Here is a 57443-nt window from a genome sequence, read left to right on the forward strand (position 1 = left end):
CAAGAGTCGAAGCCTCCATTGTGAATCCCAGTACAGGATACTTCGTTGTTGATCCGAAAATTCCCTGTTGGGAAACTTCAAGAATTACTCGGACACGCTCCTAGGTGACGAAAATAGAGTCAGACAAATTCTCTTTAACTTAATTGGTAACGCAATTAAGTATACCGACGCAGGTTCCGTTACACTTTCTGCACTTGAAAAAGAGGGGTTTGTACAACTTTCGATTATTGACACAGGAATAGGTATTCCGAGTGATAAATTCGATATGATTTTCCAATCGTTTGAACAAGTCGACTCTTCCATTACACGAGAATATGGTGGTACAGGGCTTGGACTCACTATCACTAAATCACTGGTGGAGTTACATGGTGGTACGATTAGCGTTGAATCAACAGTAGGCATAGGGTCTTGTTTTATATTCACCCTACCTTTAGCGGATAACGCGTTGATTGCCAATAACTCTAATGTAGTACCAGTAAGAGAAGATGTGGCATTAATTGATTATCATTCAGAGATTGCTGCAACGAAAACAAATGATATCGTTGCACATTCTGCGGATGTTCGTATCCTGATTGTTGATGATGACCCAGTAAATGTGCAAGTCGTTACAAACCATCTAACAAACAAAGGGTGGAAGACTTTAACAGCATATAGTGGTCCAGAAGCATTAGAGATACTAGAAAGCGAAAAAGTTGATTTGGTGCTCCTCGATGTCATGATGCCAAAGATGTCAGGACTTGAAGTATGTTCTAGAATACGTGAAATGTATACATTAAACGATCTACCAGTCATCTTACTCACTGCAAAAAATTCTATGGACGACTTTATCCTTGGTTTTAAAGCAGGTGCAAATGACTACTTAACCAAGCCATTCATGAAAGAGGAACTCAATGCACGAATAGAAGCACACGTTCAAGTAGCTAAAGCTAGTTTGGAATTGCGACAGTTAAAAGAAGGTGTCCAAACGGGGACTAGTTTTCTAAGGCATGCAATTAAAAATGATATTGGACTAATAGATGTTTTCTCAAACAAAATCAAATCTTATGCAGTCCAAAATAACATGGAGACGTTAATTCATGATTCAGATGTGATATTAAACAAAAATGCAAATCTATTAGCGTTAATGAAACGAATCAACACTATGACGGCAGAAATAACCCTGTATCCTGAAAAAGGAGATATTCGCGAAACCGTCAAAACGGTAATCAACCGGATTCAAGATAAACTAGAAACTAACAAAACAACAGTGAAGTGTAGTTTTGGTCCAGGGTCTCAGTTTGAACTTAACTATGACCAAGCACACATAGAAGAGGTAATTCGGAATGTGCTGCAGAATGCTATGGAAGCACTCGGTTCACAAAGGACAAGAGTTATACATGTAAGCATAAGATCAATTGAAGAGTTCTGCGAGATCAGTATTAAAGATAACGGTGAGGGAATTCCAAAAGAAAACTTGGAAAGCATCTATCATCTTTATTTTTCTACTAAAAAACGTGAAGGAAACTTCGGGTTAGGATTGTATTATTGTGCAAATGTTATAAAGAAGCACAGTGGAAAAATCACGGTTGATAGTAATTTGAACGGAACTACTGTTACACTAAGACTACCTTATGTCTTCAAACTCGGAGAGGTCCAAAATGCCTAAGACGATTCGCGCTTTATTAATAGAAGACGATCCCGGTTGGCAAGAAGCAATTAAGTGGATACTTTCAGAAACCGAGGATATCGTGTTACTTGCAACTGTGCAGAATAAGACGGATGCATTAGCAGTATTGAAATACACTGAACCTGATGTGGTTCTTTTAGATATTATGCTAAATGGGCGTGATGATGGAATCAGCCTTATTCAAAGCATTCTTAAGCAACATCCCAACACAAAGATTATTATGCTGAGCAGCCTAGAAAGTGATGAAATCATTTGGGAAGCCTTTTTACAGGGCGCTACTAATTATATAGTCAAATCTCACGAGTATGAGTCCATACCACCCGCAATAAGAGAGGCGGTATCTGGTATGGCCTCGATTCACCAATCTTCTGCAACCGCTATGAGAAAGATATTTCAAAGAATGCGGCATGAGCAACTCAGTAGTATGTTAACACCACAAGAAGGAAGAATTTTATCATTGGTGTATCAAGGTAAAAAGACTCCTGAGATTCAAAGGATATTGGATATCGAAGCTCACACCATCGACAACCATATCTCACGTATTAATAAAAAGTTTAAGACTACTAGTCGTAAAGATGCGGCTAAAGCCGCAAAGACAATGGGGTTATTAGAACAATATCTTTCAGACGGGCTTTAGTGTGCCTAAAACCTCCCTATTAAGATTAGGGAGTTTCAAAAAATCCCCCTCATTTTTATAGGTAGAAAACTAAAGTAGTAAGGTTTATTCTGAAATATCTAGATAAGTCCACAAAGAAACTCCCTAGTTTAATTAGGGAGTTTCTTGCTTTTGCATATGAGAAACAAGGGAATAAAGTTGTAAATCTAATCACTCCAATAGGGAGATTCAGCGAAAACTACCACAAACCATCGGGGCTTCTGATATATATTTCCTCTTGTTATACTTTTATTGAAAGCAACACTCTAGTTTGAGGAGTACTACTCAATCCTTTGACTCTCTGGTGTCGGATTTTGGGAAATTGTGGCAGTAAATCCCCGAATCATAACAACCAGTCAGACTAAGGTTGATAGATTCCTCAAAAAGCCTAAGTAGTCTCGGTAAGGTTGCGGCAACATCCAACCGAAATAAATAACAATTCGAGGTGAACCTATCGTCTAAAGTATTTACAAAGAGAAATTCGAACAACTCAATACGTTTGTGGGTGTAGCAAACGAAAAAATGTACCGAAAACTGAAACCCTGTCTTTTTGGCAAGACTTACAATTAAGTAAGTATTGGACGAAAGGCAGATGACGAAATGGAACTACAACTTCGGCCTTATCAGCAAGAAGCGATTAATAGTTTCTTTCGGGATTTACCAAATCAAAGACGTCAATTGATTGTCCTTCCAACTGGTGGGGGTAAAACAATAGTCTTTGGCACTTTAGCCAAACGATTCAACCAATTATTCGGTTCTCAAAAGCCGATTTTGATTATGGCTCACCGTGACGAGCTGCTACAACAAGCGGAAGAGAAATTGCGACTTGTCTGGCCAGACGTGAAAGTGGGTAGAGTCCACGGAAGACGCAATGAAACTGATACAGATGTCATTATTGCATCAACTCAAACATTAGTTGCAGGGCGGTACATTCCTCAACCAAGTTTGGTTATATACGATGAATGTCATCACGGAAGAGCAGAGGGAGCCTTCGGGGTCCTCGATCAGTTGGGTATTTTCCAACCCGATGGTCCTGTATTGTTAGGTGTTACAGCAACACCAGCTCGTTCGGACAAGAACGAATTAGGAGACCTGTTTGAAAACCTGACGTACGAGAAGACGATTTTACAATTGATTATGGATGGATACTTAACAGATGTTCGTGGAATTCGCGTTAAGGTTCCCATGCTTGATCTGAAGCAAATCCGGACAACAGCCGGCGGAGACTACAACTCAAAGGACTTGGCGTTAATCCTAAATCACCAAGACGCATTAAACGCAGTTGTTGATTCCGTAAAAACATATGCACCGAATAGAAAGTCAATCATATTTGCAGTCGATGTTGCTCATGCGAAAGCCCTGGCTAAACAATTCAATAATGCTGGTATCAAAGCCGCAGAAGTGAATGGTGATATGAAAAGTGCTGAACGTAAGATCATCATCGATGATTTTCTAGCAAATAAGATTCAAGTTCTAGTGAATGTCAGTATCTTGACCGAAGGCTTCGACTCTCCCGACATATCATGTGTCGTGATTGCTAGACCAACTCGAAGTCAGGGTTTATACGCTCAAATGGTTGGTCGTGCTCTTAGATTGCATCCTGGAAAGATGGATGCACTTGTACTCGACCTTACAGGTGCAAGCGATGATAAAGCTTTGCAGACTTTCACGAAACTGATGTCAACTCAACCAAGGAAAGTTAAAGGAGAAGACAATCAACAAAGAACATTTTACTCTAACATGGCAAGGGAAATGCAAGAGGGAGAAAGTGTCTCTGAATGGATTCAAAGGTTAGAGCAAACCCAACGTGAAAACATAACCCGACAAGAGGTGATTGTTCAATCAATCAACCTCTTTGTTAACCGTGCACGTTTCAAGTGGGAACAAGTCGGTCAAGCGTTCGCCATTAATTACGGAGAGGAACACTGGGCGTTTCTTTTGCCAGTTCCCGAAGAGGGTAAGTGGTGGCCTGCAATTGAACGGAACCGAGAAGGTAGACTACTTCCGTTATTCGACACCCCAGTTTCTATGGAGTACGCACAAGGCATTGCAGAGGCATTTCTGGATTCTCTTGAAAGTAAATTGTTAGGCCAAGACGAAGACTGGCGTAATGCACGTATCACACAAAGACAAAGTTACATCTTGGATAAATACCGAATTGAGTACGGCAGTACTTGGACAAGGGGACAAGCCAATGATGTGATCAGTAAAAAGTTTGCAAAACGGAAGGTAAAGGACGCTCTGAAACGCTTTGACCCAACCGAATGGAAAAGAGTCTTTGGTGACGCGAAAGTACAACAATGGCATCGGCATCAGCTTGCCTTGTTACATCCAGTTAATCAAGCAAAAATCGTCTAAAATTAAAAGTCTGGATTATACCACTATTTCAACTCGAATGCAGAGGAAAACGAAAAATCTGTCCGCTACATGTCCGGAGGCCTTTTTTTTCATGTGGTATTGTCGATATATGAGGTTTATTGATGATCGAGGTCGATAACATGAACCAAAGTCATAAGTGGGTTAGGTCAGTTGGCATCGGAAATGAACGATATAGAGATAAATTGCCAACACCGTAGATACAGGTAAGAATACTGAAAGGCAAGGAGGATAAAGGATGTTAGGACGTACACACATGGCGATAGGGGCATTAGCCGGGGTTGCGATCACACCGTGCTTGCTCCACTCGTCGTTACCTTTATTGACTCACACGCATTTCAATATTGCAAAACCTACTCTGCCACATGCACTAGAGACAGATGCATTGCTTGTTGTCTCAAGTATTATCGGAAGCACGTTCCCTGACTTCGATGAACAAAATTCGTTGCTGTCGAGGAAGGCAGAGAAACTTGTACAGCTTCTGACTTTCCTGGCTGTCGTTTCTGTCGTTATGTTACTGCACCTACAGACTTCGATGTGGGCTTGGCTCAGTGCAGTGGTAATCGGGGTGGTCTTAATCTCAAGAGCTAATGTTATGCGTAAAATCGCTCTTGGACTCTTATGTGCAGGTCTATTGACCCTAGGTATTACGGGCAAAATCGACATAACAGGCGCTGTACTGTTGGCAGCATGGACCGTTGGAGCTATGTTAACGAAACACCGCACGTTTACACACAGTCTACTGGGGTTGTGCCTGTTCGGGGTAGGGGTATTTCAAAGCATAACAATCGGATCGCTTGCACCATTACCGTGGGGATTGACGCTTGGCTATATGTTGCACATGGTTGCAGATGTTCCTGCCGGTGGTATTCCATTGTTATGGCCTTGGAAGGTAAGGCAAGGTGTGTCGTTCGTAAAAACATCCGGTTGGATCGACCACTTGATCGGTGCTTTAGCGTTAGTGGGTGCCATAGCATTGGTCATTTAACCTGATAAATGATAGCACCGAAAGCATTGTTGCTACTTATTACAAAGGCAAGGAACAAGACGATTATTAGATAGACTATAACTCGGGGAGGGAATAGTACATGACGACATGGACAGTGAGAGAGCATTTAACAGGTGACTTAGACGAAGATTTTACGTCATTGGATGTAGCGCGGCAAGTTGCCAAAGCTCTTTCCAAACATATATATCAACTGATCGAAGTAGTAGATACAGAAACACATGAAGTTGTTTTAATGTACGTGGACGGTAAGGAATACCTAGAAAATAAACCCGTACAGCTCGGCTTCGACATCGGACTACCTGAGGATACAGCAAAACAACTAGGACGATCAATCTGGGAGGATCTTGAAAGCCGGAACAGACTCGTTCGCAAACTTCGCAAGCAACTATCGCTTTCCGTACACGAACAAAAACAACTAGATGTTACCGAACTTGCGGTAGCGGAACGTCTTGAACAATTGAGTTCAGTTCTTACTGAGACTGAATATAAATGCTGCTACTACAAGTACTTCCAATATGGGGATCCAAATGTCGAATTGAATTACTGTGACCGTCAAATTAGGCGGTATGTTGGACAAGCCCTAAAAAAGACTGGTCAAACAGCGCACATTGAGAAATGGAAGACACTCGGAATTAAATCGGTGACAGACATCCGTGCTAATGAGTTTGTAGAACTCGATGAAGAGAATCAAGTATCCATTACACCCATGTAATAAGTCAGAAAGGGGCCTAATGCGATGACCGCAGTCATCTCAGAATTAGGACAAGAAGTAGTGAAACGTTTAGGCCTTTCCGTCTGGCAAAAATACGCTGAATACCATGAGGAGCTACTTGTATTACGTTCTAAGCAGAAACGTTCTTCGCAAGAAGAATTGAAGTACATCGAACTTTCAAGGAAAGTACCAAACCTAGAGGCTCAATTAAGTACCATATTGTCCGATTCGCAGTTCGTATGCGCTCACTTCACGTTTGTTCAATCGAATAGGGGTTCTTATAAACAATCTGTACTCGATCAGGCACATGAAGAACTCGTTATAGAAGCTTTAACCACAACGGGTCGTGTTGCGAACACGAAGAATTGGGAATCTGTTTAATGGTTGTCATTTTGAAAATTGTATGCGAGTGTCCAAACTGCCGATCCTTATCTACTGTACACTAAATTCAGTACAGTTAGTCGAAAGGAGGATGGCAGTTTTGGTTTATCTATGGATAATAGGTCTATTAGCTGTCTCTGTGTTCTTTATAGATTGGGGTAAGGTACTTCAATACGCCTATGATCGTTGTGTATTTCTCCTTTGTTTATCAGCTTGGATTTGGCAAGTAGCCATTCCATTTCTAAAAAAACATCCTTTTCAACCGCCATTAATGCATCCGGGTCCATACATGAAAAAATGGTCAGGAACATTTCTTCACAACCCACATTATTTAATCATGACTTTAGGTATCGCTGGAATCTATATCGTATTCCTTATGAGCAAAGTATTCTTCCCGTTGGGTTCTCTCTTTCAACGACTATCACAAATTCAACATAAGACTGTTCTTCGATGGAAACCGGCAACCAAAACAACTTCACTCCCGAATTATCAATCTCCACGATCCACGTCTTCATCCAATCGGAATACGGGTTCACCGAAGACTCCGAAGGACTGGTGGTCAAAATGGCAAGAGGAAGATCGGCAAAAACGTACTGGTCGAATGCCGCAGGTACCTCAAACACCCACTGTAGCAGATGATGAATCACTTAGAATGAACGGAAAAGTGGGGCGTCAACAACTCGGGCAACGATACCCGATAGATAAAAGGGCGATGGAACGTATTATCGGCATGAAGGAACCGCTAGAAGCCATTCGTATGGCTATTGAAATCCCTTTAAAGGCTCCGAAAGTAGCTCAAAAATATAATTACAAAGGCTTTACGGGAATGATTCTCCACGGGCCACCGGGTAATGGAAAAACCGCTTTAGCGCGTGCAGTAGCACAATCTCTTGGAATGTATTTCATAGCAGTACAACCTAGCTCACTTTTAGGAACATTGGTTGGCGCTACGGAGCAACATATCCGGAATGCATTCTTAGAAGCACAAGAAAACGCACCGAGCATTTTGTTTTTTGACGAAATAGACGCGATTGGTAAGCTACGTGGTATGTCTACCGCAGGCCATTTAGATACGGCTTTGAATGAACTTCTCATTGCGCTAGACGGTTTCGAGTCTCGTAAAGGTGTTTTTGTAATGGCAGCCACAAACCGACTAGACATCATTGATCCCGCCCTTCTTCGTCCTGGACGCTTTGATAAGAAGATTTACGTTCCCAATCCGGATAAGGATGCTTTAGCGGAAATGTTTTGGACGTGGACTAGAGACCTTCCATTATCGGATGTAATTTATCCACGGGAGATAGCCCAGCTTGTAGAAGGTGCATCTGGAGCGGAAATGAAAGGTTGGACAGATAAATTACGTGAACTAGCAGTCAAAAAGGCTTATAACAGGGAACCGGAAATCATCATTCGGGATGAAGTCATTAACATCATAAGAAAGTATCCAACTGCTAATGCTCTTACTCCAATCGAATAAATTTACACAATGTAGCCTGCCAATTCGTTTGGTAGGTTTTTTTGTTTCTCCAAAACGACTTCTTTACCTATCAATCAAAATCTTGTCCGGATAATGTCCGACCTACCAAATTTCTGTATCGCATACTTGAAGAGAGGAAAGGGGTGAGTAATTGTGTCGTCGACAAATTCTGTAAATACATCTCCAGTCAATCAAGGAGATCAAGAAGGACTTAATGCTTTGCACCAAATGGGCGTTCATAGCGTTAATCTAAATAACTTATTCGGTAGCATGAACGGTGCCATTACAACACTCTATGAACAAATCACTCAGTTTTCTATCGAATACGGCGGCATGTTTCTAGTCATTGCAGGAATAGTTTGGTTGATTTCCTGGAAACTACACTTTGCTTCGGCGGCTATGTGGGCAAAGCGAATTGTCCTCGGCGTGTTTGCCGGCGAAGTCATCATCATCTTGTTACCACAGCTCTTCTATAGTTTTGTTCACTTCTTAGACAACTTGTAAATCCATGATTAAGAGGAGGGACCATCTTGAAACTTCGTAAATATGTCAAGGGAGTAGGGACAACTCTAAGTGCAGGAGCGATCGCACTAGCAGTAAACACCCAACTGGCTCTTGCTAGTACAACAGCTGCCAGTAATACCACTATGACCGGTGGTTACAGTTCAGTTGTTGGTGGGACCACAGCTTCATCAGACGTTGTCACTGAAATTACTAACTTCACATCAACTGGGATGAAGATATTAGCCGCGATTGCCGCAGCCTATACTCTTTTTCACTTGGTTAAAGCAGGACTCGCACTGATGAGTGGTTCTGGAATGCGTAAGGAAGAAGGTATGCAACAGCTCAAGATGACCGTCATTGGTGGTGTAGTGGCTTTAGGTGCATACTTCTTCGCCGGTGTGATTGGAGCCATTGCTTCCGCACTCTAATCGAAATACAAGTACGGCAAATTTAACGAACGGGGGGTGTAGCGGGTGGAAGAAGGTTTTATTGAAGTAAATAACCAAGGAATGCGATTGTTCGGAGGCATTACAACAAAGCACATTCTCTCCGTAACTATCGGAGTATCTGTATTTGCACCTTTAGCAATAGTCTTATACCTTGCCATTCGCCTATCTGTGACACCCGCCCACCCGTACCTGCCCTATGTGGGGGCGGGTCTCGGGTTTATACCAGGTGCAATACTTGGTGCGATTCCAGTTCCAAGAAGAAAGATCACTTTGCTGATCCTTCTGTATCGGAAAACTAAGTTTCGTATGCGTACACAAGTGTTCACATTTGACCGTGAGTACAGACAACGAGTCAATCGCGAACGCTACGCTAAGCTGAGAAGCTTAGTTGAAAGTGAGGTAGTCGCAAATCATGAATAACATGATTCTTTACGGAGCAACTGTTGTCGTTAGTGTTATAGGGTTCGCCGTTTACGATCAACGTAAAAAGAATAAAAAAAATGCGGATCCAAAAATTGAGGTTAAAAGTTCCAAAGAACAGTCAACAAAGGGTTCTCGTCCGATACAAGAGTTTCTACCAGTTGAACGCGTTGATGAAGGTGCAATTGTACTAAGAGGCGACAAGTACAGACGGATGATTCATGTGGGCAATATTAACCCATACGCGCTATCAGAAGGCGAAATGAATTCAATCCGAAATAACTTCCGTACGTTGCTTACCATGTTACGTTCTCCTGCCCAATTTATAGTTCGTGGTCGAAGAATGGACCTTACGGATTATCGCCAATACTTTTCTAAGACCTATACTGAAACCGCCCAAAAGTGGGAGAACGACCAAATTCTCCAGTATGGACAATTGATTGAACAGCATCTCGTTGACCAAGGTAACAAACAGCGAACAATTCGAGAGAATTTGTTCGTGGTTGGAGCAGAACCGGGGATGCTAATTGAGCATGACCCTAACGATATTAAACGCGCATTACAACAAGACATTGAAACCGTCGTGGGCGGTTTACAACGCTGTCAATTAACCTCGTACCCGATGCCGGAAGAAGAACAGATTGAAGCTCTGCAATTGTTTTGGAACAAAGACAGACTACATGCTCGCGCACGTGATGCAGTAGCATTTGACACACTTCGTGGTTACCACATTGGAGAGGGGGTTCGTTGATGCTAGGCATCAAGAGTAAAAAGCAGCAAAAGGCTGATGCTAAAGATAAAATGAACAGTTCTGTGGTATCAACAACCACAGACCAAGATGAGATCTGGGGAGAGTATGCCCCGACCTTACAGGACGTCATTTCTACAGCAAGTAAAGTTGAGTTCTTCTCTAATCACGTTGAGATTAAACCAAACACGTTCAAACGAACATATTACATCACACGGATGCCTAACAGAGTACATTTCGGGTTCTTGAACCAGTTCTTCCGATTCGGAGCAGACGTCGATATAAGTGTTCATGTAGAACCTGCTGACAGCTTGAAGCAAATTCGTGAAATATCAAATACCATTGCAACTTACGAGGCGCAGGTACGCGTGGATTTAAAGGCAGACAGAACGGAAAACGTTACAACCCTCCGTCGCAAAATTGATGAACTCGATGCACTTCGGGCAGCTCTGCAATCGGGTGACGAGAAAATGTATTATCTCTCAGTCCTGTTAACGGTTTCGGCAGAAACACAACCGGCATTGGAAAAAGCGTGTTCAACTATTGAACGCGAAGGCCCAGGTCGAGGGTTTCAACTTATGGACGCAGCCGACGAACAACAGGAAGGAATGCTTTCTGTTGCTCCTATCGGTCTAAATAAACTTCGTTACCCACTTCCGGTATTCGGTTCGTTCTTGGCAAACATGTTCCCATTTACGTCCTCTCAGTTCTCTCACAAAAGAGGGGTATTGGTAGGTTTTGATTTGGTTTCTGGTGCGCCGATGTTCTACGATGCTTGGCATGACAAATTAACAAATGCAAATATGTGTGTATTCGGTGTTTCGGGAAGCGGAAAGTCCTATTACCTAAAGGGATTAATTTGCCACTCTCTTCTACACAATATTCAACAAGTAGTACTTGACTGGGAAGGCGAGTATTCGGCAATTGCAAAAGGTCTTGGTGGCGCGGTCATCAGTATTGACTATGATTCAACTCAACGAATCAACCCATGTGACCTTGAAGAAGAAGAAGTATTTGATGAAGTTACTGGTAAAAAGGTAACCAAAGTCGACGTACGTGAAAAGATCGAGGAAATGGCTAATTTCACAAAGTATGCAGCAACACTCACAGGTTTCGACCCTCTTACCGGCGCAGAAATGGCTTTAATTGACCGCTTGTGGCATGAAGTATATGTGGAGGACTTCAAATTCACGGAAGACCCAAACAGCCTGTATAACACGAGGCCACAAATGCAATCAGGTCGTTTGAAAATGCGTGAACGAAAACCGCAACCTCAATTTAGTGACTTCTATGTAAAGCTTCGTTCTGCGGCAGATCAGGATCAGCGGTTCCTAAATCTAGCAGATAGACTCGAACGTGTTTGTTCAGGACGTACGCTTGGACTATTTGACACGCAATCTACTTTAAGCCTGTCAAAGAAGCCTCTCATCGTGTTCGACCTTAGCAAGCTATCCGAGAACTCAGACCTGCGAAAATTGGGGATGTTTGTCGCTTTAGAGTGGATTCTGGAGAAATTTATCAAAAAGAATCCATCACAAAAAAAGAGAGTATTGGTAGACGAAGCGCAGAAGGCGCTCGAGAACAAGGACAAAACTCCTGCAGGGGAATATGCTGCGATGTTTCTCGATAACGCGTTCACACGGATACGGAAACGTGGCGGTTCAGCTGTTGCGGCAAGCCAATCGTTCAGAGTGTTTTCCGGAAACGCATATGGTCAAAGTATCATTCGTAACTCCGAAACGAAAGTTCTCTTGAAACAAGACCGACAAGACGAAGAAGCCTTGAAGGAAATGTTCAATCTTGACCAACACGAATTACAACAACTCTACGATTTCCAACCAGGATATGTACGTTGGGACGCCGCAGGAGAGATAGTTTACTCCTACTACGAAGCTACACCTGCAGAGGACAGGTTGTGGAGTACAAAGACAATTCAGTCGGAAGGGGCTTGATTTAATGGATGCAGGGTTTCAAAGCACCATTCTGCCCCTAGTTACATCTGTAATGAAGATATTGTCTGCTATAGCTGGAGCATGGACATTATTTCATCTAGTGAAGGCCGGATTAGGCATCATGTCGGGCCAAGCCCGTGCCAAAGAAGAAGGTCTTAGTCGTTTCAAGTTCGTTATTATCGGTGGAGTCATTTCGTTAGGGTCATACTTTTTTGCAGAGATGATTGGAGTATTGATGACAGCGGCAGTCAGTACTACTACTGCGACCAACGCGGCATCAGTAAGTATTTCTCCGACGACACCACCAACAATTAATGGAATACCTGGTCAAAGTTCTGGTGGCAACCCGATTTTGGCATGGGTCATTAATGCGGTGACTGGTTCGATAGATGCCGTTCTCGATATGCTATCTGGCGTTTTGATGGCTTTTTCGGGTTTTGTAACTCAAACAGGGCTCATTAAGGCAAATATCCTTGCACAAAAATCTGGTGCAAACAATCTTGTTTTAGGGATGTTTGCACCAAAAACTTGGGCAGGAATGATGTACATTCAACACTCTTTGATGTGGATTGTTGGCGTAGCTGCCCTAATCTACTTTGTTGTACAAGGTATGCAGGTTCAGGCTGCTCCTTCATCAATCATCGCCAAAGAACGTCTTTACGAAGTGTTTAAGAGCATTTTTATTACCGCAGCAGTCATGGCGCTGTCTCCTGAACTGATCAATTGGGCAACGCTTGCAATGTCGGATATTACTTACTGGGTCCTCGATATGATTAGCGCTCATACCGCGGCACTGTCGAATGACCCAAATAGAGCTCTTAGTTTTTCAGATTTGATTTTTGGTGACCAACCAATTTCAATGACTCAATTTTTCACCATTAAGGTAACTTCAAACCTTGAGTTCCCAAACTCTCTGTTCCGTTTAGTTTATGCAATTGTGAACCTGTGCTGTTATGTGGTCTACACATGGAGGCGCGTATTCTTGGCCCTTTGGATTTCTTTTCTACCGGTCTTTTACATCGGACTTGTCACAGGTCGAAATAAGACCTTGATTATCCATTGGTGGAAAGAATTCATTGCTTATCTACTCGTTCCAAGCGTAGCAGCATTGTTTTTATTTGCTTCGTTCGTATTTATCGGTAACTGACAGGGGGGTTATATATGGCGGGCGATTTTCTGGACTTACTAGTCGCCATTACCTGCTTAGTCTGCATCTTACGTGCTCATAAAGTCATAAGGCATTTTTTAGACCTTCTCATCCCTGGTGGACCTGGCCCGGGTGGTCTAGGGCACGCAATGATGGAAGGCTTGGGATTTGGAGCGGCCAGTTCTATGGTTAAGGGTGGACTTAATGCTGGTAAAGCGGCAGTAGGTTTAGGTGCTGGGCTTGCAGCATCGGCAGGAATGGGTGGTTTGGCTGCTGTGGCAAAGAATCGTGCGGCGAAAGCGGCTATGCCCTCACTTGGAAGTAACATTTCAAATGCTGTAAATGGAATGGCGAATGGTAATTCGAGCCCTAACTCGCTTTATCCCGCAGGTTTACCAGGCAACACCAATCAACCGGCAGGTTTTCTCGGTGATGGTCAGGCAAAAACGAGTACTGGTTATGGAGAGGGAGAAGGGTTCACTTTTAACGATCCAAATGTATCTCGCCAATCACAGCCGTTTAATTTTTCTGATGCAGAAGATAACTCAACTCAAAACTCGAATCCCTCGTTTTCTAATTCGAAGAATTCGACGTTTGGTAACTTGGGTTCTAACTCAAATACCGCGCAAGGTTCACCAGGTTCTCAAACCTCACATGGGCCAAAACGAAATAATACGTATGACCAATCAAGCCGTAAAGGTGGGGCTTACACTCGTGTTAATCCTTCGGCCCAATCTAGGCTAGCAAGAGAAGTACAAGAGGGATTTGGTGTAGACGAAGAAAAATCAGACAGGCAAGCTTTCTCTGAAGGTGCGAAGGAGCGTTTCAATAACGATCTAAAGCACAGATTCTTGGATGGAAACAAAGGTTATTCCCGTGGTCGTTCTCTAATGGGGGTGGCATTCAGAGACCTGAATGATGCGAACGAGGGAAAAGAATCGGCGATGAATTCAAATCAGTTCTTAAGTAATTCTTTGATTCCTCGAGATGATATGCTCACTGACTATAATAGCGGTGACCCCATCGCAGCGGAATCGTTGATGGAAATAGGCGCTGAACAAATGGCTATGCAAGAAGCCTATGGATGGATCGACCAAGCCGACCAAATGGAGACTGCAATACAACCAGCTTACGAAGATTCTGAGCGTGATTACAACTACGCAGAAGCAGAATATAGACAACATTCCAACCTAGTACTTGAAATGCGAGCAAGAGGTATGACGGATAGTCCTGACTACCAACAGGCGGTCGCAGAGCTCGGTGCAATGGAATTGCGTCGTGATAGTGCACAAAACACGTTCAAGATGCGTAGAGAACAATTGGATAATGTACAAGACCTACGATCCAGAGGTACTACCCGAGTAACGCAGGCACGTGAAAGAATTTACTCACTGAACAGTTCTTATAATCCTGCAAACCAACGGCAACGTAACATCGAGGCTGCTATGAGAACGGCAGGCCGGCGTACATTCTCAGACCTCTACTAATAGGAGGAGGGATTCATGAACAAAAAAAACAATCAAGGTAAAGAAGCTACGAAGCTGATTGCTGGATTTCTGACAAAGAAGGCATTGATGTGGGTCATCGGAGCAATTGGTGGCCCCACTCTCTTCTTCTTTTTCTTAATCCTAATTGTAGCTGGTGTAGTGGCTAACCTCGCGTCCTCGTTTTTTGGGCACATGTTCCTTGGCTTTAATCCAAACGAAACAACGGAACAACAGCAGCAACAGAGTGCAAAAGTTGAACAGGTGTACCAGAACGTAGCATCTGAATGGGAAAACGGTCTTGATACACAACAACAACAAATTGTAGAGCAATTCCAGTTGGATATGCCATATAGTACGCTTTTATCTTTAGGCAAGCTGAAAAACAACTTCGCTTCTAAAACCTTACAGAAGGATGCCCAGAGTTATTATAACTTCTTGGCTCCTCATTACCATTGGGTTAAAGCCACAGGAGAAACTATAACACGTCATGAAGTGACAGTTTCGGGTCCAAAAGGTACATCTACGAAAGAGTGTAAAACATCTACTCAAACCTTCACGGTTTGGGAACTCGTTAGCGCTAATGTATGGAACGGGACATTCACCGCAACGTATAAATCCCAAACGACAGGTTCATTCAATGAATGTTCTGGCTCAGAAACAACGCAGCCCGTTTTAGCCTCGTACAATATGAACTATGACCATGTGCGTTTTAGAAACGCTGAATATAACTTTAAGATTTTGAAACAGCCGACAAACCAAGATGATCCTTTACCGTACGAAATCATGTACAGTGTACAACCAACTATTTACGACCCGATGATTCAAGCGTGGTCATCACTGTATGGTCAGGATCCAATCTCTTCCGACACTCAAGGAGGCTTTTCGCTTGGTGGTGGTCTTGGAGGTCCAGCTCCAACAGTCAGCGTAGCTTATCTGAAATATATATCAATCAATGCTCAACAAGTCCTGAATTTAATCAATTCTTGGGGTACACGGAGTTATTTCAGCGTTAGTGACATTCAAGACATTATTAATGGTGCGAAACAGATGAATGTCAACCCATTGCTCTTGTTGGCAATCACCGGAGCCGAACAGGATTTTGACTCGATCAATGCATACGGTGGGGAAGTGCAAAAGTATCAAACCCAGTTGAAGGAGATTGATTCAAATCCTTTCAATCTCTACGGTTTCTGGAGTGTGTTTCATCCTGGGGTAAATGCTGATGGTTCTGGCACACCCGACCTTGCCGATTCAGCTGTAATTGCTGCTCGAACAGTTGCAAGTCATCTAACTGTTCCACCGCCGGCAGGCATGGATGCAATCCTTTATATCAATTCTACGCTCAATCCTACTCATGAGGTCTATGCGACTGATGTAAGTTGGGGAGAGCACGTTCGAACGATTTTCTGGCAACTTAGTAACGGTATGCAAGTCAAATACCCGGGTGTTGCTGGCTGATGCACCACCCTTCACTCTCAGAAAGGAGTGCTCTTGATATGAGAAAACTATGGATTGGAACGGGGATCGAAGGATTCGACAGGATCATTAACGATAAGTTCTCCGACGAATTCGAGCCTTTCATCGTTTCTTACGCAATGGGATTCGAAATGATACACGGACAACACGGGGATGTGGCAATAATCAGTGAGATGCTAGGTACTGAAAATGCTCTAGGGCTAGAACCGAATGTTGTATACTTGCGAGTTATCAACCATCTGCGTAAACAAGGTGTACGTGTTTGCTTCTTCGGTACCGAGACGGATCAAGATAAAGATTTCATAAAGGAACTGGTCTCGCGGGGCGTTTACGATATTCTGTTCTCTGACGATATGAGTTACGGAGAAGTATTTCATCTCGTTGAGGCTCCAAACAGTTACGCCGAGGTCTCACACTGGTTTGATAATGCTAAATCTCCTCAAAACCAAACGAGAAAGAGAATTTCCCTTTCACTTCACGAACATGTGGAAGAGGTTGAGGAGATCACCGAAAAACAAAAGGTATCTACTCAGAATAAATCTTTCTTTTCTTGGTCAAATAAACGTAAAACGCGTGACAGCAACGAGGTGTCCGTTAATAAAATACAACCTAAGATTATTCTTGTTTCTGGTCTTCCTGGCACTGGTTCATCGTTCATCTCACTGAATTTAGCTGTTTCTCTTTCAAGCAAATATAATACAGCGTTTGTGGAAGCTTCTGAGAGACCTATTTTGTCATCGTGGATGGGATGGAGCGGTGGAGAGGACTCAGTGATTAAACTGGCTAAGGGACAGCCTGTAGAGCGTCGTAGGATGATTTCTGAGAGCCTCAGAGCCTATAATGCCGACCAAGACCTTGACACTTCTATAATCAACGTAGAAGCCCTTATACAGGCCTCTAGGCGTCTTGAATATGATTACATCATCATAGATATACCGTTTGTTCAATTTGTGAAAATAAAGGCTGATTATAAGGTTCTGGTGAGTAACAGTGACCTTGCCAAGTGTCGAAGGGTGTCCAGTGTCAAAAGTTCACTCGTAGTGCTGAACATGACACCTAAACGTCTTCCGGTAGACCTTGCGGAATATCAATCATTTTGGCCAAACACACCACTTGTAACATGTCCGTTCTTGGAAGACCAATCACTATCAATCGTATTAGGTAGGCCACTTTCACTTAGGGTGAACTCAGAGAAAGAGAAGTTTCAAAGATGGTTATCCAGTATGTCAATTTCAATTTAAAAAGAAAATAAACAATGAGCCGGTGGAATCACCGACTCATTGTCACACGATTTCGATTAAGTTTGATTGTATTATCTCACGTGACTTTACGTGAGTCAATAGAATTATAAGAATAAAATTTTGGAGATCAAAGAAGGGTTTTGGAAAACGAAGTCGAATTGATCCAACACACGATTTCGAGAGAGGTCTCTATGAGGAGACGTCTGGTCTCGCTACCAGTCTATTCTCATTTAGACTATACTCTTTCTCAAATCGTGCGAGCTGGGTAACCAGACTCGCTTTTTGATTTGCTGAAACGTTCCTCTCTAAACTTTTGCCGAGGTTTAGAGTTGAGAATAGGACTTTGACCCTGCCAGGTTAAAGCACATGAAAAAGGACGCGTTTGCCGACGCGCCCTCGTGGAAAAGGATTCAATTAAGTCCTCTGTCCTGAGGACGCGTTCAACTGGGTTTGCCGGCCCGTTGAACAACAACCGATTTTGCTCTTTCAAGTCTCGCAATCGTTTCGCAAAAAACGATGTTAGCGAGGCCGGGTTAAGTTTTGCCTCAAAGAGGCAAACGAGGATCATGTGTTTATTATACGTGATGCCTCCTTAGATTGGAATAGCAAAACGCCAGTAAATACTGGTGTTTGGGGAGGATTTTTTGTGAAATTTAATGCAAAAAATATCGAAAAAACTCAGGCCATTGTCGAATACATGAAAAAGGGTTTTGTAACAGCTGATAGTCTTGCAGCGCAAACTGGATTAACTAGGAGACAAATCTATCGTTATTTTCAGTTTGGTCTGGAGCATGGTTTTTTATACAGTCCTACTCGTGGAGTTTATTGCCCCTCTGATATTAATGTCGTTCCCTTAAATACATATGCAAAATTCAATTCAAAAAATGTAAATGTGAGGATGTCACAAAATAAACAACATAACAAAACAAAACAGTTACGTACTGATTTTGATATAGCTGATTTTGAAGATTTTAAAGTACAGAGCTTCAAAGATCAGAGAATAATAGAATCGAGACTTTGTGACATTAATGAGGAGTCACAAACGATGTCACTTTTGGATTTAATCGTACGAGTTTTGAAGTTAGCTAATATGCCTTATGGTAAACGTGACTTAAATTATGCGGTTAATGCCCTCGGAAATTCCGCTTGGTGGCTTGTAAGTGAAGAAAATATTGAAGAGTATACCATTGAGACCGTGAAGAGAATGGTGGAACGCTTAGATCAAGATCCAAATGCCATTAAAACCAATACTGTAGGTTACTTTTTCGGTATATTTGCTAATGTCTTGTCGGCAGATGCTCGTTACATTAAGCAAGTTTGGAAAAAGGAGTTTATTCCTGCTTATGTCCAAATGGCTGCCGGTGCTGAAGAAGTTGCGGTTACGACTAACCGTACTGAGCAAGAAGAAAAATCAGTTTCAACTCATGCGTACCGGTTACAAGAACAAATAACAGAGATTAGTCCTAATGAATATGCGATTCCTTTGGTTTCTTCACGATGGCTGACTGTTCAGGAGTTGTTTAAGCAAATGGTACACGAATGTACTACTTTTGGTCTGAAGACTCTTGAACCACCAATTGCTCGTCTTTTGGCTCACTTAGATGAACAGGATGTGCAAGTATATAACGTGGAAGCCGCAATTAGAGACGTAATTGAACACGACAAAGAAGCGGCGAATTATCTGATCCGTCTTGTCAAAACGAACCTATTCAAAGAAGTGGAAACACAGTTGGATAGGCATTTTGCTCGTTCAATCAAACGATTGTCTAAAATTCAACCATCAATGGATAAGCAAAATGTTCGAGATGACAGATATAAATCGTTTTATCAACTCTTTCCCGAAACTGATACTCAGCAAATTGAAATTCAAAAGGTGCCATCAAAAGGTCGTGATGAAAGATACTCGTCTTTTTATAAACTCTTCCCCGAATCATGATTGGCAGTAGTATATAGGGGTGATGGAAGTGAACAAGGTCAACACGAGAGGACGCATGAATAGGTCTTTGTATACATGTAAGACTTGCGGCCAATTTCACAAAGTTGAGTCCCTAGGCATTGTTGTATCGGGTCCAATCTGTACTCGATGCAAAAAAGCTATGCGATTGGTCAAACCCGAGAAACCTTCGAAGCAGCTACTGTTGGATGCCGATTGGTCAATTGCTGAAACTCTCCGGGTCGATACCGGCTCTGGCAAAGCACCATTGAACCGGTGTAAGAGGGTACAGTCCATGGATATACAGTTGCCTTTGGAGATGAACTTGGCAAGCGAATAACTTTGTTCAGCACTCGCTTGCCCGTTCTCTTTAATATTCTGGCAGTTTTTCTACTGCAGTGATTTTTCGAGCATCTTCAACGTGAGTGTATATTTGGGTCGTAGCAATATTGGCGTGGCCTAAGAGGACCTGGATTGTACGTAAATCAGTTTCATTCTGTAGTAAATGGGTCGCGAAGGAATGACGCAGCTTGTGTGGTGACAACTTCTTATTGATATCCGCTAGTTCCTGATATGTTTTTAGAATCTGGTACACATCATGGCGCTGTAGAGGTTGATGGGTCCTAGAGAGCCAAACATAATCATGTTCACCTTCAGGACGAGGACGAACCTTTAAATATTGCTCCATACGTCCTAACGCTGATTTATTGAATGGTATCACGCGTTCTTTATTACCCTTGCCAACCAGTTTATACTGCTTTTCACTGAGAATTGCGCGGGCATCGTTCATTTTCATTTCACAGAACTCTGTAACACGCAAACCAGTGGACAACAGAATACTAAACATAGCAATGTCCCTGGTTTTCATCCAAGCCTTCCAACGGTTATTTTCATCGAGTCCACGGTTCACAATTACATCTATAAGTCTCAAGGATTCATCCACCGTTAGGTGAACGGGTAAATTGGTTTCTCTATTGTTTGCTTTCTTTGTACGGATCGCTGACTGCTTGTCCAAAGGGTTTTCGGTCAGTATGTTTAAATCCTTAACTATGTAGGTGAATAAGCGATTAATGGACGCACGTTTTCGGCTCTTGGATGAATTAGAGAGATTATTAAAGCCGTTAGCGAAAAACTCCTTGAGTACCTCAGGAGTAAACTGAGACCAGGAGTCTAAGGCAGGATGATGGTCGGTAAAGTATTTCAAAAAATGCCGAATATCATAACTGTACGCCAAAATTGTATTTGGTGACATTCCAGCGATATTCATATCTCGAACAAACTTAAGAACATCATGATAAAATGGTGGGGCAGTTGAAGAAAACATAGCCTTAAAAAATGGGTCGGCGCCTTGATTCTTAAGAATATCAAGAAAGTTGTTCGAAGTGATTTTCTTTATCGTTTTTACCACAAATCTCCCCCCTTTCTGAATTCTATCATAAAATTTCACTTAACTTGCATTATGTGAAATTATAATCGTTCGAGATTTTGCCCTCCCCACAGGCGAGTTAAGTCCTCAATTTATGTTCAGCTACACAAAACTTGTTTCATTCACGACACAGAGATTGTGCCTCGTTTCCTGTTCTTGAAACTTCGAGTAGACTAACACTTCGTTTATAACGTTATAAAGCCTCTGTGAGGCTGTCACGGGGCTTATTTGCAGTTTTATTGATGCATTCCAATGTTCAATTCAAACAAAAAAACGCCCTAATACGGACGCTTCTTGTAGTTCTATAGACTATCCTCATGTGTCGTTACACGATTTATTTTAGTGCCTAATTTTTGAGGTTTGCAAACAGTTTAGATTGTAAATCGGAACGATACGGTTCAACCGGTTTTTCTTGTTTCTCATCAGTTTCTTGTAGTGCAGGAGTCCCAGTATTATCTGGTTCCGATAATAATGACGCTATATCACTATCTCCTGCCACTTCGGATACCTCAGTAGCCATTTTAGTATGTGTTTGTAATACGGATTCTTGCGTTTCGTCGACGATTTCCTGTTGCACAGGAACTTCAGTAATCACTGTTGGTTCAGAAACGGCATTTGATACTGATTCCGTTTCGCTAGTAGATGCAGCCTCAGATACACCCATGCCCATCTCTATCATCTTATGAAGTGCAGAAATAGGGTCTTGTGCTAACTGAACAACTAATTGCTGTAACATACGTTGAGTCATGGAGTTGGAAAGCCAATCAGTTTGTTCTGGAGTTAACGTATTTGGCAACGGAATTCGAAGTGTGTTCTCCCCTTCAATTTCACGTTTTACACCTTCAAGAAAGATCTGGGCGAGTTTAGCGCTATAATTTCGTTCAAGTTGCAATTTAAGCTTATTTAGCCTGACTATGACTTCGTTAGGCGTATCGGATGGGAGACGAAATCCGATAACGTCTCCCACGGATACGGCCTTTGGTTCCCTTCGACTCACAAAACCACATCCTTACTCAGTGGCTGCGACTTCTTGACTACTTCCCTGCTGACTCATGTGGAAGTTAAGGAGTTTGAAGTATGCGCGAGCGATCATCCAAACGCTGTCTCTAGAATCAACAAACCGCAATGGGTAACCTTTCTGCTTCTTGTTCAGTTCCTCAATATAAGGTTTCAGTAAGAGCGACCCCCCACCGATTAAGAACGCATACTGTATGCTGGACACTTTGGTCCACAAGTTACGGATATGTTTGTATTCCTCTCGTGCTAAACGAATGAGTTCTTCGTCCACGATGGTTTGAATGCTGGTTCTGTTCCCGTTGATGAAAACATGATTTCGACGGTCTACGCGTTCATCTGTAAGTACCTCAACCAACTCTTGGCGGTTTCTAAAGCTGTAGTCAAGTTCGCGTTGAACCCTATCAATGATCGCATCGAGGTAAGGTGACACACCTTCGCGAATTCCGACAGAATTGTTGTTATCGATATCCATCCCAGGCATGATTATCGCGGAGTCTGTCGATAATCCACCAATGTCCGTAATCAGACCCGTTTGTTCAGCGAGTTCTTCATTTCTAACTGAACCGTCGTCGCTTGTTATGATATCGAATAATGCAGCGGCACCCTCTGTATTCACCAATACGTCTTCGAAGCGAATACGTACCGTTTTCCCACCAATTTCAGGGGTTTGTAAGAACTTTACTTCGTGTTGAGCATTGATTAGTTTGTCTCGGAACTCTGGACGCTTACCGAGCTTACTTTCACCTAAAGGAAGGCCCGTAGAAAGGTTGTAACTGGCTTCAACAATCCCTTTAGATTCCTTTATGTGACGAGCTGCATCAATTGCAAGGGTCGTTAATAGAAGGATCAGCGATTGGTCATTTTCTGATTTCTTATTGTCTGGAGTCAATTCATCGCTGTTTTCGTAACGTGTTGCGAGATTGCCAACCACGTATATGCCCTTTCCTTCTGATAGAGCCCCGGAAACTATTTGAACATGAATACCATCCAATAGATTCTTTTCAATTTGAATGGTCTTACGGTCTTCAGCTTCTTCTGCAATGATGTTCGGTATGTATAAGCCTTGATCGGATGTCAGTTCTCCGAAGTAACTTTTTACTGCATCGTTACCAATATCAACTGCGGCCTTCCGTGCTTTCGTGGACATGAAATTACCCCCTCAAATTCGCTGTCTTGTAAACTTGTTAACATACTACCATCGTCTATCATGTTTGTCTACCAATTAAACCAGTATTTGCTGAACGTTTACAACTTGTTAACGTGTTAACTCTACGGAAAGTTAACAAAATGTAAACTTGTTAACATTGACACAAAAATATAGAGAGGGCATCCCCCTCCCTTTATCATCTGTTGAATAGCTTGCTGAAGAACCCAGTTTTTTTCTTATCATCGGAAAGTATTTGTTCCACTTCCCTAGTCATTGTCTCTCTAATGTCTGTCATCTTTTTAATAGCTGCTTCGACCTGTTCTTCCCTCTTACGGCTGTCGGCCTCTATTAACTCCTCAAGCCTTTTCAGAAATACTTCCTGTTCATCACGCGAAGAGTTCAAGAGAGTCTGCGATACTTCTCTCATCTGTTCGATTTTTTCCTTACTCTGTCTCGCGGATTCCTCAATGACGTTCCGGGCTTCCGCAAGAAACCGGTCCTGCCTCTCCCCTTCCCCAAGGGCAAGCGTTTCGCGACCGATAGCAATTTCGTTTATTGCAGGCATGAGAACTGATGCGACAGCTCGTGCAATGTCCATCACTTGTTCGTCTGGAAGTCTGGAAGGCGTGCTTGAGCTGCTTTCACTAACAAGTGCAACATCTTGTACTATGGCCGGCAGACTCCCGCTGGTATTTTGCATATGCTCAAACATCGTCCGGATGGCTTTGAAATTGAAACCATCATCACGTAACTTTTGAACAAGTTTAAATGCGTCAATATCATGCCGTGTATAATACCTGTCCCCTTCTTGGTTTTCTCGTCGAGGTGCGGTTCTTTCAATCTTGATAATTCCTTCTAATTCCTTCTCCCAGTTTCGCAATGACGTAGGACTTAAATTCAATTCTTCAGCTACCTGCTGGATTGTGAAAATCTGCTCCTGCATTTTAATCCAACTCCCTCTATCGAATTTAACTATGTGAAAAGTTGTGTGCAAGTATCTGCACATCTGTTTCCAGCATTATAAAGTCCCATTAATTCAAGGTTATTCAACATAATCGCCAAATTACCTTCTTAGCGTCGTGTGACCTACAGATGGGTTGTATACCACCTGAAATATCATGTTTAACTTCATTAAGCACATCTAGTATAATGCTAAACGGTAAAAAGTAGATTTCGAAACATCCTATTATAAACTCTTCTACACTTTAACGTACAGATGTTTACACTAGTCCATTGAGCTTAATACAAGTGTGGGTAAAGGGGTCGAAAGCAATTATCTTGTCGAACTGTGAAAATGCTAAAAACGTTGATATATAAGCATGTGTAGGGGGGTTACACACAAACTTTATGTCACGGGTCAAATTTACATATTGAAATTGTTAGATAAACCGGCTTACGATACCCATACATAACCAAATTTCCAATGTCGCTTTAACCCTGTATCAGGTATGTGACATTGAGTTCGCGAGACTTGTACCAAGTCGATAGGAGCGAACAGCAATCCCTTGTCGTACTCATCATTCGACTTATTCTGCTCGTCGAAGCTAGACCAAAGCGTCTACGCGAACAGAAGACAAAGGGTTTCAACCATCCTCCGACAAATACTTGTTAGGAGAATCTATTAATTTATCGAACCGTTGGGAAACCGATGTAACCACTCGATAGTGGGGGAACACAATCTGGAGGACCAATCACTTTCTCAAAAAGAGATTGCTGACGGTCTATTTCATTTTGTGTTCCCTTACTTTTTTTCGAGAGAATGGAGGGTAAACCAAACGAAAATGTCCACCAAAAGTCCGAAAATGTACCGAGACAACCATTAGAATGAAGGAAGCGATAACATGCTTCTCAGAGGAGGATTTACATGAAGAAAACTATCTCAATCGGTCTCGCTCTAACAGGTTCGATGCTTGCTATTCAATCTCTAGCAACAACAAGTGCTATGGCTGCAACGACCTACAGCTACTACAACACCAACATTGAATTGAATGGAACAGTTGTCTCCAGCCCCAAACACATTGTCTCTAATGGGACAAGTTTTGTTCCTGTCTGGTATGTCGATAACGCATTAACCTCTGTTGGCATTACAGGACAGTGGAACGGGACTACTTTGAATTTTGTGATTCCATCTAGTTTCAATGTGGATTTGAGTAATTTGCCTGCTGGTCAAACTTTGAACAGCTCTAATATGGCAATTGCGATTAACGGAACTGTAGTAGGATATGCTCCGAAAATCGTATATACCGATCCTTCAAGTGGTCAACTGACAACTTATGCGTCAGTCTACTATTTGGAACAAGCAGTTAAACGGTTGGGGATAACGCCTGGTTGGGACGGAACCAACTGGACAATGACGTATTCGACATCTTCAACAACACCACCAACCACTTCAAATGGTGGGGGAAGCTCAAATACCGTTGACCAACAAGTTATGGCCAACGCAATGTGGAATGTGCTGAATACTGACAATAAACCGGGTGTCAACACACATGCTACAATTGCTCAGGCGGGAATTTCCCCAAGTGCAACAACGCCTGCAACAGCAAATGATGTCGCAAGTTATCTTGCATCATGGGCAGAATCATCACTTGGGTATGACAACCAAAACACAGGCGAGTTTGTACCCTTCTCTTTGCAATACGAATCGTCAAGTGACGCTTACACCTGGGCGAACAACAACAGCTTGTTCCAAGGGACGACTGTAAAAAGTTCTTCAAGTGTTTTGACACCGAGCGACGAGACTCAAATCATAAACAACTTGAAGTGGTGGATGAACGGGTACAAGACTGTAAGTGGGGGTTATCAAGTACATGATTTACTTGAAAGCCACTACGCCGAATACTTCGGGATTGTTCCACAGTCTGGTGAGTCGGAATCCCAGTATCAACAAAGTATGGCGGATGCAGAGCACTATATGGATCAAGTAACATTCTCTGGAACAGCAAAGGGCGGCACTATTAAAGTAACTTTGCCAAGCACAAAGTCCTCTGGAACAGAGACTTGCTATCAAGTTATCGATGGTTCGTATTGGTATGGCTGGTTCGGAAACGACACTGTTTCCCAATCACAAGGCGGAACAACACTTTCTGTACCAAATAGTGGTGGGGCGTTAGAAATCCACGCTGTATCCGGTAAATACAACTTGATCGGAACATCACTCAACATTCCGAATACATCTACGGGATTGAACCTTACTCAGATTGATGACCTAGGGATTCCTGGTGCCAAATAATCTGAAGCAACTGTTAGAACGCCCCACTTAGAGTGGGGTTTTTCTATTTCTATAACAAAAATATTGTCCACGAAATGTCCGACCAACTAAGCAAAATGCACTTACCATCGTATTGAGGGGAGTGAACTTGCTTGAAGAGACACACAAAAGTAATCTCTAGCCTATCCATTATCTCCGTGCTGGCTGTAGGTATAAATATATTCACCTCTGCAACAGCGTACGGCTATTCAGCGCCATCCTCTGCAACCGCTAAGTGGAGTCAGATATATGACACTACATGGCCTAGTCTCTCGGGTCTAGACATCGACAAACAAGGCGACAAGTATATGGTGTCCAGTAGTGGCGGTAGCTACATTTCCAACGGTACTCCGATGTACGGCGCGTCCATGGATGGAAGCACAATGGTAGAGGGCGCAGACACAGGGGATGGCCAAGGTGCTTGGGGCATCATCCAATTCGATGCGAGTAACACAAACGTCTCAAACGGGTACTTGGTCCTTGAAGATCCTCAAAATGACGCTGCAGGGGATATTGCTACGTGGATCAACCGTCTGCACGGCAATAAGCAGTATGTTCAGTGGTATCTATGGTCTAAAGGATATTGGGATCGAGTTTCAGATAGCGCCACATCAACAAACAATTACTATGACTCTTTCTCCCAAATGGTTTCTGAATCAGGGGCCACTTTTGGTAACGCAACGCACTCGAATACAGGTCTCACGACAAAGGTGAACGGAAAGTCCTATCCGGTCATTGCTACGATTCAGCACATCAATGCTTCAAACCCTCCATCTGCAATCTCTTTATCTGCAGTGGACTCATCAACTCACTCAACAACCATCACACAAGGTGATTCCATTCAGTTCTCAGCGAAGTCAAGTCTATCGATTTCGTCATCCATTGCCGGCGCGCACTACGATGCCATTGAGATCCTAAACAGCAGTGGTCAGCATGTCATGTGGGCGGCAGGGAGTGGGTATCAAGACTCCGGAACACCTCAGTTTGGGAACGCATCGTCGTTTACCCCTGCATACACGCACATGTCTCGGCAGAGTGGTGGTAGTGGTACTCTAACTGACACCATTACAGGGAATGGTTCCACCACGCTTCAACCAGGTACGTATACCGCAAAATTTTGGGTCGCAGACCAAGTTGACCGTGTAAGCACCAGTCCTGCTCAAACCACCTTTACTGTCGTTGCGAAGGCCGGAGGAGGCAACGGAGGAGGAGGGAGCGGACTCGGCAATGGGGTCACACTTTCGGCAAACCCAATATCCTTGTCAACCGGACAGAACACTACCTTGACCGCAACCGCCAACGGGGAACCCGCAGGATCACATATTAGAATTGTCGACTCACGTTTTGAATCTACTCTAAGCGGAGGACTGAACGAATACGATAGCACTAGTAACTCTAGTGCATCCATCACTGCTTCCAGTAATACTGCGATGACGGACTCATACGTGGCACAGGTCATTAGCAGCTCAGGGCAGATTACGGATCAATCCCAGTCTGTCTCTGTTACATGGACAAGCGGTAATAGTGGGGGTGGTAATGGCGGTGGTGTCGCTACTCCGACACCAACCATCACGTTTACTCCATCGAGCAATATGATGGTGAGCTCTGGAACCTCAGTACCACTCTCATACAGTGTGTCGAACTGGCAATTTGGAGACTACGTATGGATCATGCCGAGCGGCAATGGCGGGAACACATGGAACACGAATGATGATTCGAGCCAATCTGACTCGTATACAGAGACAGAATTCCCTCAACCGGGGGCCAGTAACACGATTGTCACTTACATTGCCTATGTAATGAACTCGAATGGGCAAATCGTGGCGAGTACCGAGTCTGGAACCATCACATGGACGGCGCCACCACCACCGGTTCCAACAATTACATGCAGCCCATCGACACCGATGAGCATTACGAGTGGGCAGAGCATTAACTTGTCCTACCAAACACAAAACTGGTCAGGTGGCGACTATGTAGTAGTGTCTGCAACCGGCACAGGAACGGACAAATGGCAGAATAACAAGGATACTAACTCTGCTGACAGCATGAGTGAAACGGAGAATCCATTTAACGGAAATAGTGCGACTGCTAGTTACACATTTAGCCTCTATAACAGTTCAGGGCAGTTATTGTCTCAAGCGTCAACATCAGTGACGTGGACGAGTTCAGCACCTACGATTTCAATGGCAGCCAACCCGCAGACATTGGTCCCGGGGCAACCGTCTACGATCTCATATACGGTCAGCGGAACATTGGGTGGGGGAGACTATGTAAATGTGGTTGGCACAGGTGGGTCCAACATGTGGTCTGCATCCAATCAAACCAATACATCTGAGACTTACACTGAAACGGAAAACCCCGGCCCCGGCCAGACGACAACAGTGAGCTATACAGCAACGATTTACGATTCAACGGGCCATGTAGTCACTAGTGGTAGTGTTGCTGTGAAGTGGGTTAATGCGTGGAATGGCACTGTGAATTTAAGTGCTACTCCAGTGCAGTTGGCAGTCGGTAATGCTGCTCAAATTACTGCAACAGCGTCGACTTCCATTCCAAGTGGTTACACACTTATCATAAAGGACAATTCAACAGGTCAACTTATCAGCCAGTCAAGTAGTGCTTTAGATCAGACATCATACACATCTTACAATCCAGAAACTGACCAGTTTGTCGCCTATATCTATGATGGCTATATTACGGTTGGTCCAAATTCGAACACTGTACCGATTTCTTGGAGTTCACTCGTATTAACTGCGTCTCCAAGTAAGCTAGCCATCAATCAAAATACAACGTTGACGGTTACCGGTCTGAATGTCCCGGCAAACGATTATCTAGTTATCTATGACAAATCAACGGGACAGGTAGTAGGAACGAGTCAAAGTTCTCCGTACAGTGCCACTCAGACGAGAACTACTGCAGAGACAGATAACTTTGTGGCTTATATCAGTTCTGACGCAAATATCAGCAACGCGATTGTCACTTCAACTGTCGTTCCCGTGGCGTGGTATTCTCTAACGCTAACGGCAAATCCGTTGAATCTGCCAATTAACCAAACAAGTACGTTGACGGCAACCACGCAAAATTTACCTAGTGGATATGTACTTTTGATTCTTGATCAAACCTTGGGCAAAGTGATTGCCACGGGAGCGGCAGGGCAAACGACTCTCAGTGTTACTCAAACTATGTCTGCCATCACGACACATCAGTATATAGCTGAAGTCGCTGTACCACCTTCTAGCGGAAGTATGTGGATTGGTACATACAGTTCCCCGGCAGCATACCAATGGCAGAACGGATCTTGGATAAATCAAGGGAACCCAGGTAGTACGACTTACTTAGAGGCAGTCGGTTATAACTCTCTAACGAACACTTGGTATGGAGGAAGTTGGGGAAGCGGTGTTTATCAATGGAACAATGGAACATGGACTTCCGTTGGTGGGGGATCTGATACTGATGCACTCACGTTTGATCCAGATAACGGAGCTCTTTACGGTCTGTTTTCAACGAATGTTGAAGAATACCTTAATGGGTCATGGACTTCATTAAGCAGCTCGAACAGCATTAATGGTGGCTCTTGGGGTGGTATTACCTACGATAGTACAAATAAAACTATCATCGTAGCAGACACCTCGTATTCAAATCTCTGGATTATGGATACAACCACCAATACCTGGTCACAATTGGCGGGACCAGCATCTAGTTACTATTCGGTCATCTATGATAATGCAAACAACTCAGTCTACGTTTGTTCGGGTTCAAATATTTGGGTATATAACTTCTCAAACACAACATTGGGGTGGCAGAGTGCGGGTACACTTCCAAGTCAAGTAATGGCACTAGGATATGATCCATCCTCAAATACTGTATACGCGACCGGTGCTTTCGGAGTTTATTCCTATAGTGGTTCTTCGTGGCAATTGGCATATCCAAGTCCAGGTGCTACTGTCGATGCTATTTATGTTGCACCTGCTCAACAGACGCAAAATTTTAGTTATACAGGCACAGTACAGACTTATACAGCACCCTACACAGGTACATATAGACTTGAAGTTTGGGGTGCTCAAGGTGGATTGCAAAATTACTCCAACTCTCCTGGCGTTGGAGGAAATGGTGGATATTCAGAAGGAACTGTGGACCTTACCGCAGGACAAACCTTGTATGTCTATGTAGGTCAACAAGGAACAGAAGGCTTGCAACAATACATTAACGGCACTCACCAATCTGGAACGGCTTATAACGGAGGTGGAGACGGTGCGGGATACGGATCGGGCGGCGGCGGCGGCACTGACATCCGTAATCAATCAGATGGTAATTGGCAGGATGATTTAGCCACAAGGCTCATTGTTGCCGGTGGTGGTGGTGGTGCCACGTTCTCAACAAACTATGGTGGAGCAGGTGGTGGACTAAATGGTCAAAATGGTTTTGGTGGTGCGGGAGCCGATGGAGCCTCTCAAACTGCTGGAGGTGTAAATATTTACAGTTCGACTGCAAATGGGTCTTTTGGGATTGGTGGTAACGCTCCACTTGAGTACAACTACGATTGCGGTGGGGGCGGCGGCGGCTGGTACGGAGGCGCAGGCGGATATACAACTGGAGACGGTGGAGGCGCTGGAGGTTCAGGTTACACCGGAGGCGTAACCAACGGACAAACAATTGAAGGAAACGCGACGATGCCTGCACCCTCTGGCGGTACTGAAACTGGGCAAACAGGTAATGGTTATGCACGAATTACCATACTTAACGAAAGTAGTGGAGGGGGAACTTCATCTCCGACCCAAGTACAGGCGACAAGTTTACCGGTAAGTGTCACGTGGTTCAACTACACCACGCCACCCGATAACTTCGGGTTGAATGCAACGCCGAGTCAGGTGTCATATCCAAGTAGCACCACATTTCAAGCGACATTTGATTCTTCCGATGCAACTTGGGTGAACAGTCAAGAAAATGGTTCGGCAGGAGTAGCTATATTTAACAAATCAACAATGCAACAAGTAGCTATCGATACGTGGAATCCTACCAATGGGATGACGGTGAGCATACCTTATACACCCCAAGGTGGCACAGATTTGAATTATGTTGCGTTCCTGCTCGATTCGAATGGGAATCCAATTGCATCGAGTAACCAAGTGGAGGTCAGTGACCAGGGGCAGGGAACAACAGGGTCATCTTACACGACCATGAGTTGTGGTTCGAATGGGGATGAGATTTATCAAACCTATACGAATGGGGTGTTATCAGCAACAAAGACAGTACCTTTGACCATTAGTAATTTAGAGGTAGATGGATTATTTAATCCACCACCAGCGCAATTGGCATTACCGAATGGAAATGTCTTACCACTTGCAAATACAGCCAACGGAATACCAGTGTATTGCAGGGCTCAAGCACCATTCGATATCGCAGTAGATTTTCCGGATGTCACACCAACAACCGTGACCGCAACATTTACTGTGAACAATGGTGATCCGATTGATACTGGTGGAGACACATCTTGGTCGGTTTCACTGAAACCAGACACTAGTTATCTCAACGGGTATTGGAACGCACCAAGCATTATGCCAAAACTTCCGCAAGGAGATACGATTAGTGTCACGATAACTGCAATAGATTCATGTGGGGCCGCAACTCTCACAAACATGAACTTCATGCAAATTTCGGGGGACCCTGAGTGGTACTTCACGAATCAATCTGGTACGCACTAAAAATCGGTTGATCAGTTACAAATAAGTTTTCACCTTTACAAACAGGTTTTATCCCGTGACAAATAAGTTTTAACTACCAATTTTAATATGCAGCAATAGAGTCGTCCCTCAATCTGAGACCCTGTAGCCGGTGCTTGACCTGGTACAGGGTCTTTTGTTTTGACTGCTAATAGTTAGAAATCAATGCCTCTTTGATCAGTTAGATAACATGTCCGAGAGATGTCCTACACTATCAATCAAACCGTGTCAGAATGAATGTAAGAAAGAAAGCGAGGTGATTCGTTTGCGTATGGCCTTTCAGCCCATTCATGACATACGAAATAAGCGCATTATTGGCTACGAAGCATTGATGCGTCCCAAAAAAGGCCAATCTCCACTAGCTTTACTTCAAAGAGCTCAGAAAAGAGGGAACATCGTTGACTTAGATGAATCAGCGCGGCGGCTTGCTGTAAAAGACGTAGCGTCTGTTTTAGATAATGACCAACTTTTGTTTTTGAATACAGAACCTGAGTCTCTAGAATCCATCGATTTATGGCAGCCTTGGCCATACAACATAGACCCTTCAAAGGTCGTCATCGAAATTACTGAACGGTCCATTTCAGAGGCTGTTTATCCTGCTTGTGACTATTTGCATGAGTTAGGAGTCAATATAGCCTTGGATGATTTTGGTGTTGGTACATCAAACTTGTGGATGGTCGATAGATTCAAACCGCATTTTGTGAAAGCAGATAGGTCGTTTCTAGGTTGCAAGGCTAAAGGTAACGCACTCGAAGCCCTCGTCTCCATGACAAGTGTCATCAATGCACAGCTCATCGTAGAAGGGGTCGAGACGGAGACAGATGTAGCCTATTTGCACAAAATAGGTGTCAAATTGGCACAGGGGTTCTATCTTGGGGTTCCAACATATGTTGAAGATTTATTAGTTGCGAGCCATGCGTAATAAGGGTATAGAGCCTTGGAACAGCCGCGGTTGCACAAGATGTCACTTACCTTGTGACGTGTCGCCCGCGGTTTTTGATTACCATTAGACAGGGAGGACTTGAAATGAGGTTTATAGGGCTTGACGTGGGCAACGGCTCAATTGGTATGTGTATAAGACCCAGTTATGGAAGAGTTCAAACGGACATATATCCATCTGCCTATGCTGTATACGACAATACTCTTCTCAATGTAAGTACTGGTCAAAGAACAAAAAAGCAACCGAATGTATTCACCTTCGACAATACTGATTACGTCTTAGGATCTGACGTTAGATTAGCCGGGGCCAAAGCGATCAATGCGTATGACAGAGAAGATAGATACAATCGTCCTCAGTTCCAAACTCTGACGAAATTGGCTCTCCTTGATGCAGCAACAAAGAATGGATCAACTGGTGTTATAGAAGTAGAGTTGGCACTCGGAACACCTGCAGAGGACTATCGAGTGGCTGTCACTGAAGAATTGAACAGATGGTTTGAAGCGCCGGTGGTCGGCTATAAGAATCAACAGAGAGTTGAAGTGCATGTGAAGCGTTTAGAGATCGCTAGTCAACCGATCGCTGTTTTAATGGACAGCTATTTGGATGATTGGGGATTCGTCTCAAATGAAGAATTGGAGAACATGAAAGTTCTCGTTATCGATAGCGGATCCGGAACACTTGATTTCAGCGAATTTGATGGGATGAACCTCATCAAACAAGTTAGCGCAGGAATCGGTATGAATGATGTGTACCAGGATATCTTGAATGTAATTCGCAGCGAGTTTCCAAAGGTACGTGCGGACGTGTTTGAGTTAGAAGCTCAGCTGCGGGAATGCGATGATTCCGATACGAAGTATTTCAAATACGGTCAAATGGGCGAGAGAGACATTACTCCAATTTACAAAAAAGCCATGGACGAAGCGTGGGAACGGATGTTAGGAGCAATCGGAGTGAACTTCCCAGACCGTTTTCACTTGGATAAGGTGATTCTAGCCGGCGGAACTGGTCAAGCATTCGCCAAATACTATCGTTCGTTTATGAGTGACATTGAAATTCCAGTACGCCCTGACTTGTCGATAGCGAGAGGTCTATGCAAGCAAGTACTGGCGAATACTGCTTTTCCTATTACTCCGTAACAAGGTACACCCAAGGTGCCTCTAAGGGGCACCTGAGGGGCACCTGAAGATTGGGATTTAGCTCTAAACATAAAGGAAGGGCACTTGGAGTATCCCTGAGGGGCACTTGAGGGGCATCTGAGGTGCACCTAATCAATTGGAGGTGGTGTAGCTTGTCTAAAGGGCCCAGGGTTCCACTCTATTACGACCCGAAAATCGATATGGATATCGCAAAAATTGTTGATGAAACGCCTCCACGGAGGCGAAGTCAAAGGCTTCGGGAGTTAATTAGACTGGGTTTGTTGGTTGAAAACAGGACAGTATCCGTGTCAAATATGAAGGAGACACTATCTTCACCGCCAGAATATCCCGAAGCAGCGGGAGTACCAATGCAACCACAGAAACAAAGGAAGAGAGTCGGAATTGCACCACCAGACCAACAACTCCGCTAACCGGCGGAGTTTTCTTGTTAAGTCACCGATTGATAGAAGAAGACATGAGAAAATAGTGAATAAGGGGCTGAGAAAATGGCGTCAGAACTACAAAATAGGGTTATTCAGCTATTTGGTGAGGTATCGCTTGCGTTAATCGAGCTAGAAAATCAACTTCTTGATGCAGGTGATACTACACGAATACCTCATCCTTTGAACGAGAGAATCGAAGAAAAGGTGCGAGATATAAGGTATCTATCTAATATACTTGGTGCTGTTCATGCAGAAGAAGCGGATTACTTCTTTTCTAACAAGCTGAGCGAAATCGGCGTAAAAGCGCGTATAGGCGAGGATTATCTAGAAATTGAACTACCTTATGAGGTAATAACTATGTCTGTAAAATTCCGACTTCTATCGAAAAAAATGCCCATAAAAGCTGGATACAGTAATATCAACCGTCATTGGAGAACGTTAATGCGGCAAGTTATCAGAGAAATTAATGGTTTACCCTTTGAGGCCCCTTTATCATTCGCAGACGTTAGTGTAATCGTACTCATGCCTAACACAAGTGAAAGGGACCCTGACCACTTTTGGTTCAGACCGATATTGGATTCACTTGTTGCTGGTCAGCTGTTAGAGGATGACTATACAAAGAACGTAAATCTCAAGTTTTTTTACAAGGTGGATAAGGAGAACCCGGGCGTTATTATTCAGGTTAGACAGGGATCAGAATCCGAATTTCCCGTTATACGAGTGGCACCTTTAGACCCTAATTTGACCTGAAAAATGTCAAAACTTACTCTGTTAAATTTTTAGATCTTGCCCAAAAGCAAGATCGGAACAAAATTTCATTTCAAAGATTGTCCAAAAACCCTTGTAAAATCTAGCGAAATTAATGATTATTGAATCAGCAAGTTTTGACATCAAACATCGGGGTCTTGGCGTCGTGGGCGAGCGCGCCGTTTGGTGAGGCTGGAAGACTCATCGAATGGCACGCCGAATCAGCACTCAGGGGCGAGGAGGACGAGAGGGTCATGCAAGCAACGGAAGAACGAGAACGAGTCACGAAGAAGAGAAGAGTGTTCGCAGATGAACGAATGAAAGACGCTGAGTGGATAGCAGTGATGCAAGGATTGATAGAGCACCTATACAACATAAGGGTCGCCACAACAGAACAGCTATTTCAAATGATTCCTGAGGATAGCAAGGCGAATTGGCTTATAAAGAAACACACCCAGAAGTGGAATCTCCGAAGGAAGATTGAACAATTCAGTAATATACGGAAATCACGTATGAAACTTAACCTGTACAGTCCGGACAAGGACGTATGGTACGATGCACCAAATTGTATAGTGAATACACTAGACAGGACTACAGTACTTGAGTATGAGAATAAGGTCGGGTATGACTATTACCTTGCGAATGATAAAGCTGAGTCAAGCCCCAATCGAGACCAGCGAAATAGATATGTCTTGCTGACAGAGTTGTACATCCAAATGGCCAAGTGTGGCATGGAGTACCTCATGCAGTGGATTCCAAATGTAGCGTTTAAGCGGTTGTTCGACCAGATAAAGTACCGGAACGAAGAACCGCATGATCCTGGACTACTAGGTGGCCTTATTTATAAAAAGGACAACGATGAACTCCAACTCGTGGGTCTGAGTGTATTCACAAGCACGTCCAGGGTGTACAAGAAGTACATGGAGTGGGTAATTGCAAAAGGGAATGAAGGGCTGTACGAACCTGTCGTGTTCGTTCAAAAGAGTTTTCAAAAGGAAGCCATGCAGAAATGTTTACATGACCACCACAATAATGCTTGGATAATGTCGTATGAATGGGCTGTCAAAAACCCTGTTTCTCTTATTGATGCAATACGGTTTATGGGTAGACGTACCATACTTCAGATACTTGAACCATACCGGATTAACGGAGGTCATATTGAAGAAGTGGCAGGGGTAGCTCCAACATTCCGCTGGAAGGTCACGAAGCAAGATGGAAAGGAAGTCTACATCGATACTACACTCGGTCGACCGATTGGTACGATTGTTAAATTGGCAATAGAGATTAGTTCTCTGGGTGGTCCTGAACATATTGTCTGGTGTACCACGAAGGAGGAAAAGGAATTCTGGGAATCAGTATCTAAAGAAGCAAGTACGGACATCAAGTACTATGTGATGGATGAAACGATTCTCTCAAACGTCCGGCTTCCTCTTGATTAACATGTAGCCACGCGACGTTTCGTCGAGGGCGCAGCACTCGAGGGAAGGTCGCATGAGTACCGCATGACATTCCTTCGCGTCAGAGACGCGAGGGGAGGTCGTTCTCCAAGGTAGCGAATCCAAGCTCAAACTGATTTGCCCCAAATTCATAAAGCGGCTCTCGCAAGGTCGCTCTTGTCATTTTTCTGTTAAGGTGACCAAGCCATTTAATATTCGGGACTATACGCTAAGTAGTGGTACAAACCAGGTCATTCATAAAGGAGTTCGACACACGGTGACGACAGAGGAAACAATAAACGGGATGTTGGAGTTGTACAAGGAATTCTCTGATAGACGAAACGCAACGGAAAACACATTGCAGTCTCCTAGCTGGTTTCCTTTCGACGAAGAGTATCAAGATATGCCTTCGTTGATATTGTCTATCGCTGAAATAAGATGCTCAACACATTGAATATCTATCTCGAAGATTCAACTTGTTCCTACAGGGAGAGTTGTCACAGGACGAAATGCTGAATGAACTACTAGACGTTCGCCAGAACGCGTCAATGGTATTTCCAATAGGTAATGTATGAACGAGTTGGTATAGGTCGCCCGTTATTCTGTTTCTTGAGAAATATCACTAATTCCTATACTATTTATACGCTAACGGATAATGTCTTGAAAGGTTTGATAAAAGGTGCAACGTATTGGTGATATGGAATTTGAAATCACTCCACGTCTTGAACATTGGCGTCATAAAAGAGGCTGGACACAGCAAAAGTTGTCCGTGCTTAGTGGACTACCACAAGTGGTTATATCACGCTTTGATTCACAAGGTGGGTACAGCATGAACACACTCGTTAGGCTTTCACGCGTATTCGATTGCTCGATAGAAGATCTCTTTGAAATAAAGGAAAAGGTGCCAAGAGAAAATACTGGGGCTCTGCCAGAAAATGATGACGACACGGACCAAGGTCAATGACATTCAGAACTTAATTGACCACTTCACAGGAAATGGGGGTTGGAGAGGATGACAATGGCGAAGCGAACAAGGGTATTACGACACGTATGTCTTTGGGCACTGTTCATCTTACTCATGGCAGTTCTGCCGTTTGCTGTAAAGGGGCTATGGTTAATAGTCGCGTACATAGTGGTACTGGGTTTATTATTGAGCATTGGCCCTTTTCAAATATGGAGATTACGTAAGCACCCAAAGCAACTCTTAGAGAGGTTAGAGGTTCAACCGTTCGTTGGTCCATTGGGAATAAAACGACACAAGAAACATGCTTATGCCGAACTTCATTTTCTACTTGGACAAGACCTGTATGATTCCTCCATTCAGCAGTGGGGTCCGAAAAAGCTAAAAAAGCAATTTGAAGTTGAGTTGGAAAAGCCCATTTATGATGACCTGGAATTCTTAACGGCTGAAACGATTGAATCTTCGGGACTTCTTAAACGACTAGGGTTCGAGGAAAAGAAGACATGGGTGAATCCAATTACGACGATTGCGATCCTAAGTCAAAGTTATTATTCGTACAAAAATGACCCTAAAGAGAAACACCCATTTAAGAAACTGTGTCGTAAATTGAAACAGGTAAAGTGGCCAAGGTCTTACGTTTATGACTTAACAATTAAGAGGGAATGAAGCCGGTAGTTTGTTATTAAGTTCGCGGAAGGTAATCCTGGTATTAAGTCAATACGGTGGACACGACAAACTGAGAATGTATGAAAATCCCATCCTACATGCTTAGGCTGCCGATTTTTGCGTCCGCTCGTACATCGCTTGGTATTGGACCGGCGTTTTGTAATCAATAGATGAATGAATGCGTTGTCGATTGTACCAACGCTCAATGTACTCCCAGATTTGGCGCTTGGCCAAAGTACGCGTCTTGAACGTCTCCAGATGGACGAGTTCGCGTTTAATGACGCTATGAAATGACTCGATACACGCGTTATCATAACAGTTGCCTTTCCGACTCATGCTGCTGATCATCCCGTAGTCCCTGAGCTTGTCCCGGTACTCTTTTGATGCATATTGGCTTCCACGGTCCGAATGGTGTAAAACCCCGGGTTTCGGCCTTTCACGCCGATACGCATGATTTAACGCATCGATGACTAATTCTTTTGTCATCCGCGAGTCAGCCTTCCAGCCCACGATTTTTCGGGTAAACAAATCTATGATGCTTGCGACGTATAGCCATCCTTCGGCGGTCCACACATAGGTAATGTCAGACATCCACACCTGGTTCGGACGCTCGGCTCGAAACGTCTGGTTCAACACATTATCAGAGACAGGATGATTGTGCTTCGAGTTAGTGGTCGCTTTGTACTTGTGTTTCGTCCGGCTCTTGAGGCCACTCTCGCGCATGATGTCAGCCACCGTCTTTTGACCCACTCGGATCCCCTCATCACGCAGAATCCTTGTAATCTTTGGACTCCCGTATAATCGGCGAGAGGTGAGAAAGATTTCATGGATCCTCTTCTTAAGGGCGCGGCGACGATGTTTGCGTTCACTATCTGGGCGATTCAACCACGCGTAATAACCGCTTCGATAGACGTCGAGTACTTTGCACATCTTCTGAACCGAAAACTCGAAGCGGTGATCATGGATGAATTGATACCTTACTTCCGGTCGTTGCTGAAGATGCGCACCGCTTTTTTTAATATCTCGAGTTCCTCTCTCAGTTCGCGGTTTTCCCGTTCCAGGTCACGCGTTGCTTGCGCATCGGGCTTGAGATTTCCGGATCCGACGAAGGGGTGCTTCGGATCGTTCTTATACTGCGCAACCCAGCCATAGACTGTCTTTTGAGATATGCCAAGATCACGGGCAACTTGGGAAGCGACTTTCCCCTCCTCCAGAATTAACTTCACTGTATTAAGTTTGAAATCTGCATCGTACTGTTTTTTCATCGTAGACACCTCGAATCAATTTACTTATTTTCACATTCTGTAGAATAGGCCCGGGCCGACCCACCCGTTAAGGGTAGTTGGACGCCCGAGCCCTTCCCCGAACCGGACTTGCACCTTTCGATGCATCCGGCTCTCCATTTGAAGTAGTTTTAGGTTGCACGTAGTTCAGCCTGGCCCGTATTCTTCCTGTTGCTGCGCCGTTGTTTTCTCCCATAGCATGGAATACACACGGCGACTAGATTGTCTGGTATGGATTTCATTTGTACCCGTATGTCTCCTGCAACTCCCGGCCAGTAATCAACATGTGTGTTTTGACCAGTGAGTTTGCAAGCACATTTTGCGCATCGTCCATTTTGTCTTGTCACCACATACTGGCGGTAGGATGTCCAGTTTTCCGGCAGCCCGTATAGCCGCTCGATGTATCTGGTACGTTGGACTCTTATCGTTTCTCGAAGTTTACGATTACCATCCAGCCACTCCCGGTCATTGGTACGTAAGGATTCTTTTGCGAGCATTTGTCCGGGTACTCTATCTTGTAGAACCCAAGTTTGTCGAGCATGTGCACGTTGCCGTCGCTGTCCTTGAATCCGAAGTTCTTCGCCGTGGACTTCCGGTGGTATGGAAGGTTGGCGGCTTCATTGAAGCGGTGTTGGTATCTCCTCGCCACTACGCCTGGGGGCTCTCTTGTTCTTTGCTTAAGCCTGTGAAACACCAACCCCCATAAATAGTAATCGAGGGTGAGAAAGGTGTCCTTCGCATTCCCTCGTCGGAAGTATTCAGCAAAGCCTCGAATCTTTCGGTTCAGTGTGGCGACGACTGCCGCGCCCGGTGCCATCCAGAATGCTCGTGAATCCTTAGCCATGGTACTTCTAAACCGTTGAATCGCTTTACGACTCGGCTTCGCAAGAACCCGCTCTTTCCCCTGCCGCTTCCATCGTCGGATGTTGAACCCGAGGAAGTCAAATCCCTTGTCCGCATGCGTCACCAGTGTCTTTTCCGCCGACAACTGAAGTTTCAGCCTGTTGCTTAGGTATTCCGCGATTTCCGCTTTGAGCGTCTCGGCATGTTTCTTGCTTCCGCAAAGAACCACTGCATCGTCCGCGTATCTCACGATGTAGCAGGGGATATCGGCCTTTTTCCGCTCCCGAGGTGATAGGTATTCGTACTTGTTCGCGATGAATTCATCCAGCTCGTTCAAATAGATATTTCCAAGAATCGGACTAGCGACTCCACCCTGTGGTGTGCCAAGCTCTGTTTCCTCGAATTCTCCCTCGTAGACGAGCCCTGCGTTTAACATATTGCGGATAACTTTTATCAATCGGCGGTCATGAATGTCCCGCCGCAGGATATCCAACAGGATGTCATGGTCTACGTTGTCGAAGAACCCCTTGATGTCAAGTCGACCACCCAGCAATAGCGGTGTCTGCCGATGAGGAAGCGGATGCGCTCAATGGCATGATGCGTACAGCGATACGGTCGGAATCCATAGCTGTGCGGGTGCTGTTTTCCTTCGTAGATGGGTTCCAGAATACTACGTACCGCATCCTGGGCGGCGCGATCAACGATAGTTGGAATTCCGAGCGGCCTTTTTTCATGTGGCTTATGGTTCTTCGGGATGAAAATTCTCCGTACAGGGCTGGATGAGTACAGTCGCAGTACTTGTTTCACATCTTCCCGAAGCCTTTGCCGGGCCTCTGGTGTGGCATAATCCTTCTTCGTCTTGTTGTCTACGCCGGGTGTGTGCGCACCTTTGTTGCGCAGCACTCTCTCAATAGAGAGGTCAATCCAGACATTCCATCTCAGCAGATGGTGCAATTTTGAAAACGGTCGTTGTTCCAAAGACCTTCGTGCAAGGCGCGCTTGTGTTTCAAACCTCTTTGCCTCCAATGTGGAGGATTGAGTGACGGTAGAGATCGCAATCACTCCCTAATGGGGAGCCTTACTTTACTCACGCGCACCTACTTCAAACTGGAATCCTTCGCCATGTGATGGGCATTATCCATCTCGGACTACTACGATTCCTCCGTCCCGACGCATTCACTTCAACGGAGCTGTCCATCCCAGTTGGGACGAATGCGGCGGTTCCCACGTTCACTGTGTGTTGTCTCGCTGCCTTAGGCCGCCACTATACACGGGGAAGATTCAGGTGATTTTACCTCTATATCACGCTGACCACCGATTGCTCGGGTCACGATGCCAGAATCGAGAGCATCGTGCTCATTCCAACCCACCCGTATCATCCGACGTTTCAGGTGTTACACATGACCGCGCTTCAAGCGTGACTTCGTTTAGCTGACCGTAGCAGGTCATAGAGACTGGCCCCGCCTATTGGGAGGTCGGGTCTCCCGCACGGGTACGTTGTTCAGTGGGCTCCACACCTCGGGTTCGCTCAAACCCAACGCATGCCACCGTAGTCTTAATGGGATGAGGTACCCACCAGCCACATTGTGTGATGGCCTCAACATACAGCGCCTCGTGGCGCACCGATTCGTTGTGTCCACACTTTCAACCTAACACCACGATATCCTTACGCGAACGTGGACTGGTGATGCACTGCAAAGAGGTTACGAGTTCAACCACCAGAAGAGTCATGCAGACTCCACATACAGAACGTGGTACATTACGAATCCCGCTTGTCTTTACTGAAGCATCATATGTAATGGAGTTCAAGGGTACACGTTTTCAGCTTCGACACATTACGAAGTGGTTCAACAGTGTGGCACCAAAGAGTCATGTTCAATTGACGAAATAAATGTCCAGCCCTTGGACAATTACTTCTTTATAGTTGAAGTAGTAGGCACGTCGGATACGAAGAAGAGTATAATGACATATCACATGAATAAGCTGAAAACAAAAATACATTCCACAAAATTACATGTCACAAATTGAAGAGTTAGTCGATAGCAGTCTCAGACTCAATCTTGAATATTTGTACATGGAACTACTGAAATAAGGTGTTATCAATAGTCCAGGTTACGTCTACATAGGCGTAGCCTTTTTTAACGTGTCCAAAGAAAGTCCGTCACTATCCTTGCGGACGGAGTGTAATAGAAGTAGGTGATTCCAGAAGGAGGGTGAAATACAATGACAGCCTTTTATGAAGTTGTACATGTTCCACTCACTGAATTAAAGCCTCACCCAAAACGAGAAATCTACAAGACACCAACACCGATTGCTCGCTTGGAAAAGGCCATATCAGAGGATGGGATTCGTGACCCAATAAAAGTTCAACGTAGTACGCAGACCATCATTGCAGGTCATACTCGGTGGGAAGTAGCCAAGGAGTTGCAACTCGAGACGGTACCGGTGGTTTATTACGATGTGGACGATGAAGAAGCAGAAAGCTTACTGGTTCGAGATAACATCGAACGTTCTGGTGAAGAAGAGGATTTAATTCGTAAAGCGCGCACTTTTGAACGGATGAAACAGATCCACGGGAGCAAGAATGGGCGTCCGAAAAAAGTGGATGACGCGTCATCCGATTATAAGACGGTCGAGGAATTAGCGGCTGTTTTCGGAATTCAAAAGGCTACTTTCAACAGAACCATACGATTACTAAACTTGATTCCTGAATTGCAGAACTTGACCAGTCAAGGAAAGATTGGGTTGAAGGCGGGGGATTACTTATCCTCTTTGAACCAGAACGAGCAGAAGGCGTATTACGAGCGAATCAAAGACGAGGCAAAGAACAACGGTTATACGGTTACTGAGGAAGCTGCAAAGTTGTATCGGGATGCTTGTAGGCCAAAGGCAAAAGTCGAAGGCGAAGTGCCCCAGGCAACAAACAGCCTACACGACATCGGAGAAGTGGAGTTAGACTTTACCAGTAGTTTGAGTGAAGAACAAGGAAGTTCGGATTCACCAGCCCTTGTAATCGAAGTTCCGTCGACTACTTCATCTGCATTGGAATTTTTCGGGGATGAAACAACAGAGTTGATGAAGACGGTCAACCATCAATTCGAGTTCACCGAAGGGATACAAGGTGTAGAGGTCGACAAAAAGAAAATGGCAGAGATCGATAAAATCAGTAGTGTCTTTGCAGATAAGAGAACCAAAGTTGGCTACAAACGTGATGCTGCTAAGAAGGAAATCGAGGACACAAAAAGTACGCTCTTCAAAATCGAAAGCAAACTTCCTGCAGTATTTAGTAGTGACCTTTATTCCGACGAAGAATCTACAGAGCTATTACCTGAAGAACTCGAGGCACTAAAGAAAATCATGCAACGCTTAATTGCAAAAGTCGATACCATTCAGAAGCAGTTTAGTTAAGCAGAATTCCCGGATTGAAGTACAACAGCGCCTTGTGAAAACAGGGCGTTTTTTATTTCGATAAAGATTACAATGGAGGTAATAGTCAAAGTGGTAGGAGGGGTTTCTGTGTATGGGAAACTTACCGACATGAACGACCCGATACTAAACGTGCTGGCTCAGATTATATGGATTTGTATATGAGGGCCGGTTGGGAACGAGTTGAAAGAGGAGTAAAGGAGTTAATGGAGCAGAACTACATATGGTTCAATGAGTCTTCGGAGTTACTAGAGATCATGCCAGGATAGCCAACTCAAATTGTATAACCTAGAGGGACGCTCTCGTAACGGCCCTTTTTGTATTACGAATAATACAGGGGCTCCTAACCTGGGCAAGACGCACGCGCAGCGTAGGCTCTTGGGGGCGCGGGGGCGAAGCCCCCGGACAAAGATGGACGACAATAAATTGGAGGTCTCAAGGGCGACGTGGAGCCCTTGAAAGACATTGATGGGTCGCTTCACCTTCCATGCAAGACCAAGTGGGCGGCCTTTTTTTATTCGCATCCGAAATCCCAATAATGTCCTCAGTTTGTCCTTTCTCCAATCAAAATCTGATGTCTAATAGAGTTAGGGTCAATATGGGTGGTCTAAACTTTTAAGGAGCGAAAACTGTGACGGAGACACGGATGCGACCTAAATTGGTTAATGCTGGACAAAGCGTATCGGATGATGTATTTGCAAGAACAATCACTCAATCAACAACAAATCAGGTCCATGCTTTTGCTGCCGATGTACCAGTGCAGTTATCTATAGTTGTGCCTGTGTACAACGAAGAAGAAATCATTGAAGAGACGTACTTACGTATAAAAAACGTGATGGAATCAACAAATGAATCGTATGAGTTGTTGTTTGTTAATGATGGTAGTCGTGACGGTACTGCCATACGTCTTCACCAAATTTGCGTAAAAGACCAACATGTAAAGATCATCAACTTCTCACGTAATTTCGGACATCAATTCGCCATTTCAGCTGGTATGGAACATGCCACGGGAGATGCGGTGGTAGTCATGGACGGGGACTTGCAAGATCCACCTGAACTAATTATAACCATGATGGAGAAGTGGAGGCAGGGATACCAAGTCGTTTATGCCAAACGGTTGCAACGCAAAGGGGAGACGATGTTTAAGAAGTGGACTGCATCCGTCTTCTATCGCGTGCTGCACCGAATCACTGACGTCGAGATTCCAGTCGATACGGGGGACTTCCGCCTGGTGGATAGAAAGGTATGCGATGTACTGAATCTCATGGAGGAAAAGCACAGGTTCATTCGAGGTATGGTGAGTTGGGCAGGCTTTCGGCAAACCGCAGTCGAGTACGTACGCGACAGTCGCCAAGCGGGACAGACAAAGTATTCCGCGAAAAAGATGCTGAAACTCTCGATGGACGCAATCACGTCATTTTCGCACTTTCCGGTCAAATTAGCAGCTTATATAGGTGCGCTCAGTCTTTTCGCAGGCTTGGTGTATTTGTTCAGTATATTGATACTCTATAGAACTATATCAAGCGTAGAGCTGCTCACCTTCGTCGTCTTTATTCTATGCGGGTGTATTCTCGCATGTATGGGGGTTCTCGGTGGATATGTCAGGCGCATTTATGATGAAGTAAAGGGTAGGCCGTTGTATTTGATTGATAGTCTAGAAGGCTTCATCACCCCTCAGGTGAACCATGACTGCAATGCGGATGGTCCCTGACGGAACTGAATCAGATATCGAATCCGTATCATGGAAATTTGAAAGGGGGATATTGGTTATGGAATCAATGCTTACAGATCATATTGCTTCTCTGGTGAAAGCAATTGAGGACGGCGACCTTGAGTTTGCATACGGTTAAAACGGATATTGTATTAATGGGCGGGACGGTAGCCCCTCATTTTTTGAATCACGGCCACTTTACGGTTCCATTTTGCACTTTCGGCTAGCATATACTTCGGCTAACATCTCGGCAAGTAGTTAAGGGACCCTATGTATTGAAAGTTTGTCCGCTAAACGTCCGACTTTCTACAAATTCCTCACGTAAAATTTCTAATGCACGGAGAGTACTCATTAACTCAAAGGCGGCATCTTCTCCCAATTCGATCTACAAAACTGTTCAGCACAACAACAAACAATGGCTATTTGTGTGTAATAAACGTAAGGAGGTAGCGTTCAATGTGGAGATTAATCACTAGTGTTTACTGGTTAGGGATGCCGAAGCAACCGGTTAACCCTCGTATCTTTCGCTCCGTTAAAGGATGGTTCGATCTATTCTGGTCGTACGATATTCATCCAACCGTATTCTTCCTTGTTCTCCTTGCACTCATAGGATTATGGATATTTGCTGTGGTCGATCTGGTGAGAAATAACTCGAAGAAATCCGCCCTTATCGTATCGTCCGCATGTCTCATAGTGTTTTGCTTGCTATGGCAATGGGAGACACATGCATTTCTAACAATGCCGGCGCAACTGACGTACGACATTATTAAGACAGTGCTGTTGATTCTGCCGATGGTGGTTGTTTTATTGCAAAGGACACCACAGAAGCCAGTGGAGAAAGAGATAGCAGATTTAATAGCCACTAGCAAACTATTGTAGGTTTGGATATTCCAGCCAAGTAGGAACAAAATCTATGAAATGATACAATTTAGGTATCACCCTTTTTCCCATGATGGACGTCTGATTAATTAGGCGTCCTTTTTTGTACCGTAAAACATAATGGTGCTCCGTTGGGCAATTTTTTTACCCGCGAAACGTCCAACAAAGCCCAAGGATTCGTTGTCTAATATAATTGAGCAACGGATGAAATAATGTGGAAGGAGTCATTATGCGATACACCATAACCAGACTATCATTATTACTCGGAACGGCAGGTCTAGCAGCCTTTACAGCACCATCCGTTCAACCATAAACAATTAGTACCCCGACAGCGCAAGTATTCATCGAGCAGACTGCATAGAATAGCGCCATGACAGCGATACATTATGCAAGAGCCAATATAGACCTCGACATGTATGAGTTTACGAACAACGAGCTCCTCCTGTTAACTTTGGACAAGATGGCGGACATTCGATGATTATTATTCGTGTAGTGGTTGTCGCATTTTGTCGTACACTGGTTGATTAGATGAAATGAATAATGAGGGTGATGATATGTCGGCAGACTATGAAATTGGAGAGCGTAACTCCAATGGGCATTTTCCGGTGTTGTTAGACGAAAAGCGCATCGGTTATATTCGGAACTTTGGTAGAGGTTTGTTGAGTAGCTGGACAGCTTAAATGACAGATAACAACCCTGACGGACCGAAAGATTCAATGGTCGAAATGGGACTTGAGATGAAGAATAGTGCAGCAAAATTCCTGGTTAGAAAGTACTTAGATACCTACAACAGAAATGAGGAACTGCGGTTAAACAGAAATGAGGGGCTGTAAACCTCCTTCGCGCTCAACGGGTTAATGCTCACAAACTAAATGAGATTAAGGGAGTATGTACATGAAGAAATCGACACTTGCAATAAGCACCGCTGTCGTAATCCTATCCGTAGCAGCTTTTTGCCAAATAGCTTCCGCTTCAACTCAACCTGCGTGGAGTCAATCCATAATTCAGCATCACACGTTAATCGATGGCGAGACGGTGAACTATGTCACAATCAACGTTCATAATCCTAAAGTTTGCGTAATGCCAGTAGTAGCAAACAACCAATTTGGGACAACTGCATCGCTCGCAAACATGGCGAAATCAGCACATGCGGTAGTCGCGATAAACGGTACTTTCTTCAACTCCTGGTCAAATGATTATCCGTCTGGTGCCATTGAAATAAATGGTCAGTTTGAGAGTGATTCAGAGGGGACGATACTCGGATTCGGAAATAACGGACAAATGTTGATGGCTCGGGCAAAGGAGTCGCTTAGTGCGAACATTGAAGACCAATCCAATCCTTCGGTTACTGGCCTATGGCCTTGGTACTTAAATGTTCCAAGTGAAAACTCAGACCGAGTAGACATTCTCACATCCTTTTACGGTAAGACAACCAAAGATAGCAGGGCGTCTGTAGTTGATATTGAGGGAAACAGAGTGTTGAGCATCCATCAAGGGATTACGACTATTCCTTCAAATGGATTTGCAGTCGAACTCGGAAGCAATGAATCATCTATGCTTAATCGAATTCATGCGGGCGATCCGGCTAGTTTGAGTGTCTCTGTTGATGGCTTAAATGGGGATGCAATTAACTTTTCCGCATATCCAAATGCAATTGGAGCTGGGCCAATGTTGGTTAACGGGGGTCAAATCGTTTTGAATCCATCGCTCGAAGGTTTCAAAGACCCAACCTTGATTGATACAAATACGCTTCGTAGTTTCGCGGGTATTGATAATAAGGGTGATTTGGTCCTTGGAACTATTCACTCTGCAACTCTAGCTACAGAGGCACGTATCGTTCAGCAACTAGGACTACGGTCTGGGATGAACCTCGATGGAGGAAGTTCAACTGGACTTTACATGAATGGACAATACATCACTTCACCGGGACGTAACTTAGCCACTTCCCTAGTAGTAACATACAAGTGATACTTGAAGAGGTACTTGTTCCGGTCGTACAGAATGGCCCACCACTGGCATAATAGTGTCAACAAGCTCCAGAAGCCTCTCAGAATTGCTTGCGGAACTATAATGCGACCTCTAAGGGGTCGTTTTTTCTTGTCATCAGCATGAATATGAATGGGTTTCCAAGACATAAATATCTAATTAGTACGTATGGGGTCGTTCAAAACTGGCGATAAAGCTAATAGCGAAAGGAGAAACTTAGATGCCCAAATCAGCAATATTCCGTACTGACGCTTGGACTGAAGAACACGATGCGATATTAACAGACATTGTTCTAAATTCCATTCGTTTTGGAAAAACACAACTTTCGGCGTTTGAACATGCCGGTACATTACTGGGGAGAACGCCGGCAGCGTGTGGGTTTCGGTGGAACGGTGTTGTGAGAAAGACATGTGAGGATCGGATACAAAGAGCCAAAGAAGAGCGGAAGGCATTAAAGGGCAATAACGAGTCCTCCGTGCCTGAAACTACTGAGGTGGAGACCGTAACATCTAATACAGAGATGGAGAAAGTAATCCAGTTCCTCAAGAACTATGATGATTCGTTTCAAAACTTAGTGGGTAAATACGAACAGGTTGCAAAAGAAAGGGACGAGTTATTAGTCCGAGTTAGGGAATTAGAGACAGTGCCACGAGAACAACTGACTCCGGAGCAAATTGCCGAAGATACACAAACACTACTCAAGATTCTCGAACGAGCGCGGCGCGTACTCCCACCGAATAATGTTCTTTCTGAGTCGGTGTAACTGTAATCCCATCACATAAGTCCCGCCAAAGCCTGGGGGACTTTTATTTGTCTATAAAGAGATTTTAAGCCTTAGACATGTTTTAACACCAACATACAATAAATTGATGTTCTACCTATTGACAGGAGCAACAATAATTCGTGATATGCTAGGAAGTAATATTTATAGATTGGAGAAATACTGATGAGTTGGACACAAGGTCAACACCGTGAACAGTATCCAGATGACAACCGAGGAAATTATAAGCACTCGAGTGGATCTGCGAACCGACGGGACTATAACTCAAATAAGCGTGACTCGGGTAATACAAGAAACGACCGGCCCAATCAGGAGGAAGTTGCAGCGACATTCACTCAACAAGGGCTTGCAACATTCTCGGAAATTTTCGGTAGTGCTGTTGAAAAAGCGATTGCAAAAGAACTCCCAAGTGTGGTCAGTCAAGCAGTTGCAAAGGAACTCTCAAGTGTGGTTAGGCAAGCCGTTGAAGAATCAATTGAGAGAAAAATGTTCCAAGCAATCCGCTTAGTAAAAGAAGAAATCATAGGCGACTTGCTAACTCACGTGTCAAACATCCTTGAAGAATCTACACGCGAGAAAGTTTCAGCGATGGAGACAGCAGCCGCTGCCGTTCAAGTTACCGAAGAATATAAGAAAGTGAATGAAAGCGCAGAGAATTCAGGTTCAACGCCTAAAGTGAAAACGGGGAACAATGACGTCGATGCAGTTATAGCTCTCCTTAAACAAAAGGGTCAGCCAGTAAAGTTTGATGAAATTAAAAATCTACTTCCTGACCTTAAATGGGGTAGCAATCCAAGTGTGAAAATGTCCAATATGGTGATTCATTCAATGGGGCAGATCAACCGACTCGGAAAAGGATTTTACGAGTACAATGATGGGTCAAAACACATAAGGGTGTAGTATTTATGCGCATACAAGATGCACGTTTCGTTGTTCTCGACACTGAAACCACAGGTACTAATCCAGAAATTGATCGTGTTTGCGACATATCCCTTGTTGAGGTCTCTCGTAACGGAATCAAGCCATTATTCAACACACTAGTTCATCCAGAGCGTGATATACCACCTACGGCCTCGGCCATCCATCACATTACCCTTCGGGATGTGGCGGATAAGCCAAAGTTTGATGCAATATGGCCTACTATAGTTCAACATTTGGAAGGTGCAATTGTGGTCGCTCACAACGCACGGTTTGACCGTTCCATGATTCCAGAGACAGGTCGGCCGTGGATATGCTCTTATCGCCTTGCACGCCATTTATGGCCGGATGCGCCCGCGTTTGGTAATCAGGTTCTTCGGTACTGGATGGACATAAACGTGCAAGCGGAATCCGCCCACAGCGCTGCAGGGGATACACTGGTCACCGCGCATGTGTTTTACCGTGAATTAGCCTATTATCGGAAGTTCGTTGCACAAACAGACCAAGTTGAAGACCTGATATCGTATACCTACTCCCCAATACCCATAGATGTTATGCCCTTCGGCAAGCACAAAGGGGAATTCATGGATTCTATACCAAAAAGTTATTTTTCCTGGGCACTACAGAATGTTTCCGAATTAGATAAGGACTTGAGGTTCGCAATGGAACAACGGTTAAAGCAGGATGTACGAAGTACCGAGACGGCATAAATCACATGCCTGATCGGTTCTTTTTTTTGTTTTGGCAGTGTCCGCGAAATGTGGTTTCTGAAGTATTCACCCCTATCCGCTGAACCATAGTGTCACATCCTCATCGCTAGTTGCCAAGCGCGTTGTGCATTCTCAAGTTTAAGACCTGACAAGACAAAAAAGAGGACATCATTCTGACAAAGTGAGAAAAGTGAGCTTTGGACTTGATTCTTATTGACAATTGGAAAGTTTCACCGTTTGACAAGATGTCCTCCACATGTCCGGCGTGACAAATGATTTTCGGGTGTAATGGAATATGGCACTTTATCTAATCAAATTTATGAGTCGCAACTAAACGTGGACAAAAAGTCACTGCAGATGAGTTGTGATCCACCACACGAACCGCAGTTTCAAACTATCTTGAAACAAGCTTACAGAAAGGGAAATGTATTTTGGCAAGAGTACTAGTAACAGATGATGCAGCGTTTATGAGAATGATGCTAAGAGGTTACTTGACTGAGGGTGGACACGAAGTCGTAGGAGAAGCCGCCAACGGTAAAGAGGCTGTGGACATGTACTTCATTCATCAACCAGACGTAGTGACGATGGACATAACGATGCCTGAAATGGATGGAATAGAGGCTGTTAAAGCCATCATGGCTAAGTGCCCAGACGCAAAAATCATTATGTGTTCAGCCATGGGACAGCAAGCGATGGTAATTTCAGCAATTAGAGCTGGTGCACGAGGATTTGTTGTGAAACCACTAGAGAAAGAGATATGCAAATTGGTTTCCTATTGAACGGAGGATACACAATGGCATTAAGCACCGGAGAGGTAGTTAAATTTCTTGCAAATGCTACGATTGAAACGGTGGATGAATGTACCTGGAACACTCCAAAATGGCGCATCTGGTCTGGCTCAACCACCACTCGTTCAGTCAGACTTAGGGGTGATCGTCGAAATCACTGGAGACTTACCAGGGCGGTTGTACGTGCGTTCAAGCGCTGAAAACTTCTCTCAAATTGCAATGAGTTCCTTTGACCATTCATTAGGTATGCGAGAAATGTAAGGGGGAGACAACATGAATGGTAGGGGAAAGTGGTTTGACCACACTACAGGAATCGGCACGATCGCTGCGCTGGATGGACACGATTACACATTCAAAATGGAAGATGTACATTCTGGGGGAATGATCGAAGAAGGTGACTACGTTCAGTTCGTACCAATCGCAGACGACATCTACCGAGCAAATCATATTCGGGTGATTGCAAAGGCTGATGAACTTCCCACCAATCTAGACCTTTCAGATCGTGGAGCATTGGAAAGTTTAAGGGACTTCTTAATTCTGTATCTCGCGGACGCAAACGTACCACCGCAACAGAAGCAAAAAGCAACGAGACGCATTAAAGAACAATGGACACAATCTGTTTTGTCATCCGAGATTCGGGACATTATCCATCAGATAGGTATACCGGTACACATTAAGGGTTATTTCTACATTTCTGACGCTGTTCGTTGGCAACACGATGAAGTCTCAGTAGATACGAAAGAAATGTATAAAGCCCTAGCCACAAAGTATAAAACTACGCCTTCCCGGGTTCAAAGAGCCGTAAGACATGCAGTTATCACTGGGTGGGGTCGTGGTAGTAAAAAAGACATTCAACGTATTTTCGGATATGACAAAGACTTGCTTATAGGCCCCCCTTCTAATGAGGAGTTCATAACGCAAATTCTCAGGTATGTGAGGGAACAAAAATCGCAAACGGAATAATCACAGCAAATTGACCACCTTGAGGAGGTGGTTACAAAACTGAGAGTACGTAATACAAACATAAGTTGGTGTACACAGGAAACAGACCGAGAAACTTCTTCTTGGTCTGTTTCATTTTAGTGGGTAAATCGTTAATGACCCTATCGAAACATGTACTATGGCCGGGGGGCAGCCCACCGCCAACACGTAAATCACTTCATGTTCTCAAGCAATACCGGCTACCGTAGCATGTCCATCAAATCCTAAGGATGAGTGGTGATGTAGAGTTCGAGTTCAAATCAGATTTCAATTACAAGTTCCTTCAATGAACGCATGAGTAGCGATGGTATCCACTGTACTTGGCTCGTACTGAGATTTAATGAAGAAAATTTGTTGATCAAGGAACTTAACGCAATTGCACCTTCTTGTCGAGCCAAAGGTGCGCCAAGACAGTAGTGAATCCCCTGACCAAATGCCAAATGACGATTGTTCTGCCGTGTGATATCAAAGGTATCGGGATTGTTAAAAACTTTCGGGTCCCGATTGGCTGCCGAAATCCACACATTTACGAAATCTCCACGTGAAAGTAACTGCCCATTATACTCGAAATCCTCTTTTACCGTTCGTCCAGTAACTTGAACAGGTGATTCAAATCGTAATACTTCTTCCACTGCTGATTTCATTAGCCCTTGGTGGTTCCTTAGCAATAACTGTTGATCAGGATGTTGAGTCATTAGGTATATAGCATTCGCAATCAAATTAACAGTTGTTTCGTGGCCAGCCATAAGGATGAGAATGCACATATCCAGTAACTCATCCTCAGACAAACGGTCCCCGGATTCGCGTACATGAATCAGTTCACTAATTAGGTCCTCTTTAGGATGCTTTGTTCTCTCCCTGACAATATTCCGGAAGTACTCTCGGAAGTCGATGGTTACTTGATTACCATGTAAAAGCGTTTCCATAGATGGTCGGATATCTAGCGTTCGAACGAAGGCGTTCGACCATTCCTTAAACAATTCTCGATCTTCGACTGGTACTCCAAGCAGCTCAGCGATCACAATTACTGGTAATGGAAATGCAAAACTGCGCACAATATCGAGCTTTGTCCCTTGCTCAAACTCATTGAGAAGATGTTTCGCTATATCGTGAATTCTAGGCTCGAGATGCCTTATGATCCGTGGCGTGAAAGCCTTATTGATTAACGAGCGAAGTCGTGTGTGGTCAGGTGGGTCCCGGAACAACATCGTATTTTGCTGAGATTCCGATAAACTACGAATCGAGTCAGGTACGGATGGTACCTTTTCTGCAGGAAGTGCATTACGAAGTTCTCGTACGAAACGATGATCTCTCAACACAAACAACGTGTCGTCATAGGTTGTAAGGGTCCATCTTGTAAAAGGTCTACCTGATATATGTTGATCCGGTTCACTGTACAAAGGGTATGACTCCCGCATCAGTTTAAGTACAGCGTGTCTATCCTCCTGAAACTCAGGAGACATTGGGTTAAATACGAATGTATGTTCAGTCACCGGTATACCTCCTCGTACCACTAATTCTACAAGCAATCTGGAAGTGAGGTAATCCTTAAACAACGATATTTATTAAAGGCTGATGAATTTGTAACATCCAATTATGGGTGTCTTATTGTATCCAAATGTCCATACATTCTTCAGCTCAAATGTAGGGGCCTTAAGGGACACCTAGTGCCATCGTTGCGATTGCATTCGCGATTCCTTGGTCTACAGTAAAAAATCGTCCTTTTTCATGGTCATTTTGTAAATCAGGAAATGTGTAAATTGTTTAATAGAGAACACAGATAATGATTTACTGATGTATTGCTCTCTTTTGACAAGCATAAACCGGAATGAAGGTGGGGGAGATGGAGTGATCCGTCTCTTTTCTATTTGGCTCCGATATTTCAGTTTCAAACTATCTTGAATGTTGTCCCCTATATGTCCTTACCCGACCGGATTCGGCAGAAACACGAAAAAGGGGGGCAACTCTTGGAGTTACCCCCCTTATTTGCACGTGAGCGTCCGGCTTATCTTCGGCGTGACCGAGGCCACACGTAAGCGCAGGTGGAGTTCAACTTCGGCGCAAATTGATATTTGTATTGTAACAGCCTTTGATAGGTCTTATGCGATGTTAAATAATGGATACCGAGACAATACGATCGGGTGAAAGAGTGTGCTTTATTCCGTCGGACGTCACGACCTGTAGTTTACCGTTAAGAATTGTTGGACTGCCTTCAATAATCTCATTCTCAAAGGTAGCGAACAGCTCAATTCGCACGGAACGTTCGTCTTGAATCGCTTCCGTTATGGTATATGTCATTTCTGCAAGTGACTCTTGGGACAGGATAGGTTTTGTTCGGGCCTTACTCAATTGTTCCATTCGCCGCATCTCCGCACGGTGTTCTGGAAGGATTATACGCATGGCGGCATACAAATTACCATCAACAATATCCATTCAAACTCACCTCACGCAAAATGACCACCAATTTTTTTTCCGCTTCTAGCAATCATTTGACCAACGGGTAACAAACTGGAACATCGGAAAATAGCAGTCTCACCAAACCGATCCCTTATCTCATCAACAATTTGATTTTTATGGTCTTGGCGTACAACATCATCAAAGAGACTGAGTTGATTTGATTCATGTTCGATTAAATTGTCTAAGCCAACAGAGAGTGCCCGAATGTCGTCTTTACCGTTCCACCACCGGTCGAATAACTTCATGAACAAGGGGTACAGCTCGCTAGCGTCGTTGGAATAAAAGGAGAGGGTTTGAGACTTCCAAAAGCCGCCCGTAAAGCCTGCATATGTGGCCCCGATACTAATGCGTCTTCCCTTTAAACCAGCACGTCTAACACGAGCGCAAACCTTGTCGATGAGCTCCAAGGCAAGCACATTCACTTCTTCCCGTCTGTAATCGCGGGGAAGAGTCATACGTTGTGAGTAGCCGCTATGGGGCGCGTCATAGGAGTTTGGATCCACTGGTGAAGGGTCTTGTCCATGACTCCACCGGTAAATGATCGTCCCCCAGGCTGGTCCGAACACATGTCGTAATGAATGGGCGGGAATTCTAGCGACGTCCCCGATCGTCTCCGCACCAAATTTTGTTTGAAGTACTTCTCCGCGTCTCTTGATCCCCCACATCGAGGACACCGGGAGTTCCCAAAGTTTTTCGAGGGCTTCATCTTCCCTCCACCAGACTATTCCGTCCTTACTCTTTTTAGCGATCGAGTTGGTCATCTTGGCAAGCCACTTGTTCGGCGCAAGCCCTATTCGAACGCGGATTCTGTAGAGGTCCCATACTTTCTCTTTAAGTTGTGCTGCATACTCAACAGGGTCATTGAACCGACCAGTTAACGTGCTGGAAAAAAATGCTTCGTCGACAGAAAATTGCTCCTGAAGTGGGTAGTGCTGTTTAATTGTTTCTTGTATTCTGGTGCTGAAATCTATATACGTCTGCATTCTTGGTTGAACGACAACCATTTCTCTGCGTTTATCTAATCGAAGTGCTTCGCCTAAAGTCATGGCCGTACTCACGCCTAATTGTTTAGCTGTTGGTGTGGCCGCAAGAATAATTGCGCTACGTCTCTTGGGGTCGCCACTTACCACCAAGCAAGGGTCGGATAGGCTATTATCTTCGGTTCTCGATAGGGCGTATTCCGGTCTTGTCGCACACTCACAGCTAGTATAGAAGCTCTGGCAGTCTATGAGACCCACAACGTATTGTGTGCCTACCTTACCGTTCATTTGTTGGCGCCCTCCTTATTCCGATTCGCATGACTCGAAGCCTCGCTCGAACCTCAGCATCAAGGGCGGCTTTCATGAATATGGCGTCCTCGATACCACTCTTGTTACGAAACTGGATGCGAACATCAAGCTCCGAGTACTTCGTATCCAAGATTTTCAGTCCAGAAGACTTCATTTGATGCATTGAACGCGCAATCTCTCGCCGAATTTCATCTTGAAGCAGACGAAGAACTAGTATATCTCGTATATCTGCAGTCGGCCGATACAAGTCATCACCCACTAGAACGTATGTTCTTGCATTGGTATTATACGTGCGAGGAGATTTCCTATGCAAACATTTGTTCGCAATGGATTGGATGGTAAATTTTCCGGATCATAAGCTGTCCGCATTTAGTCCGACTAGAAATGATGTTTAGGTGTTAAATAAAAGAAGCAAGAGCAAGTGTATAGGGGTGTATGTGATGAGTGGAGCGGTAACTGGTCCGGAATGGGAGCCGTCAGAAGACCAGATTATACGAGAGTATTATCCAATTATGGATCTGACAACTTTAAAGGGGCATCTGGCGAAAAATCACCGAAGTATCCCGGCCATACGCTCTAGAGCGAATAAACTGGGAGTCAAACGTAATCGGATGGGAAAAAACCTGAACCTCCTCAACCTATAAACCCGGATTTCGACGATTAGGTGATTGAGGTCATTGACCGGGGCATGTTTTCAAGTATTTGGTCGATTTGTTAGCGAACACGGCGAAATCATGGTACGGAACTAGAGCAATGGACACAATCCCCCCCTCCCCAAGCCAGGCTATGAACTCCACTTTTTCAATTGGAAGAAAAATCTACGTGGCGGCATGAAGCATGATCAACGACCGATGCTTTGCATACACGGG

At 44.2% G+C, this 57443-nt stretch carries 45 protein-coding genes; 35 read left to right on the top strand and 10 right to left on the bottom strand.

Features of this window, described 5'->3' with window-relative positions; all coding sequences use genetic code 11:
* The first annotated feature begins 67 nt into the window (after positions 1 to 67).
* The 17 genes from ACFSB2_RS09065 to ACFSB2_RS09145 all read left to right on the top strand — a co-directional run bounded on the left by ACFSB2_RS09065 (position 68) and on the right by ACFSB2_RS09145 (position 19636).
* Complete coding sequence (locus tag ACFSB2_RS09065) at positions 68 to 1645, top strand: ATP-binding protein (protein WP_377942719.1); 1578 nt, start codon at positions 68 to 70, stop codon at positions 1643 to 1645.
* Positions 1638 to 2303 carry a response regulator gene (locus ACFSB2_RS09070; protein ID WP_377942720.1) on the top strand — a complete coding sequence of 222 codons (666 nt, stop codon included), beginning with the start codon at positions 1638 to 1640 and terminating at the stop codon, positions 2301 to 2303. The genes ACFSB2_RS09065 and ACFSB2_RS09070 overlap by 8 nt, the downstream gene beginning before the upstream one ends.
* A gap of 618 nt (positions 2304 to 2921) precedes the next feature.
* Complete coding sequence (locus ACFSB2_RS09075; protein ID WP_377942721.1) at positions 2922 to 4679, top strand: DEAD/DEAH box helicase; 1758 nt, start codon at positions 2922 to 2924, stop codon at positions 4677 to 4679.
* Between the two features lie 256 nt (positions 4680 to 4935).
* Positions 4936 to 5685, top strand: coding sequence for a metal-dependent hydrolase (locus tag ACFSB2_RS09080; RefSeq protein WP_377942722.1), 750 nt, complete (start codon positions 4936 to 4938; stop codon positions 5683 to 5685).
* A gap of 100 nt (positions 5686 to 5785) precedes the next feature.
* The gene (locus ACFSB2_RS09085) at positions 5786 to 6418 is read left to right on the top strand and encodes a hypothetical protein (protein WP_377942723.1); all 633 of its coding nucleotides are present in this window, start codon (positions 5786 to 5788) and stop codon (positions 6416 to 6418) included.
* A 24-nt stretch (positions 6419 to 6442) separates the two neighbouring features.
* Positions 6443 to 6799, top strand: a complete 357-nt coding sequence (locus tag ACFSB2_RS09090; RefSeq protein ID WP_377942724.1) for a hypothetical protein — start codon at positions 6443 to 6445, stop codon at positions 6797 to 6799.
* A gap of 91 nt (positions 6800 to 6890) precedes the next feature.
* Positions 6891 to 8276 (top strand): ATP-binding protein, encoded by a 1386-nt coding sequence (locus ACFSB2_RS09095; RefSeq protein WP_377942725.1) that lies wholly within the window; start codon positions 6891 to 6893, stop codon positions 8274 to 8276.
* A gap of 153 nt (positions 8277 to 8429) precedes the next feature.
* A complete protein-coding gene (locus tag ACFSB2_RS09100) occupies positions 8430 to 8780 on the top strand; it encodes a hypothetical protein (protein ID WP_377942726.1) in 351 nt (116 codons plus the stop codon).
* 26 nt (positions 8781 to 8806) lie between these two features.
* Positions 8807 to 9208 (top strand): hypothetical protein, encoded by a 402-nt coding sequence (locus tag ACFSB2_RS09105; protein WP_377942727.1) that lies wholly within the window; start codon positions 8807 to 8809, stop codon positions 9206 to 9208.
* 45 nt (positions 9209 to 9253) lie between these two features.
* Positions 9254 to 9649: a hypothetical protein gene (locus ACFSB2_RS09110; protein ID WP_377942728.1), complete on the top strand. Its 396-nt coding sequence runs from the start codon at positions 9254 to 9256 to the stop codon at positions 9647 to 9649.
* Entirely contained in the window at positions 9642 to 10400 is a 759-nt protein-coding gene (locus ACFSB2_RS09115) for a hypothetical protein (protein ID WP_377942729.1), read from the top strand. Before ACFSB2_RS09110 ends, ACFSB2_RS09115 begins: the two co-directional genes overlap by 8 nt.
* On the top strand, positions 10400 to 12349 hold the full coding sequence (locus ACFSB2_RS09120; RefSeq protein ID WP_377942730.1) for a VirB4 family type IV secretion system protein: 1950 nt from the start codon (positions 10400 to 10402) through the stop codon (positions 12347 to 12349). Before ACFSB2_RS09115 ends, ACFSB2_RS09120 begins: the two co-directional genes overlap by 1 nt.
* A gap of 4 nt (positions 12350 to 12353) precedes the next feature.
* On the top strand, positions 12354 to 13496 hold the full coding sequence (locus ACFSB2_RS09125) for a hypothetical protein (RefSeq protein WP_377942731.1): 1143 nt from the start codon (positions 12354 to 12356) through the stop codon (positions 13494 to 13496).
* Positions 13497 to 13510: 14 nt separating this feature from the next.
* Positions 13511 to 14983 carry a TrbL/VirB6 family protein gene (locus tag ACFSB2_RS09130; protein WP_377942732.1) on the top strand — a complete coding sequence of 491 codons (1473 nt, stop codon included), beginning with the start codon at positions 13511 to 13513 and terminating at the stop codon, positions 14981 to 14983.
* A 15-nt stretch (positions 14984 to 14998) separates the two neighbouring features.
* Positions 14999 to 16441, top strand: a complete 1443-nt coding sequence (locus ACFSB2_RS09135) for a hypothetical protein (protein ID WP_377942733.1) — start codon at positions 14999 to 15001, stop codon at positions 16439 to 16441.
* 38 nt (positions 16442 to 16479) lie between these two features.
* Positions 16480 to 17700: a hypothetical protein gene (locus ACFSB2_RS09140; RefSeq protein ID WP_377942734.1), complete on the top strand. Its 1221-nt coding sequence runs from the start codon at positions 16480 to 16482 to the stop codon at positions 17698 to 17700.
* Between the two features lie 646 nt (positions 17701 to 18346).
* Entirely contained in the window at positions 18347 to 19636 is a 1290-nt protein-coding gene (locus ACFSB2_RS09145) for a hypothetical protein (protein ID WP_377942735.1), read from the top strand.
* Between the two features lie 367 nt (positions 19637 to 20003).
* On the opposite strand, the gene ACFSB2_RS09150 is transcribed toward ACFSB2_RS09145, so the two are convergent.
* From ACFSB2_RS09150 to ACFSB2_RS09165, 4 genes are all read right to left on the bottom strand, one after another.
* Complete coding sequence (locus ACFSB2_RS09150) at positions 20004 to 21041, bottom strand: tyrosine-type recombinase/integrase (protein WP_377942736.1); 1038 nt, start codon at positions 21039 to 21041, stop codon at positions 20004 to 20006.
* Between the two features lie 364 nt (positions 21042 to 21405).
* Positions 21406 to 22056 carry a hypothetical protein gene (locus ACFSB2_RS09155; protein WP_377942737.1) on the bottom strand — a complete coding sequence of 217 codons (651 nt, stop codon included), beginning with the start codon at positions 22054 to 22056 and terminating at the stop codon, positions 21406 to 21408.
* A gap of 12 nt (positions 22057 to 22068) precedes the next feature.
* On the bottom strand, positions 22069 to 23223 hold the full coding sequence (locus tag ACFSB2_RS09160; RefSeq protein ID WP_377942738.1) for an Alp7A family actin-like protein: 1155 nt from the start codon (positions 23221 to 23223) through the stop codon (positions 22069 to 22071).
* Between the two features lie 196 nt (positions 23224 to 23419).
* Positions 23420 to 24166 (bottom strand): MerR family transcriptional regulator, encoded by a 747-nt coding sequence (locus tag ACFSB2_RS09165; protein WP_377942739.1) that lies wholly within the window; start codon positions 24164 to 24166, stop codon positions 23420 to 23422.
* A 921-nt stretch (positions 24167 to 25087) separates the two neighbouring features.
* Here ACFSB2_RS09165 and ACFSB2_RS09170 point away from each other — a divergent pair.
* The 8 genes from ACFSB2_RS09170 (at position 25088) to ACFSB2_RS09205 (ending at position 38522) form a co-directional block, all read left to right on the top strand.
* Positions 25088 to 26455 (top strand): YbaB/EbfC family nucleoid-associated protein, encoded by a 1368-nt coding sequence (locus ACFSB2_RS09170; RefSeq protein WP_377942740.1) that lies wholly within the window; start codon positions 25088 to 25090, stop codon positions 26453 to 26455.
* A gap of 131 nt (positions 26456 to 26586) precedes the next feature.
* Positions 26587 to 32175, top strand: a complete 5589-nt coding sequence (locus ACFSB2_RS09175; protein ID WP_377942741.1) for a glycine-rich protein — start codon at positions 26587 to 26589, stop codon at positions 32173 to 32175.
* Positions 32176 to 32449: 274 nt separating this feature from the next.
* The gene (locus ACFSB2_RS09180; protein WP_377942742.1) at positions 32450 to 33115 is read left to right on the top strand and encodes an EAL domain-containing protein; all 666 of its coding nucleotides are present in this window, start codon (positions 32450 to 32452) and stop codon (positions 33113 to 33115) included.
* A gap of 104 nt (positions 33116 to 33219) precedes the next feature.
* Entirely contained in the window at positions 33220 to 34269 is a 1050-nt protein-coding gene (locus ACFSB2_RS09185; RefSeq protein WP_377942743.1) for a ParM/StbA family protein, read from the top strand.
* 506 nt (positions 34270 to 34775) lie between these two features.
* Entirely contained in the window at positions 34776 to 35462 is a 687-nt protein-coding gene (locus tag ACFSB2_RS09190) for a hypothetical protein (RefSeq protein WP_377942744.1), read from the top strand.
* A gap of 251 nt (positions 35463 to 35713) precedes the next feature.
* Complete coding sequence (locus ACFSB2_RS09195) at positions 35714 to 36898, top strand: hypothetical protein (RefSeq protein ID WP_377942745.1); 1185 nt, start codon at positions 35714 to 35716, stop codon at positions 36896 to 36898.
* Positions 36899 to 37574: 676 nt separating this feature from the next.
* Entirely contained in the window at positions 37575 to 37859 is a 285-nt protein-coding gene (locus ACFSB2_RS09200) for a helix-turn-helix domain-containing protein (RefSeq protein ID WP_377942746.1), read from the top strand.
* A gap of 54 nt (positions 37860 to 37913) precedes the next feature.
* The gene (locus ACFSB2_RS09205; protein WP_377942747.1) at positions 37914 to 38522 is read left to right on the top strand and encodes a hypothetical protein; all 609 of its coding nucleotides are present in this window, start codon (positions 37914 to 37916) and stop codon (positions 38520 to 38522) included.
* A gap of 102 nt (positions 38523 to 38624) precedes the next feature.
* Here the strand turns inward: ACFSB2_RS09205 and ACFSB2_RS09210 are convergent.
* From ACFSB2_RS09210 to ACFSB2_RS09220, 3 genes are all read right to left on the bottom strand, one after another.
* Positions 38625 to 39787, bottom strand: a protein-coding gene (locus tag ACFSB2_RS09210) for an IS3 family transposase (protein ID WP_377942748.1) whose coding sequence is annotated in 2 segments (ribosomal slippage) — positions 38625 to 39529 and positions 39529 to 39787 — 1164 coding nt in all. Because the reading frame shifts where the segments join, the coding sequence is not laid out codon by codon here.
* 439 nt (positions 39788 to 40226) lie between these two features.
* Positions 40227 to 41201 (bottom strand): reverse transcriptase domain-containing protein, encoded by a 975-nt coding sequence (locus ACFSB2_RS09215; RefSeq protein WP_377942749.1) that lies wholly within the window; start codon positions 41199 to 41201, stop codon positions 40227 to 40229.
* Positions 41156 to 41626: an RNA-dependent RNA polymerase family protein gene (locus ACFSB2_RS09220; RefSeq protein ID WP_377942750.1), complete on the bottom strand. Its 471-nt coding sequence runs from the start codon at positions 41624 to 41626 to the stop codon at positions 41156 to 41158. The genes ACFSB2_RS09215 and ACFSB2_RS09220 overlap by 46 nt, the downstream gene beginning before the upstream one ends.
* 1245 nt (positions 41627 to 42871) lie before the next feature.
* On the opposite strand from ACFSB2_RS09220, the gene ACFSB2_RS09225 reads away from it, so the two are divergent.
* The 10 genes from ACFSB2_RS09225 to ACFSB2_RS09270 all read left to right on the top strand — a co-directional run bounded on the left by ACFSB2_RS09225 (position 42872) and on the right by ACFSB2_RS09270 (position 52810).
* Positions 42872 to 44056: a ParB/RepB/Spo0J family partition protein gene (locus ACFSB2_RS09225; RefSeq protein ID WP_377942751.1), complete on the top strand. Its 1185-nt coding sequence runs from the start codon at positions 42872 to 42874 to the stop codon at positions 44054 to 44056.
* 649 nt (positions 44057 to 44705) lie between these two features.
* Positions 44706 to 45785: a glycosyltransferase family 2 protein gene (locus ACFSB2_RS09230; RefSeq protein ID WP_377942752.1), complete on the top strand. Its 1080-nt coding sequence runs from the start codon at positions 44706 to 44708 to the stop codon at positions 45783 to 45785.
* Between the two features lie 456 nt (positions 45786 to 46241).
* Complete coding sequence (locus ACFSB2_RS09235; RefSeq protein ID WP_377942753.1) at positions 46242 to 46664, top strand: hypothetical protein; 423 nt, start codon at positions 46242 to 46244, stop codon at positions 46662 to 46664.
* Positions 46665 to 47558: 894 nt separating this feature from the next.
* A complete protein-coding gene (locus tag ACFSB2_RS09240) occupies positions 47559 to 48632 on the top strand; it encodes a phosphodiester glycosidase family protein (RefSeq protein ID WP_377942754.1) in 1074 nt (357 codons plus the stop codon).
* Positions 48633 to 48870: 238 nt separating this feature from the next.
* Positions 48871 to 49413, top strand: a complete 543-nt coding sequence (locus ACFSB2_RS09245; RefSeq protein WP_377942755.1) for an RsfA family transcriptional regulator — start codon at positions 48871 to 48873, stop codon at positions 49411 to 49413.
* A 183-nt stretch (positions 49414 to 49596) separates the two neighbouring features.
* Positions 49597 to 50331 (top strand): hypothetical protein, encoded by a 735-nt coding sequence (locus ACFSB2_RS09250; protein WP_377942756.1) that lies wholly within the window; start codon positions 49597 to 49599, stop codon positions 50329 to 50331.
* Positions 50332 to 50336: 5 nt separating this feature from the next.
* Positions 50337 to 51059, top strand: a complete 723-nt coding sequence (locus ACFSB2_RS09255; RefSeq protein ID WP_377942757.1) for a 3'-5' exonuclease — start codon at positions 50337 to 50339, stop codon at positions 51057 to 51059.
* Positions 51060 to 51490: 431 nt separating this feature from the next.
* Positions 51491 to 51838 carry a response regulator gene (locus ACFSB2_RS09260; protein WP_377942758.1) on the top strand — a complete coding sequence of 116 codons (348 nt, stop codon included), beginning with the start codon at positions 51491 to 51493 and terminating at the stop codon, positions 51836 to 51838.
* Positions 51839 to 51886: 48 nt separating this feature from the next.
* On the top strand, positions 51887 to 52108 hold the full coding sequence (locus ACFSB2_RS09265) for a hypothetical protein (protein ID WP_377942759.1): 222 nt from the start codon (positions 51887 to 51889) through the stop codon (positions 52106 to 52108).
* Positions 52109 to 52120: 12 nt separating this feature from the next.
* Complete coding sequence (locus tag ACFSB2_RS09270; RefSeq protein WP_377942760.1) at positions 52121 to 52810, top strand: sporulation initiation factor Spo0A C-terminal domain-containing protein; 690 nt, start codon at positions 52121 to 52123, stop codon at positions 52808 to 52810.
* Positions 52811 to 53088: 278 nt separating this feature from the next.
* Here ACFSB2_RS09270 and ACFSB2_RS09275 read toward each other — a convergent pair whose 3' ends face one another.
* From ACFSB2_RS09275 to ACFSB2_RS09285, 3 genes are all read right to left on the bottom strand, one after another.
* The gene (locus tag ACFSB2_RS09275) at positions 53089 to 54321 is read right to left on the bottom strand and encodes a cytochrome P450 (protein ID WP_377942761.1); all 1233 of its coding nucleotides are present in this window, start codon (positions 54319 to 54321) and stop codon (positions 53089 to 53091) included.
* Between the two features lie 616 nt (positions 54322 to 54937).
* Positions 54938 to 55261, bottom strand: a complete 324-nt coding sequence (locus tag ACFSB2_RS09280) for a YolD-like family protein (RefSeq protein WP_377942762.1) — start codon at positions 55259 to 55261, stop codon at positions 54938 to 54940.
* A gap of 11 nt (positions 55262 to 55272) precedes the next feature.
* Entirely contained in the window at positions 55273 to 56553 is a 1281-nt protein-coding gene (locus ACFSB2_RS09285; RefSeq protein ID WP_377942763.1) for a Y-family DNA polymerase, read from the bottom strand.
* Between the last annotated feature and the right edge of the window lie 890 nt (positions 56554 to 57443).

This window comes from Alicyclobacillus fodiniaquatilis, from assembly GCF_042678105.1.
In the GTDB taxonomy this organism is placed as follows: Bacteria; Bacillota; Bacilli; order Alicyclobacillales; family Alicyclobacillaceae; genus Alicyclobacillus; species Alicyclobacillus fodiniaquatilis.

Excerpts from the sequence above, each read along its gene's own strand:
- ACFSB2_RS09235 (WP_377942753.1), top strand. The coding sequence starts at position 46,242 with ATGTGGAGATTAATCACTAGTGTTTACTGGTTAGGGATGCCGAAGCAA.
- ACFSB2_RS09085 (WP_377942723.1), top strand. The coding sequence starts at position 5,786 with ATGACGACATGGACAGTGAGAGAGCATTTAACAGGTGACTTAGACGAA.
- ACFSB2_RS09250 (WP_377942756.1), top strand. The coding sequence starts at position 49,597 with ATGAGTTGGACACAAGGTCAACACCGTGAACAGTATCCAGATGACAAC.
- ACFSB2_RS09190 (WP_377942744.1), top strand. The coding sequence starts at position 34,776 with ATGGCGTCAGAACTACAAAATAGGGTTATTCAGCTATTTGGTGAGGTA.
- ACFSB2_RS09165 (WP_377942739.1), bottom strand. The coding sequence starts at position 24,166 with ATGCAGGAGCAGATTTTCACAATCCAGCAGGTAGCTGAAGAATTGAAT.
- ACFSB2_RS09185 (WP_377942743.1), top strand. The coding sequence starts at position 33,220 with ATGAGGTTTATAGGGCTTGACGTGGGCAACGGCTCAATTGGTATGTGT.
- ACFSB2_RS09160 (WP_377942738.1), bottom strand. The coding sequence starts at position 23,223 with ATGTCCACGAAAGCACGGAAGGCCGCAGTTGATATTGGTAACGATGCA.
- ACFSB2_RS09095 (WP_377942725.1), top strand. The coding sequence starts at position 6,891 with ATGGCAGTTTTGGTTTATCTATGGATAATAGGTCTATTAGCTGTCTCT.
- ACFSB2_RS09135 (WP_377942733.1), top strand. The coding sequence starts at position 14,999 with ATGAACAAAAAAAACAATCAAGGTAAAGAAGCTACGAAGCTGATTGCT.
- ACFSB2_RS09255 (WP_377942757.1), top strand. The coding sequence starts at position 50,337 with ATGCGCATACAAGATGCACGTTTCGTTGTTCTCGACACTGAAACCACA.
- ACFSB2_RS09225 (WP_377942751.1), top strand. The coding sequence starts at position 42,872 with ATGACAGCCTTTTATGAAGTTGTACATGTTCCACTCACTGAATTAAAG.
- ACFSB2_RS09285 (WP_377942763.1), bottom strand. The coding sequence starts at position 56,553 with ATGAACGGTAAGGTAGGCACACAATACGTTGTGGGTCTCATAGACTGC.
- ACFSB2_RS09115 (WP_377942729.1), top strand. The coding sequence starts at position 9,642 with ATGAATAACATGATTCTTTACGGAGCAACTGTTGTCGTTAGTGTTATA.
- ACFSB2_RS09205 (WP_377942747.1), top strand. The coding sequence starts at position 37,914 with ATGGCGAAGCGAACAAGGGTATTACGACACGTATGTCTTTGGGCACTG.
- ACFSB2_RS09090 (WP_377942724.1), top strand. The coding sequence starts at position 6,443 with ATGACCGCAGTCATCTCAGAATTAGGACAAGAAGTAGTGAAACGTTTA.
- ACFSB2_RS09170 (WP_377942740.1), top strand. The coding sequence starts at position 25,088 with ATGAAGAAAACTATCTCAATCGGTCTCGCTCTAACAGGTTCGATGCTT.
- ACFSB2_RS09270 (WP_377942760.1), top strand. The coding sequence starts at position 52,121 with ATGAATGGTAGGGGAAAGTGGTTTGACCACACTACAGGAATCGGCACG.
- ACFSB2_RS09075 (WP_377942721.1), top strand. The coding sequence starts at position 2,922 with ATGGAACTACAACTTCGGCCTTATCAGCAAGAAGCGATTAATAGTTTC.
- ACFSB2_RS09120 (WP_377942730.1), top strand. The coding sequence starts at position 10,400 with ATGCTAGGCATCAAGAGTAAAAAGCAGCAAAAGGCTGATGCTAAAGAT.
- ACFSB2_RS09195 (WP_377942745.1), top strand. The coding sequence starts at position 35,714 with ATGCAAGCAACGGAAGAACGAGAACGAGTCACGAAGAAGAGAAGAGTG.
- ACFSB2_RS09080 (WP_377942722.1), top strand. The coding sequence starts at position 4,936 with ATGTTAGGACGTACACACATGGCGATAGGGGCATTAGCCGGGGTTGCG.
- ACFSB2_RS09125 (WP_377942731.1), top strand. The coding sequence starts at position 12,354 with ATGGATGCAGGGTTTCAAAGCACCATTCTGCCCCTAGTTACATCTGTA.
- ACFSB2_RS09240 (WP_377942754.1), top strand. The coding sequence starts at position 47,559 with ATGAAGAAATCGACACTTGCAATAAGCACCGCTGTCGTAATCCTATCC.
- ACFSB2_RS09280 (WP_377942762.1), bottom strand. The coding sequence starts at position 55,261 with ATGGATATTGTTGATGGTAATTTGTATGCCGCCATGCGTATAATCCTT.
- ACFSB2_RS09070 (WP_377942720.1), top strand. The coding sequence starts at position 1,638 with ATGCCTAAGACGATTCGCGCTTTATTAATAGAAGACGATCCCGGTTGG.
- ACFSB2_RS09130 (WP_377942732.1), top strand. The coding sequence starts at position 13,511 with ATGGCGGGCGATTTTCTGGACTTACTAGTCGCCATTACCTGCTTAGTC.
- ACFSB2_RS09140 (WP_377942734.1), top strand. The coding sequence starts at position 16,480 with ATGAGAAAACTATGGATTGGAACGGGGATCGAAGGATTCGACAGGATC.
- ACFSB2_RS09245 (WP_377942755.1), top strand. The coding sequence starts at position 48,871 with ATGCCCAAATCAGCAATATTCCGTACTGACGCTTGGACTGAAGAACAC.